Annotated in this window: 60 protein-coding genes and 1 pseudogene (2 of these 61 only partly in view); 21 read left to right on the top strand and 40 right to left on the bottom strand. The window is 41.9% G+C overall.

From position 1 onward, the window contains the following. From lpxD to rpsB, 11 genes are all read right to left on the bottom strand, one after another. Nucleotides 1–896: the 5' portion of a UDP-3-O-(3-hydroxymyristoyl)glucosamine N-acyltransferase gene (gene lpxD, locus HUS61_RS10195; RefSeq protein WP_054562041.1), read on the bottom strand. Its footprint begins 145 nt before the window's first position; only the first 896 of its 1,041 coding nucleotides appear in the window; it begins with the start codon at nt 894–896; its stop codon lies off the left edge, out of view. A 9-nt stretch (nt 897–905) separates the two neighbouring features. After that, nucleotides 906–1,424: an OmpH family outer membrane protein gene (locus HUS61_RS10190; protein WP_054553115.1), complete on the bottom strand. Its 519-nt coding sequence runs from the start codon at nt 1,422–1,424 to the stop codon at nt 906–908. Between the two features lie 12 nt (nt 1,425–1,436). Beyond that, nucleotides 1,437–3,908, bottom strand: a complete 2,472-nt coding sequence (gene bamA / locus HUS61_RS10185) for an outer membrane protein assembly factor BamA (protein WP_175078528.1) — start codon at nt 3,906–3,908, stop codon at nt 1,437–1,439. Nucleotides 3,909–4,014: 106 nt separating this feature from the next. Beyond that, nucleotides 4,015–5,367, bottom strand: a complete 1,353-nt coding sequence (gene rseP, locus HUS61_RS10180) for a sigma E protease regulator RseP (protein WP_175078529.1) — start codon at nt 5,365–5,367, stop codon at nt 4,015–4,017. Between the two features lies 1 nt (nt 5,368). Further along, nucleotides 5,369–6,568, bottom strand: coding sequence for a 1-deoxy-D-xylulose-5-phosphate reductoisomerase (gene ispC / locus HUS61_RS10175; RefSeq protein WP_175082820.1), 1,200 nt, complete (start codon nt 6,566–6,568; stop codon nt 5,369–5,371). Then, nucleotides 6,565–7,431 carry a phosphatidate cytidylyltransferase gene (locus HUS61_RS10170; protein ID WP_054553119.1) on the bottom strand — a complete coding sequence of 289 codons (867 nt, stop codon included), beginning with the start codon at nt 7,429–7,431 and terminating at the stop codon, nt 6,565–6,567. Before HUS61_RS10170 ends, ispC begins: the two co-directional genes overlap by 4 nt. Before the next feature lie 22 nt (nt 7,432–7,453). Next, nucleotides 7,454–8,233: an isoprenyl transferase gene (locus tag HUS61_RS10165; RefSeq protein WP_054553120.1), complete on the bottom strand. Its 780-nt coding sequence runs from the start codon at nt 8,231–8,233 to the stop codon at nt 7,454–7,456. Between the two features lie 104 nt (nt 8,234–8,337). Next, nucleotides 8,338–8,895, bottom strand: coding sequence for a ribosome recycling factor (frr, locus tag HUS61_RS10160; protein ID WP_054553121.1), 558 nt, complete (start codon nt 8,893–8,895; stop codon nt 8,338–8,340). A 14-nt stretch (nt 8,896–8,909) separates the two neighbouring features. Next, the gene (gene pyrH / locus HUS61_RS10155; RefSeq protein ID WP_054553317.1) at nt 8,910–9,659 is read right to left on the bottom strand and encodes a UMP kinase; all 750 of its coding nucleotides are present in this window, start codon (nt 9,657–9,659) and stop codon (nt 8,910–8,912) included. A 151-nt stretch (nt 9,660–9,810) separates the two neighbouring features. Next, entirely contained in the window at nt 9,811–10,662 is an 852-nt protein-coding gene (tsf, locus tag HUS61_RS10150; protein WP_062566883.1) for a translation elongation factor Ts, read from the bottom strand. A gap of 103 nt (nt 10,663–10,765) precedes the next feature. After that, nucleotides 10,766–11,494: a 30S ribosomal protein S2 gene (gene rpsB, locus HUS61_RS10145; RefSeq protein ID WP_054562046.1), complete on the bottom strand. Its 729-nt coding sequence runs from the start codon at nt 11,492–11,494 to the stop codon at nt 10,766–10,768. 247 nt (nt 11,495–11,741) lie between these two features. On the opposite strand from rpsB, the gene map reads away from it, so the two are divergent. From map to HUS61_RS10115, 6 genes are all read left to right on the top strand, one after another. Next, the gene (gene map / locus HUS61_RS10140; protein ID WP_258536020.1) at nt 11,742–12,551 is read left to right on the top strand and encodes a type I methionyl aminopeptidase; all 810 of its coding nucleotides are present in this window, start codon (nt 11,742–11,744) and stop codon (nt 12,549–12,551) included. A 12-nt stretch (nt 12,552–12,563) separates the two neighbouring features. After that, nucleotides 12,564–15,182, top strand: a complete 2,619-nt coding sequence (gene glnD / locus HUS61_RS10135) for a [protein-PII] uridylyltransferase (protein ID WP_062566881.1) — start codon at nt 12,564–12,566, stop codon at nt 15,180–15,182. 9 nt (nt 15,183–15,191) lie between these two features. Further along, the gene (gene dapD, locus HUS61_RS10130; RefSeq protein WP_054553126.1) at nt 15,192–16,019 is read left to right on the top strand and encodes a 2,3,4,5-tetrahydropyridine-2,6-dicarboxylate N-succinyltransferase; all 828 of its coding nucleotides are present in this window, start codon (nt 15,192–15,194) and stop codon (nt 16,017–16,019) included. 165 nt (nt 16,020–16,184) lie between these two features. Then, nucleotides 16,185–16,583: a hypothetical protein gene (locus HUS61_RS10125; RefSeq protein WP_175082822.1), complete on the top strand. Its 399-nt coding sequence runs from the start codon at nt 16,185–16,187 to the stop codon at nt 16,581–16,583. A gap of 192 nt (nt 16,584–16,775) precedes the next feature. Continuing rightward, nucleotides 16,776–19,886, top strand: coding sequence for an efflux RND transporter permease subunit (locus tag HUS61_RS10120; protein WP_175082823.1), 3,111 nt, complete (start codon nt 16,776–16,778; stop codon nt 19,884–19,886). Next, nucleotides 19,883–20,974 carry an efflux RND transporter periplasmic adaptor subunit gene (locus HUS61_RS10115; protein ID WP_371319665.1) on the top strand — a complete coding sequence of 364 codons (1,092 nt, stop codon included), beginning with the start codon at nt 19,883–19,885 and terminating at the stop codon, nt 20,972–20,974. The genes HUS61_RS10120 and HUS61_RS10115 overlap by 4 nt, the downstream gene beginning before the upstream one ends. Nucleotides 20,975–21,092: 118 nt before the next feature. Here HUS61_RS10115 and HUS61_RS10110 read toward each other — a convergent pair whose 3' ends face one another. The 11 genes from HUS61_RS10110 to HUS61_RS10060 all read right to left on the bottom strand — a co-directional run bounded on the left by HUS61_RS10110 (nt 21,093) and on the right by HUS61_RS10060 (nt 26,777). Then, nucleotides 21,093–21,470 carry a hypothetical protein gene (locus tag HUS61_RS10110; protein ID WP_175082824.1) on the bottom strand — a complete coding sequence of 126 codons (378 nt, stop codon included), beginning with the start codon at nt 21,468–21,470 and terminating at the stop codon, nt 21,093–21,095. Nucleotides 21,471–21,599: 129 nt separating this feature from the next. Beyond that, nucleotides 21,600–21,827, bottom strand: coding sequence for an RHS repeat-associated core domain-containing protein (locus HUS61_RS21885; protein ID WP_371319673.1), 228 nt, complete (start codon nt 21,825–21,827; stop codon nt 21,600–21,602). A 391-nt stretch (nt 21,828–22,218) separates the two neighbouring features. Further along, on the bottom strand, nt 22,219–22,443 hold the full coding sequence (locus HUS61_RS10100) for an AAA family ATPase (RefSeq protein WP_175082825.1): 225 nt from the start codon (nt 22,441–22,443) through the stop codon (nt 22,219–22,221). A gap of 102 nt (nt 22,444–22,545) precedes the next feature. Beyond that, nucleotides 22,546–23,007 carry an ankyrin repeat domain-containing protein gene (locus HUS61_RS10095; protein WP_175082826.1) on the bottom strand — a complete coding sequence of 154 codons (462 nt, stop codon included), beginning with the start codon at nt 23,005–23,007 and terminating at the stop codon, nt 22,546–22,548. Between the two features lie 207 nt (nt 23,008–23,214). Next, entirely contained in the window at nt 23,215–23,601 is a 387-nt protein-coding gene (locus HUS61_RS10090; protein ID WP_175082827.1) for a hypothetical protein, read from the bottom strand. Nucleotides 23,602–23,741: 140 nt separating this feature from the next. Further along, nucleotides 23,742–24,134 (bottom strand): hypothetical protein, encoded by a 393-nt coding sequence (locus HUS61_RS10085; RefSeq protein ID WP_175082828.1) that lies wholly within the window; start codon nt 24,132–24,134, stop codon nt 23,742–23,744. A gap of 77 nt (nt 24,135–24,211) precedes the next feature. Next, nucleotides 24,212–24,529, bottom strand: coding sequence for a hypothetical protein (locus tag HUS61_RS10080; protein WP_175082829.1), 318 nt, complete (start codon nt 24,527–24,529; stop codon nt 24,212–24,214). Between the two features lie 409 nt (nt 24,530–24,938). After that, nucleotides 24,939–25,097 carry a hypothetical protein gene (locus tag HUS61_RS10075; protein WP_161805759.1) on the bottom strand — a complete coding sequence of 53 codons (159 nt, stop codon included), beginning with the start codon at nt 25,095–25,097 and terminating at the stop codon, nt 24,939–24,941. A gap of 185 nt (nt 25,098–25,282) precedes the next feature. Continuing rightward, nucleotides 25,283–25,948 carry a hypothetical protein gene (locus HUS61_RS10070; protein ID WP_175082830.1) on the bottom strand — a complete coding sequence of 222 codons (666 nt, stop codon included), beginning with the start codon at nt 25,946–25,948 and terminating at the stop codon, nt 25,283–25,285. A gap of 83 nt (nt 25,949–26,031) precedes the next feature. After that, nucleotides 26,032–26,316, bottom strand: a complete 285-nt coding sequence (locus HUS61_RS10065) for a hypothetical protein (RefSeq protein WP_175082831.1) — start codon at nt 26,314–26,316, stop codon at nt 26,032–26,034. Nucleotides 26,317–26,429: 113 nt separating this feature from the next. Continuing rightward, nucleotides 26,430–26,777, bottom strand: a complete 348-nt coding sequence (locus HUS61_RS10060; RefSeq protein WP_175082832.1) for a hypothetical protein — start codon at nt 26,775–26,777, stop codon at nt 26,430–26,432. 147 nt (nt 26,778–26,924) lie between these two features. On the opposite strand from HUS61_RS10060, the pseudogene HUS61_RS10055 reads away from it, so the two are divergent. Together HUS61_RS10055 and HUS61_RS10050 are read left to right on the top strand one after the other, a co-directional pair. Further along, nucleotides 26,925–27,166, top strand: a pseudogene (locus tag HUS61_RS10055) (type II toxin-antitoxin system prevent-host-death family antitoxin). After that, nucleotides 27,138–27,389 carry a type II toxin-antitoxin system RelE/ParE family toxin gene (locus HUS61_RS10050; protein ID WP_175082833.1) on the top strand — a complete coding sequence of 84 codons (252 nt, stop codon included), beginning with the start codon at nt 27,138–27,140 and terminating at the stop codon, nt 27,387–27,389. Before HUS61_RS10055 ends, HUS61_RS10050 begins: the two are co-directional and overlap by 29 nt. On the opposite strand, the gene HUS61_RS10045 is transcribed toward HUS61_RS10050, so the two are convergent. From HUS61_RS10045 to pspA, 9 genes are all read right to left on the bottom strand, one after another. Further along, entirely contained in the window at nt 27,363–27,932 is a 570-nt protein-coding gene (locus HUS61_RS10045; protein WP_175082834.1) for a hypothetical protein, read from the bottom strand. The genes HUS61_RS10050 and HUS61_RS10045 overlap by 27 nt on opposite strands. A gap of 120 nt (nt 27,933–28,052) precedes the next feature. Next, complete coding sequence (locus HUS61_RS10040) at nt 28,053–28,397, bottom strand: 4a-hydroxytetrahydrobiopterin dehydratase (protein ID WP_036969771.1); 345 nt, start codon at nt 28,395–28,397, stop codon at nt 28,053–28,055. A 9-nt stretch (nt 28,398–28,406) separates the two neighbouring features. Further along, entirely contained in the window at nt 28,407–29,204 is a 798-nt protein-coding gene (phhA, locus tag HUS61_RS10035) for a phenylalanine 4-monooxygenase (RefSeq protein ID WP_054553132.1), read from the bottom strand. Nucleotides 29,205–29,430: 226 nt separating this feature from the next. Further along, nucleotides 29,431–30,612 carry a methionine gamma-lyase gene (gene megL, locus HUS61_RS10030; RefSeq protein ID WP_138624626.1) on the bottom strand — a complete coding sequence of 394 codons (1,182 nt, stop codon included), beginning with the start codon at nt 30,610–30,612 and terminating at the stop codon, nt 29,431–29,433. A gap of 134 nt (nt 30,613–30,746) precedes the next feature. Continuing rightward, nucleotides 30,747–31,781 carry a TIGR01620 family protein gene (locus HUS61_RS10025; RefSeq protein WP_175082835.1) on the bottom strand — a complete coding sequence of 345 codons (1,035 nt, stop codon included), beginning with the start codon at nt 31,779–31,781 and terminating at the stop codon, nt 30,747–30,749. Next, complete coding sequence (locus HUS61_RS10020; RefSeq protein WP_175082836.1) at nt 31,778–33,190, bottom strand: YcjX family protein; 1,413 nt, start codon at nt 33,188–33,190, stop codon at nt 31,778–31,780. The genes HUS61_RS10025 and HUS61_RS10020 overlap by 4 nt, the downstream gene beginning before the upstream one ends. A 62-nt stretch (nt 33,191–33,252) precedes the next feature. Beyond that, a complete protein-coding gene (pspC, locus tag HUS61_RS10015) occupies nt 33,253–33,654 on the bottom strand; it encodes an envelope stress response membrane protein PspC (RefSeq protein ID WP_063706824.1) in 402 nt (133 codons plus the stop codon). After that, nucleotides 33,651–33,884 (bottom strand): envelope stress response membrane protein PspB, encoded by a 234-nt coding sequence (gene pspB, locus HUS61_RS10010; protein WP_036969793.1) that lies wholly within the window; start codon nt 33,882–33,884, stop codon nt 33,651–33,653. Before pspB ends, pspC begins: the two co-directional genes overlap by 4 nt. A 57-nt stretch (nt 33,885–33,941) precedes the next feature. Then, the gene (gene pspA, locus HUS61_RS10005; protein WP_175082837.1) at nt 33,942–34,604 is read right to left on the bottom strand and encodes a phage shock protein PspA; all 663 of its coding nucleotides are present in this window, start codon (nt 34,602–34,604) and stop codon (nt 33,942–33,944) included. Nucleotides 34,605–34,792: 188 nt separating this feature from the next. Between pspA and pspF the strand changes: the two genes are divergently transcribed. From pspF to HUS61_RS09975, 6 genes are read left to right on the top strand one after another with little or no spacing between them, the layout of a single operon-like run. Beyond that, nucleotides 34,793–35,866 carry a phage shock protein operon transcriptional activator gene (pspF, locus tag HUS61_RS10000; RefSeq protein ID WP_054562065.1) on the top strand — a complete coding sequence of 358 codons (1,074 nt, stop codon included), beginning with the start codon at nt 34,793–34,795 and terminating at the stop codon, nt 35,864–35,866. 15 nt (nt 35,867–35,881) lie between these two features. Then, complete coding sequence (locus HUS61_RS09995) at nt 35,882–37,489, top strand: ABC transporter substrate-binding protein (RefSeq protein ID WP_175082838.1); 1,608 nt, start codon at nt 35,882–35,884, stop codon at nt 37,487–37,489. After that, nucleotides 37,489–38,523, top strand: coding sequence for an ABC transporter permease subunit (locus tag HUS61_RS09990; protein WP_058586296.1), 1,035 nt, complete (start codon nt 37,489–37,491; stop codon nt 38,521–38,523). Before HUS61_RS09995 ends, HUS61_RS09990 begins: the two co-directional genes overlap by 1 nt. Beyond that, nucleotides 38,510–39,403 (top strand): ABC transporter permease subunit, encoded by an 894-nt coding sequence (locus HUS61_RS09985; RefSeq protein ID WP_175082839.1) that lies wholly within the window; start codon nt 38,510–38,512, stop codon nt 39,401–39,403. Before HUS61_RS09990 ends, HUS61_RS09985 begins: the two co-directional genes overlap by 14 nt. A 2-nt stretch (nt 39,404–39,405) precedes the next feature. Next, complete coding sequence (locus tag HUS61_RS09980) at nt 39,406–40,398, top strand: oligopeptide/dipeptide ABC transporter ATP-binding protein (protein WP_054562069.1); 993 nt, start codon at nt 39,406–39,408, stop codon at nt 40,396–40,398. Continuing rightward, nucleotides 40,398–41,159, top strand: coding sequence for an ATP-binding cassette domain-containing protein (locus HUS61_RS09975; protein ID WP_175082840.1), 762 nt, complete (start codon nt 40,398–40,400; stop codon nt 41,157–41,159). Before HUS61_RS09980 ends, HUS61_RS09975 begins: the two co-directional genes overlap by 1 nt. A gap of 71 nt (nt 41,160–41,230) precedes the next feature. On the opposite strand, the gene HUS61_RS09970 is transcribed toward HUS61_RS09975, so the two are convergent. The 3 genes from HUS61_RS09970 to HUS61_RS09960 form a co-directional block, all read right to left on the bottom strand. Next, a protein-coding gene (locus tag HUS61_RS09970) for an IS3 family transposase (protein WP_175086993.1) occupies nt 41,231–42,402 on the bottom strand; the annotation gives its coding sequence in 2 pieces (ribosomal slippage) (nt 41,231–42,129 and nt 42,129–42,402; 1,173 coding nt in all). 341 nt (nt 42,403–42,743) lie between these two features. Continuing rightward, entirely contained in the window at nt 42,744–43,163 is a 420-nt protein-coding gene (locus HUS61_RS09965) for a TIGR02444 family protein (RefSeq protein WP_175083632.1), read from the bottom strand. Further along, the gene (locus HUS61_RS09960) at nt 43,150–45,069 is read right to left on the bottom strand and encodes an ATP-binding cassette domain-containing protein (protein ID WP_175083631.1); all 1,920 of its coding nucleotides are present in this window, start codon (nt 45,067–45,069) and stop codon (nt 43,150–43,152) included. The genes HUS61_RS09965 and HUS61_RS09960 overlap by 14 nt, the downstream gene beginning before the upstream one ends. A gap of 129 nt (nt 45,070–45,198) precedes the next feature. Between HUS61_RS09960 and HUS61_RS09955 the strand changes: the two genes are divergently transcribed. Continuing rightward, a complete protein-coding gene (locus HUS61_RS09955) occupies nt 45,199–45,402 on the top strand; it encodes a YheV family putative zinc ribbon protein (protein WP_054562906.1) in 204 nt (67 codons plus the stop codon). Nucleotides 45,403–45,425: 23 nt separating this feature from the next. Here the strand turns inward: HUS61_RS09955 and HUS61_RS09950 are convergent, their stop codons facing one another. Beyond that, entirely contained in the window at nt 45,426–45,638 is a 213-nt protein-coding gene (locus HUS61_RS09950; protein ID WP_054554490.1) for a SlyX family protein, read from the bottom strand. Then, nucleotides 45,625–46,623 carry a WD40 repeat domain-containing protein gene (locus tag HUS61_RS09945; protein ID WP_063529198.1) on the bottom strand — a complete coding sequence of 333 codons (999 nt, stop codon included), beginning with the start codon at nt 46,621–46,623 and terminating at the stop codon, nt 45,625–45,627. Before HUS61_RS09945 ends, HUS61_RS09950 begins: the two co-directional genes overlap by 14 nt. Nucleotides 46,624–46,823: 200 nt before the next feature. On the opposite strand from HUS61_RS09945, the gene fkpA reads away from it, so the two are divergent. Next, nucleotides 46,824–47,579, top strand: coding sequence for an FKBP-type peptidyl-prolyl cis-trans isomerase (gene fkpA / locus HUS61_RS09940; protein ID WP_054562904.1), 756 nt, complete (start codon nt 46,824–46,826; stop codon nt 47,577–47,579). Between the two features lie 54 nt (nt 47,580–47,633). On the opposite strand, the gene HUS61_RS09935 is transcribed toward fkpA, so the two are convergent. Next, on the bottom strand, nt 47,634–48,680 hold the full coding sequence (locus tag HUS61_RS09935; protein WP_175083630.1) for an LD-carboxypeptidase: 1,047 nt from the start codon (nt 48,678–48,680) through the stop codon (nt 47,634–47,636). Between the two features lie 145 nt (nt 48,681–48,825). Beyond that, entirely contained in the window at nt 48,826–49,296 is a 471-nt protein-coding gene (locus HUS61_RS09930) for an Rsd/AlgQ family anti-sigma factor (RefSeq protein ID WP_054562902.1), read from the bottom strand. Nucleotides 49,297–49,908: 612 nt separating this feature from the next. Between HUS61_RS09930 and hemE the strand changes: the two genes are divergently transcribed. Further along, entirely contained in the window at nt 49,909–50,973 is a 1,065-nt protein-coding gene (gene hemE, locus HUS61_RS09925; protein WP_054562901.1) for a uroporphyrinogen decarboxylase, read from the top strand. A 321-nt stretch (nt 50,974–51,294) separates the two neighbouring features. Here hemE and sthA read toward each other — a convergent pair whose 3' ends face one another. Together sthA and HUS61_RS09915 are read right to left on the bottom strand one after the other, a co-directional pair. Then, entirely contained in the window at nt 51,295–52,725 is a 1,431-nt protein-coding gene (gene sthA, locus HUS61_RS09920; RefSeq protein WP_062564769.1) for a Si-specific NAD(P)(+) transhydrogenase, read from the bottom strand. A 13-nt stretch (nt 52,726–52,738) separates the two neighbouring features. After that, on the bottom strand, nt 52,739–53,872 hold the full coding sequence (locus HUS61_RS09915) for a fatty acid desaturase (RefSeq protein WP_119852674.1): 1,134 nt from the start codon (nt 53,870–53,872) through the stop codon (nt 52,739–52,741). Nucleotides 53,873–53,988: 116 nt separating this feature from the next. Between HUS61_RS09915 and fabR the strand changes: the two genes are divergently transcribed. The 4 genes from fabR to HUS61_RS09895 all read left to right on the top strand — a co-directional run. Continuing rightward, on the top strand, nt 53,989–54,621 hold the full coding sequence (fabR, locus tag HUS61_RS09910; protein ID WP_175083021.1) for an HTH-type transcriptional repressor FabR: 633 nt from the start codon (nt 53,989–53,991) through the stop codon (nt 54,619–54,621). A 109-nt stretch (nt 54,622–54,730) separates the two neighbouring features. Further along, complete coding sequence (locus HUS61_RS09905) at nt 54,731–55,879, top strand: hypothetical protein (protein WP_175083020.1); 1,149 nt, start codon at nt 54,731–54,733, stop codon at nt 55,877–55,879. A gap of 19 nt (nt 55,880–55,898) precedes the next feature. Beyond that, on the top strand, nt 55,899–56,555 hold the full coding sequence (locus HUS61_RS09900) for a peptidoglycan-binding protein (RefSeq protein ID WP_175083019.1): 657 nt from the start codon (nt 55,899–55,901) through the stop codon (nt 56,553–56,555). A gap of 3 nt (nt 56,556–56,558) precedes the next feature. Further along, a protein-coding gene (locus tag HUS61_RS09895) for a DUF2235 domain-containing protein (protein ID WP_175083018.1) crosses the window boundary here: on the top strand, nt 56,559–56,974 show its beginning. Its footprint extends 1,291 nt past the window's final position; 416 of the gene's 1,707 nt are visible here — the first part of the coding sequence; it begins with the start codon at nt 56,559–56,561; the stop codon falls past the right edge of the window.

Genomic DNA, 56,974 nt, shown 5'->3' with positions numbered 1-56,974 from the left:
GGTTCTGTGATTGCCTTAGTCACCATACTCATGCCGGTGATTATAGCACCATCGCATACGCTAATGTGACCATTAATTGCAACCATACCGCCAATCTGACAATTCCTACCGATCACTGTGCTGCCAGCAAATACCGTACAACCAGCAACCGCTGTACCCGAACCGATCTCAACATTATGCGCTATTTGACATTGATTATCGATAATTACATTACTATGGATGATAGTATCGTCTAGCGCACCACGGTCAATCGTAGTAGACGCGCCTACCTCAACCTTATCACCGATGATTACTCGGCCAAGTTGCGGTATTTTCACCCATTCGCCACGCTCGTTAGCGTAACCAAAACCATCACTGCCCACTACCGTATTCGCTTGGAATAAACAGTCGCTGCCAATCTCTACTTCATGGTAAACGCTTACATTTGCCCAAAGCTTAGTGCCTTGGCCAATTTTTGCGTGCTCACCAATAAAACAGCCTGGGCCAATCTGCACATCGTTTGCAATTACAGCGCCCGCTTCGATCACCACATTGGCGGCGATCGCGACATTATCGCCAATAGAGGCTGAATCGTGAATGACTGCGCTTGGGTGAATACCGGTCACTGCTGAGCGCGGTGTGGTATCCATTAGCTGAGCAAGTTTGGCGTAACAAACATAAGGATTAGCAACAATGAGCTTATTACCCGAAAAGTACTCAGCATCTGCTGGTGATAAAATCACCGCACTTGCTTGAGTATCTTCTAATTGCGAGCGATATTTCTTGTTCGCTAAAAATGCAATATGCCCATGTTGGGCATTTGCAAGTGTAGATATTTTTTTAATCTCTGTGGCGCCGTCACCTTGAAGGTCAGCGCCCAGAAGATCCGCTATCTGCGAAAGCGTGTAGTTTTGCATATATGATTTCTATTGCTTACTTACTTTTTCAACAACTTTGCTTGATAAGTCATCGACAGTTTTAGGGTTAACATAAATTGTTGTTTCTTTAACTTTAACTTCATCGAATTTGCCAGCTTTCGCTACTTCTTCGATTGCATCTAAGATTAGCTTTTGAACTTTAGCTAGTTCTTGGTTTTGACGCATTTTGATTTCTTGCTCTAAAGGACGACCTTTTTCAGCAAGTTGCTGCTGCATACCTTGAATCTTAGTACGTAATTCTTCTTTTTGCTTGTCGCTCATCGTTGTTGCTTCACGCTTGAACTTTTCAGCTTCAAAACGGATATCACCTTGAAGTTTTTCTAGTTCTTGACGACGCTCTGAGAATTCAGCTTCTAAAGTTTGCTCTACTTTCGCCATTTGTGGGATTTGCTTGTAGATTTCTTGCATATCAACGATACCTACTTTGTGCGCGAATGCGTTAGTAGATAGACCCATAGATAAAGTAGCAAGTAGTGCAAAAGCTGTTGATTTAATTGATTTATTCACGAAAAAACTCCTTTAGAATGTATTACTAATGTTAAAGCTGATGGTCTTCGTATCGTCATCTTCTTCTTTTTGCAATGGATACGCAAAACTGATCAGCATTGGACCCATCGGAGAGATCCATTGTAGAGAAAGACCAGTTGAAACCCTAAAGCGCATCGGATCTGCATAGTCATCCAATTTTGCACGCTCGTCTGTTGAAAGGTTTTGATAACGGTCAATATTAAACTCTGTATCCCATACGTTTGCAGCATCTACGAAGAAGCTAGTACGTACAGAGCTGGTGTTTTCTTCATCTAAGAAAGGTGTTGGAACAATAAGCTCCATCCCTGCTACCGCTTTGGCGTTACCACCAATTCGGCCTGCTGTGTAAAGTTGGTCAAACTCTGATGCACCACCAATGCTACCTGTTGTTGTACCATCAGGTAATGGTGTACCAGGAATGCTTTGCGGAACACGTGATACAGCACGTGGTAAGATCGTATTACGGTCAAAGCCACGTAGTTCCATTTCAGTAATTCTGAAAAACTCTTGGAACGGCAGTGTTTGGTCATAACCATTGGTTGTACCGTAACCATTACCGTAACCAAGTGCCGCACGCGTTGAGAACACCCAGCGGTGGTCATTACTGATTGGCCAGTAGAAACGCGAGTCATAATTTAGTTTAAAGTACTGTAAATCAGAGTTTGGCGTTGTCGCAGTTAAGTTAAGAGATTGGCGCGAACCTGCTGTTGGGAATAAACCACGGTTAACAGTAACACGTGACCAACCTGCACTTAACTCGTACTTAGTAAAGTCAAAGCCTGCGTCTGGATTTTCAGGGTCTAAGAATGTTTCACGAATAACACGTGTTTGCTCATATTCTGCAATATCAGACAGCTCTTCTTGCACCCAACGAACACCAAAGTTAATACGGTTTACCGCATCGATTGGGAAACCAATGTTTGTACCAATACCGTAACTCTTCGATTTATAGTCGATGAGGCTGAATTTACTTGCATCATAGTTACTGTAGAAGATGCTACTACCTTGCGATACACCATCCGGCGTAAAGTAAGGGTCAGTATAAGACACACTAATACGCTCAGAACCACGTGAAGTATTGATGTTAAAACCAATTTGGTTACCGGTACCTAAGAAGTTTGATTCACTCACACCAATGTTAAATTGCAGACCTAAGTAAGAACCATAAGCAAGGCCTGCGTTAAAGCTACCTGCAGATTGTTCTTTAACAGTAAAATCTACATCAACTTGGTCATCTACGCCTGGTACTGGTACAACATTAAAATCAACGCTTTCCATGTAAGGTAAACGCTGGATTTGCAGTTTAGAGCGCTCAAGGCTTTGGTTTGATAACCATGCACCTTCAAGCTGTGTCATTTCACGACGAACCACTTCATCAGAAGTATTTTGGTTACCGCCCACAATGATACGACGAACATAAACACGTTTGCCCGGATTAACAGAAAGCGTTAATTGAACTTCTTTATTTTCGTCATCAATTTCTGGGATGGTACGTACTTCAGCATTGGCATAACCAAAACGTGCTAAGTAGCTTTTGATAAACTCTTCTGATGATGTCACCACAGAGCCGTTATAAAGCTCGCCAGTTTTTAGCGGGATAACGCTCTTAATAAGCTCTTCACGGCCTAACAGGTCACCAATAAAGTCAAAGCCTTTCACTTTGTATTTAACACCTTCGGTGATATTTGCTGTTACATAAACAGAATCACGCTCAGGGCTAACTGATACTTGTGTCGAATCGATATTAAAACGTAGGTAACCACGGTCTAAGTAGTAACTACGAATTTTCTCTAAATCGCCTTCGATAGTTTGCTTTTGGTAGCGGTCACTCGACATGAATTTCCACCACGGTAAATCTTGCTGAGACTCGGCTAATTTAAGTAGCTCTTCATCTGAGAAAAGCTCGTTACCAACCAAGTTGATTTGACGAATTGACGCTGCGTCACCTTCATCAAATGTGAATAAAAGTTTTACACGGTTACGCGGTAACTTAGTAATGCTTACATCCACTTTTGCATTGTATTTACCAATACTGTGGAAGAATTCAACTAAGCCTTTTTCAATGTTATCAAGAACCGTTTTATCAAGCGGCTCACCAGTACGGATATCTTGCTGGTCTAGCGACTCATTAAGTTGCTCATCTTTGATGTCTTTATTGCCATCAAATTCGATCATGCTGATCGTTGGGCGTTCAGTCACTCGGAAGATAACACTGTTGCCATCACGTAATGCTTTAATATTGTCAAAGTGACCTGAACGATAGAGAGCCTTTATGGTTCTAGAAATTGTGTACTCATCAATATTATCGCCCACGTTGATAGGGATATGCGTTAACGCTGCACCCAGTGCAACACGCTGTAAACCTTCAACTTTTAAATCATCTACAATAAAGGAGTTTTGGCCTAGGGCTGCAAAGCTAGCACCTAATAAACTTGAAACTGCCAAATGTTTTTTTATAGCCATTTTGTTATCTTTATCCTTTACAACTGTATTACCGCTCAACACCTTATAAATTTAACTTTTGCGGTGTTTTACAATCGTGTTCAAATTGGAATTTTTCGCTTACTTGTTATAAACGCGATACATCATTGAACAAAGCGAAACATGTTAAAAACAGAAGCAGCAAGGCCCCCACTTTAAAACCAAATTCTTGCGTCTTTTCAGAGACCGGCTTTTTGCGAAAAAGTTCAATTATGTAATACATTAAGTGCCCACCATCTAGCACTGGCAGCGGTAATAAGTTAAATACGCCAAGGTTTACACTAATCAATGCTAAAAAGCTTAAAAATGCAACCAAGCCATAGCTTACGCTAGTTCCCGCGCCAACTGCAATGCCCACCGGGCCACTTAAATTTTTAACCGACACCTGACCGGTAATTAAATTACCAATCATGTCAAAACTAAGGGTAATTAAACGCCATGTTTCTTGTATGCCCAGCACAATACTATCGACAGGGCCATAATGTCTAGTTTCAATATAGTTTTCTGGCCATGGCTCAACCACCGGAGACACACCTAAAAAGCCCTGAGCAACGCCCGCATCATTGGTTCTGCTTTGTGGCGTCACTGACAGCTCTTTTATACTATCTTGCCTTTGTACACTAAATTGTAAGGATTTGTTAGGTGATTGCTGAATTAGTGAAACTAACCGGGTCCAACTGCTGATATTTTCACCATTTACAGCAAGAATTTTGTCGTTAACCTGTAACCCTGCAGCTTCTGCCGCCGAGCCTTTGCTGATCATCGCTACTTCTAAAAGTGCTTTAGGACGAAATGGTACAATGCCTATCGAGGTTAATGGTGGTACGTCTTGTTGATCTAATTTCCAACCATCTAAGTTAAGAGTACGCACATGCTTTTGATAATTCTGATCGCGAAGCGTTACCACAACACTTTGCTCACCTAAGCGGCTCATGAGCGAGAATGTGGCATCTTGCCAAGTATTGATATCGTCTTCACCAATTTTAATAATTTGCTGATTTGGCTCAATATTAGCAGCTGCGGCACGACTGCCTTGAGACACCTCACCCACCACAGGTTTTAATGACTGAACGCCGACCATATACATTACAGCAAGGGCAAAAATAGCGAATAAAAAGTTTGCCATCGGGCCAGCAGCCACAATCGCAATACGTGCTTTTACTGATTTAGCATTAAATGATAAATGTCGCTGCTCTGGCGGGACTTCGTCAACACGCTCATCAAGCATTTTGACATAGCCACCTAGTGGGATTGCTGCAATCACATATTCAGTTTGCTGTTTGTCGTACCACTTGACTAATGGCTTACCAAAGCCAATTGAAAAACGCAGCACTTTCACGCCGGCTTTCCGCGCAACCCAGAAATGACCATATTCATGCACAGTCACTAAAATACCCAGAGCAAGAATAAATGAGCCAAGATTCCAGAAAAAATCAAACATGCTAGTTGATGCCTCTTTTTACAAACTCAGTCGCTTTTACACGTGCAGCTTGGTCGCAAGCTAAAATCTCATCGAGGGTCTGCACGTTGATATTTTGTGTTGCATTGAGCGTTTCAGCGTTAATTCGATAAATATCTGTAAAGCCGATTTGACCATTTAGAAATGCTGCAACCGCTATTTCATTCGCCGCATTTACTGTGGTGGTTGCACCTTGCCCCATTTCACACGCATCAATGGCAAGTTTTAAATTAGGGTAACGAGCATAATCTGGTTTAGTGAAAGTAAAATCTGCCATTTGTGAAAAATCGAGCGGTTTTACACCCGCATCGACACGCTCAGGAAAAGCTAAAGCATGAGCAATTGGTGTGCGCATATCTGGATTGCCCATTTGCGCAAGCACTGAGCCATCTTGATATTGCACCATAGAGTGAATAATACTTTGTGGGTGGATCACCACTTCAATATCACTGGCACAGCAGTTAAACAGCCACTTGGCTTCTATAAACTCTAGGCCTTTATTCATCATAGTCGCTGAATCAACAGAAATCTTTTGTCCCATTGACCAATTTGGATGTGCCACTGCCTCAGCAACAGTCACTGATGGTAATGTCGCTAAATCACGCTTTAAGAAAGGACCGCCAGAACCTGTAAGCAAGATTTTGCTTACACCATTATCAGCAAGTAGGCCTGATGCATTCTGTAATGATGCTGGCATACATTGGAAAATCGCATTATGTTCGCTGTCGATAGGCAGTAAAGTGGCGCCATGTTGTTTTACTTTATCAATAAACAACTGGCCCGACATAACCAAGGATTCTTTATTTGCTAGCAACACTTTTTTGCCAGCTTCAACTGCACTTAAAGTCGGTAACAGACCTGCTGCCCCTACTATCGCCGACATCACTGCATCAACATCTGTGTGTGCAGCAAGCTCACACATCGCATCAACACCTGCTAGCACCTGTGTGTTACACGAGCTATTTGCAAGTAAATTCGATAGCGCATTAGCGGCTTGTTGATCAGCCATTACAGCAAACTTAGGCTGATGTGCGATACACAGTTCAGCCATTTGCTCGGCATTTTTACCCGCCGCTAAAGCAAAAACCGCAAAACGCTCCGGGTTTCTAGAAACAACATCTAAGGTGCTTAAACCGATTGAACCAGTTGCGCCCAGTACGACAAGCTGCTCTACTTTGCTCATAAACTCAGTGTCCATGCGTAGCAAAGTACAAAGATTGGCGCAGCTGCGGTTAAGCTATCGATACGGTCTAAAATACCGCCGTGACCAGGTAAACATGAACCGCTGTCTTTCAAGCCAACTTCACGTTTGAACATACTTTCGAGTAGATCGCCTACCGCTGAGAATAACGCGATAAATGCAGTCATCACGGCATAGATTGGCCAAACACTCATATCAACATTAGTGAAGTGGCAAAATGCTAAAACAAAAACAACCGAAGCCACTACACCACCTAATAAACCTTCAATCGTTTTATTAGGACTTACCTTTGGCATTAGTTTACGTTTACCTAAGTTTTTACCAGTAAAGTAAGCACCAATATCTGCGCTCCACACAATACCAAGTACAACTAAAATTAACATTGAACCAAAGTGAGTAGATTCGCCATAACCTGCGCTACGTAGTGTATTTAGTGCAAGCCAAAGTGGCACTAACGTTAAAAAGCCAGCAATGGCACGCATTACAATGCCTTCATTCCAAGCCTTTGCCATAGCTGGGTAGCGCCAAACTAAATAAGTTGCCACAATCCACCATGCAAATGACAAGGTAAATAGGTAGTTTGCATCACCCACTAATTGGCCATTTTGCCAAAGTGATTCAATGGGCCAATGCCAGTTGAGTAATGCTAAAAATGCAGCCGTTGCTGCAACAAATCCAAAACGTTTAACTTTATCGCATAGGCCCATAAATGCAGACCACTCCCATGCACCGAGTAAAACAATACCGGCGGCGATATAACTAAATAGTGTTAATGGGGTATAAAAAACCAAAATAAGTGCAAGTGGTGCCAACACGAGCGAGGTTAAAATTCGTTGTTTTAGCAATGTGTGTACCTTCAACTAGTAATTAGGTCTCGGCGAGTAATTGTTTTATTTGTTCGCCTGTACAACCAAATCGTCGCTCTCTGGCAACGTAACATGCGATAGCGTCAGCAAATGCAGCTTCATTGAAGTCTGGCCAAAGCGTATCGGTAAAGTAAAGCTCAGCATAAGCCGCTTGCCATAAAAGGAAGTTACTGATGCGTAAATCTCCACCGGTGCGGATCATTAAATCAAGCTCACCTTGGTCGGCCATACTCATTTGTTCAGCCATTAGCTCTTCAGTAATATCTTCTGCGGCCATTTCACCGGCTGCGACTTTTTTCGCAAGCGTTGTTGCGGCGTTAGTAATATCCCAACGTCCACCATAATTAGCTGCCACGTTTAACTGTAGACCCGTATTATTACGAGTTAATTCATGGGCTGCATCAACTTTATTGCGCAAACCTTCTGAAAAGCGTGATAAATCACCAATTATGTTTAGCTTTACATTATTTTTATGAAGTTTTTTAACTTCTTTGCCCAGTACGAATAAAAATAGCTCCATGAGCGTATTTACTTCGTCCTCTGGACGTCGCCAATTTTCGCTACTAAATGCGAATAGTGTTAACGACTGTATACCTAAGCGAGTACAAAATTGCACTGATTGACGAACCGCATCAACGCCCTTTTTGTGCCCATAAACACGTGGGCGATTTTTCGCTTGTGCCCAACGTCCGTTGCCATCCATGATTATAGCGACATGCTTAGGCAAACTTTGCTGGGAAATTTTATCAGCGTTAAGAACCATAAATATCGAGTATTCCATAAAAAAACGCCGTCTAGTATACCCTAGACGGCGTTTCAAAACTAATAAATTTAGTTACGCCTGTTTACTTACAGAATCAGTGTCTGAAAGATAAACAGCAGCGATTAGATTTCCATTAACTCAGCTTCTTTTGCAGCTAGTTGTGCGTCCATCTCTTTGATGAACTTATCAGTAAGCTTTTGGATCTCGTCTTCTGCTTGACGTGCTTCATCTTCAGAAATATCTTTTTCTTTCAATAAGCTCTTAATGTCGCCATTTGCGTCACGACGGATGTTACGTACAGCAACACGACCGCTTTCGACTTCGCCACGTACGATTTTGATAAGGTCTTTACGACGCTCCTCTGTAAGTGGAGGAAGTGGAACACGAATAACAGTACCTGCAGACATTGGGTTTAAACCTAAATCTGAAGCCATGATCGCTTTTTCTACTGCTTGCGCTAGAGACTTATCGAACACGCTAATTGCAAGTGTACGAGAGTCTTCAATTGTTACGTTAGCAACTTGGTTTAATGGCGTGTCAGCACCGTAGTAAGACACTTGAATACCGTCAAGTAATGCTGGGTGCGCACGGCCTGTGCGAATTTTAGATAATTGACTGCCTAGTGCCGCAACACTTTTTTGCATACGTTCTGACGCATCTTTTTTGATATCGTTAATCACGGTTCAATCCTAATCTATTTGCTAGTTTCATCTGAGGCTTGTGAAGAGATAAGCGTTCCTTCATCTTCGCCCATAATAACACGCTTAAGCGCGCCTGATTTATTCATGTTAAATACGCTTAATGGCATGTTGTGGTCACGCGCCAGCGTAAATGCAGCTAAATCCATAACCTTAAGCTCTTTATCAATGATTTCATTGTAGCTTAAGTGGCGATATAGTGTAGCGTCTGGGTTTTTCACTGGATCATCAGAGTAAACACCATCCACTTTAGTCGCTTTGATTACAGTATCTGCTTCAATTTCAATACCACGTAAACACGCTGCTGAGTCAGTCGTGAAGAATGGGTTACCTGTACCCGCAGAGAAAATTACAACGCGGCCAGATTTTAATAGGCTGATAGCTTCTGCCCAGTTGTAAGCATCACACACACCGTTCAGTGGGATAGCAGACATTAAACGACAATTTACAAATGCACGGTGCAGTGCATCACGCATTGCTAAACCATTCATTACAGTCGCAAGCATACCCATGTGGTCGCCAACTACGCGGTTCATACCCGCTTCTGCTAATGAACCACCACGCAAGAAGTTACCGCCACCGATAACTAAACCTACTTCTACGTCGAGCTCTACAAGTTCTTTAATTTCTTGAGCCATACGGTCAAGTACTTTTGGGTCGATGCCGAAGCCTTCGTCTCCCATTAATGCTTCACCGCTAAGTTTAAGAAGAACACGTCTAAAAATAGGTTTACGATTGATAGTCATAATATTTGGGCCAGCCTTAGTAATGAGATAAAAAATAACCGCGCTATGGTTACACATAAAACGCGGTTATTTTAAAGAATTTTCATCAGTGACGCAAAAGCTAATAGCAGATTAATTTCATCTTATTGCCCTACGTCACTAAGTTAGAAAATTACTCGCCTTTTGCAGCAGCGATTTGAGCAGCTACTTCAGCAGCGAAGTCTTCTTCTTTACGCTCGATACCTTCACCAACTTCTAAACGGATGAAGTTAGAAACAGTTGCGCCTTTCTCTTTAAGAATTTCGCCAACTGATTTTTTAGGTTCCATGATGAAAGCTTGACCAGTAAGAGAGATCTCACCAGTGAATTTCTTCATACGACCGATAACCATTTTCTCAGCGATTTCAGCAGGCTTGCCTTCGTTCATCGCGATATCGATTTGAACTGCTTTTTCTTTTTCAACAACGTCAGCTGGTACGTCTTCTGGGTTTACGAACTCAGGCTTAGACGCAGCTACGTGCATAGCAACTTGCTTAAGTGTTTCTTCGTCAGCTTCACCAACTACAACAACACCGATACGGTCGCCGTGGCGGTAAGAAGAAAGCTTGTCACCGTCGATGTACTCAACGCGACGAACGTTGATGTTTTCACCGATTTTAGCAACTAGAGCAACACGAGTTTCTTCGAATTGTGCTTTAAGTGCTTCGATGTCTGCTTTAGATTCTGCAGCAGCGTCAAGAACTTGGTTAGCGAAACCAAGGAAGTTAGCGTCTTTAGCAACGAAGTCAGTTTGACAGTTAACTTCAAGAAGTGCAGCGAAACCGTTACCTTCTTTGATTAAGATTGTACCTTCAGCAGCGATGTTACCTGCTTTTTTAGCAGCCTTTGCAGCACCGCTCTTACGCATGTTTTCGATCGCTAACTCGATGTCACCGTTAGTTTCAGTTAACGCTTTTTTACAATCCATCATGCCAGCGCCAGTACGCTCGCGTAATTCTTTAACTAGGGCAGCAGTTACAGCCATTAGAATATCCTCAATTGAATTCTGTTATAGGGAAGCGGTATAGGCCGCTTAACAAGAATAACAAGTCTTCACCTTAATTAGATGAAGACTTGATGACAGCTAATTATTCAGCTTCTACGAAGTCGTCTTTCTCAGCTTGAGCAACGATGTTGTTCTCACGACCTTCAGTGATCGCAGCTGATACAGCGCCTGTGTAAAGTTGGATAGCACGGATCGCATCGTCGTTACCAGGTACGATGTAATCAACACCGTCTGGGTTAGAGTTAGTATCAACGATAGCAACAACTGGAATACCTAGGTTGTTAGCTTCACGGATAGCGATGTGCTCGTGGTCTGCATCGATAACGAAAAGCGCGTCTGGAAGACCGCCCATGTCTTTGATACCACCAAGGCTCTTTTCAAGCTTTTCCATTTCACGAGTAAGCATTAACGCTTCTTTCTTAGTTAATTTCTCGAAAGTACCGTCTTGGCTTTGCGCTTCAAGGTCTTTAAGACGCTTGATTGATTGACGAACTGTTTTCCAGTTAGTCAACATACCACCTAACCAACGGTGGTTTACGTAGAACTGCTCGCTTTGGATCGCTGCTTCTTTAACTGCTTCGCTTGCTGCGCGCTTAGTACCAACGAAAAGTACTTTACCTTTGTTAGAAGCTGCGTTCGATAAGAACTTAAGTGCTTCGTTGAACATTGGTACAGTTTGCTCTAGGTTGATGATATGAACACGGTTACGAGCGCCGAAGATGAAAGGCTTCATCTTAGGGTTCCAGTAACGTGCCTGGTGACCAAAGTGAACACCAGCTTGAAGCATATCGCGCATTGAAACGTTTGCCATTTGTATAATCCTCTATAATTTAGGGTTAGGCCTCCACATATCCCATAGCACCAACACCGCAGTTAATTTATAACTTAAGTGCACCCAAGTGTATGTGACGATACGTGTGTGTGTTAAAATAAAATTGTGTTTGCCTTAAATACAAAAAATCAGTTAAGAATTTATTTGTAAAAAGACGGCGCGCTTTATACCATATTAAAATTGAAAACTCAACGTCTAGTGCAAAATTTGTGCACTAAAAACTGACCTGAAAAACAACTTTGGAGCCTCAATGAGTGCTGTGATCAAGACCCCTGAAGAAATCGAAAAAATGCGTGTTGCCGGGCGCTTAGCCGCCGAGGTACTAGAAATGATAGAACCGCATGTGGTGCCAGGTGTAACCACAGATGAACTAAATACAATTTGTCATGATTATATTGTTAATGTTCAAGATGCTATTCCAGCACCGCTTAATTACCACGGTTTCCCAAAATCAATTTGCACCTCAGTGAACCATGTAATTTGTCACGGTATTCCAAATGACAAACCACTTAAAGAAGGCGATAGCGTAAATATCGACGTGACTGTGATCAAAGATGGCTATCACGGTGATACATCTAAGATGTTCCACGTTGGTAAACCTAACATTCAAGGCAAGCGCCTTGCTGATATCACACAAGAAAGCCTATACCTTGCAATTAAAATGGTAAAACCAGGCGTACGCTTGGGTGATATTGGTGCTGCAATTCAAAAATACGCAGAAAGCTTTAGCTATTCAATCGTTCGTGAATATTGTGGTCACGGCATTGGTGCTGAGTTCCACGAAGAGCCACAAGTAATGCACTATGGTAAAGCAGGTACTGGCGAAGTATTAAAAGCAGGTATGTGCTTAACAATCGAGCCTATGGTTAATGCAGGTAAACGCCAATGTAAGCTACTTAAAGACAACTGGACTGTCGTAACTAAAGACCGTTCATTGTCTGCACAGTGGGAACATACACTGTTAGTGACTGAAAATGGTGTTGAAATTTTAACGCTCCGATCAGATGATACTATTGACAGGATCATCGAACACTAGGAGCCAGCCCCAGTGGCATTACCCAATAAAGTAAAAAAGTTGCTCAGCCAAGCTGAGCAACTTAGCGATTATCGCGACTGTTCTAGTTATTTTTATAAATGGCTACAGAACGAATTCTCAAAACAACCCGTTAGCAACTTAATTAATGCCCGCGCTGAGTTTATCGACCGCTTATTAATTAAACTGTTTCACGATTACGACCTTGCTCACGAAAGTGATCTTGCCCTGATTGCTGTGGGTGGTTATGGTCGTGGCGAACTACACCCCTATTCCGATATCGACTTTATGTTGCTAGTAAGCGAGCAGCCAAGTGAAGCCGTGTGCGAAAAAATTGGCCAGTTCGTTACCATGCTTTGGGATCTAAATTTAGAAATTGGTCACAGCGTTCGTACTATAGAACAAGCATTAGAACAAAAACGCGAAGATGTGACATTTGCCACCAGCTTACTCGAAAGCCGATTAATTTTCGGTAACCATATCGAATTCGAAAAATTAAAAAATCATTTAATTGATACGCCGATTTGGCGCTCAGACGAATTCTTTTTGGCAAAAGTACAAGAACAAAGCTTACGCCATAAAAAATGCCATGGTACAGCTTATAACCTTGAACCCAATATCAAAGAAAATCCGGGTGGCCTGCGCGACCTACAGACCATTATTTGGGTTGCTAAAAAGCACTTTAGAGCCGAAACATTACAAGAACTTATAAATCACGGCTATCTTACTCACGAAGAATACCAAGAGCTGTCTGAGTGTTTAGAAAACCTCTGGAATATTCGTTTTGCGCTGCACATCGCTGCGGGTCGCTCTGAAAACCGCTTATTGTTCGATCATCAACCTCATGCCGCAGAAATTCTCGGCTTTGGTAGTGATGGTAAAGCCTCGGTCGAACGCATGATGAAACGCTTATTTAGGATCATGAGCCGCGTACGTGAGCTTAACCAAATGCTGCTTTCATACTTTGAGCAAAGCATTTTACCTGGTGCCGGTGAATTACCTGTGATTGAGCTCGACCGTAACTTTGAGCGCATTGGCCATCAAATTCGTGTTAAGAATCCATCGGTGTTCTTCCGCCGTGATCAGCTATTTGTGTTGTTCGAGCATATTGCTGATAACCCAGAGATCACCCATATTTACCCAAGTACCATACGTACAATGCGCCAAGTTCGACGTCGTTTATTGGGTGATTTACAAGACTACGCCGCCTGTCGCGAAGCATTTTTGCGTTTAATCAAACACCCTAACGGTATGGGCCGCGCATTTACGCTGATGCACAAGCACGGCATTATTGCTGCCTACTTACCACAGTGGCGTAATATTTTTGGGCAAATGCAGTTTGATTTATTTCATGCCTACACCGTGGATGAACATACCCATAAACTCATCAACAATATTTATAAGTACTTTGATAAATCAAAAGTCAGCGAATTTCCGTTATGTAGTGAAATTGTCACTCGCATGGACAAGCCTGAGTTACTTTATTTAGCCGGTATTTTCCACGATATTGCTAAAGGCCGTGGTGGCGATCACTCTGAGCTTGGCTCAGTTGATGCAATCGCGTTTGCTAAGCTACACCGCTTCCCAGCCTCAGATGGCAAGCTTATTTCGTGGTTAGTGGCTAATCACTTACTTATGTCGGTTACAGCGCAGCGTAAAGATATTAATGACCCAGATGTGATTAAAGACTTTGCAAGTAAGGTGAAAAATGAGCGCCAGCTTGACTACTTATACTGCTTAACCTTGGCCGATATTCGCGCAACTAACGATAACCTGTGGAACGATTGGAAAAATACCCTACTACGTGAGTTGTATTTACACACCCAGCGCGCGCTTCGTTTAGGGCTTGAAAACCCAATGGACCAACGTGATCAAATACGTGATAAAAAACAGCAAGCCAAACAGCGCTTACTGAATCACGGTTGTAACGAAGATCAAATCGACTTAATTTGGAGTCGCTTTAAAGCCAATTATTTTACTGCTTTTAGCGAGCAACAGATTTCGTGGCACACAGAGCACTTACTAAGCTGTGACGATTTAAGCCAGCCTAGCGTTGCCGTGTCTAACACCGCAATGCATGGTGGTACACAAGTATTTGCTTATAGCCCTTACTCGGGCAGTTTATTCTCACGTTTAGTTAGTGTGATTGGTTCGAAAAAAGCACAGATTCAACATGCGCAGGTACTGACCACAAAAGATGGCTACGTGCTATTTAGCTTTGTTATTTTAGAAGTCAATGGTGACCCGATTGCGAGTAACCGTTCGCAAGGCATTAAACGTGCTTTAGATCTTGCAATTAGCGACCCGAAAAAGAAAATTCGCCTTAAAAAGAATCGCTCTCAGCGCTTCAAAGACTTTAATATCAAACCAAAAATTGTGCTTAGACCGCATGCCCGTAAAGACCGCAGCTTAATTGAAATTCAAGCGGTGGATATTCCGGGTCTATTAACAAAAATTGCGGAAGTATTTCAAGCGCACTTATTACATATTCATGCCGCACGGATCACCACAGTTGGTGAACGAGCAGAAGATTTCTTCGTGGTATCAAATAACGAATACCAAGCATTAACAGACGAAGAACAGGCTAAAATTCATCAAGCATTGCGTAAAAAACTCAACGCAGAAACCGAATAAGAGGATCTTATGTCAGATTTAAAAACCATGATCGAAAACGCCTGGGACAACCGCGATAGCATCAGCCCAAGCACGGTATCAAGTGAAGTTAAACAAGCTATTATCGACGCGCTTGAATTACTTGATAGTGGCGCTGCACGTGTTGCTGAAAAAATCAGTGGTGAGTGGGTTGTACATCAATGGTTAAAAAAAGCGGTGCTACTGTCTTTCCGTATTCGTGATAACCAACCAATGAGCGATGGTGTTAATCAGTTTTACGACAAAGTACCACTTAAATTTAGCGACTATACACCAGAGCAATTCCAACAAGGCGGCATGCGTGTTGTGCCTAATGCTGTGGCACGTAAAGGCAGCTTCGTAGGTAAAAACGTGGTGTTAATGCCATCTTATGTCAACATTGGCGCCTACGTTGATGAAGGTACCATGGTTGATACATGGGCAACGGTTGGCTCATGTGCACAAATTGGTAAAAATGTTCACTTGTCGGGCGGTGTAGGCATTGGTGGTGTGCTTGAGCCACTACAAGCTAACCCAACTATTATTGAAGACAACTGCTTCATTGGCGCACGTTCTGAGATTGTTGAAGGCGTTGTAGTTGAAGAAGGCGCCGTTATCTCGATGGGTGTTTACATCAGCCAAAGCACACGTATCTATGACCGTGAAACTGGCGAAATCCATTACGGCCGAGTACCAGCCGGTGCAGTTGTTGTTCCAGGTTCACTTCCGTCAAAAGATGGTTCGCACAGCCTATATGCTGCCATCATCGTGAAAAAAGTTGACCAGCAAACTCGCGAAAAAGTAGGTATTAATGCCCTACTTCGCTCGATTGATGAATAATAAAGCGGAGCTTTAAGCCGTCAGCTTAAGTTTGAGATAAGAAGCGCGATGCTAACTAGTTTCGCGCTTTTTTATTATCTGTAATGCAATGATTTTTAGCTAGTTTGTTGAGATATACTCACAAATATGTTTTAGTATAAAAAACAAACAAAAATAATAGTGAAAATGTTTAAGTCGTTTCGGAGTTTTACCCACACGGAGTTATTTTATTACACAGGGTTATTCTACCTTGTGGCAATCTTGCTGTTTGTATCACGTAGTTACCTATACGAATTTTTTGTAACTGATATGAATTCACATCGCATAGAAGTTAAAGAACTTGAAGTTGCTTTAACATCGCACGTTAATAAAGATTATGTTTTTGAAGCATTGCAAACAACCTTAGATGGCCTTGCAACCCCAGATCGAGTTGCAGTTACAATCCAGTGTTATACGGTTTTCTGTGATGTTAGTTTTACGAACCCGTTTATCACCATTAACGACCACAATCACTACAGTGCAGAGGTAAAACGTGTGTTTGAGCAAAATGTGGCTTCACTTAGCCGAAAAGATACTACTCACTAGTTTCAGGCGCTATTACTTAATGCTTAAAACTTAAAGCGCCTCAGCTAAATTGTTACATCTTATTTCAAATACACACTTTATCGCTTAATTACGGCTATTCAGCGTTACTTCTGAAACACATTTCATTTACCTCACTGGCACTTTTTTTACATCGCACTACAATGCAGACAAACTGATTTTGGAACACACACAATGAACCTGACACGTAGTTCGCTGAAAAACCCTGCGAGTGTTATTGTCATCTTGGTGTTGATTATGTTGTTTGGCATGTTGAGTATTTTTAAGCTGCCAATTCAGCTCACACCAGATATTGAGCAACCGCAGATCACTATTTTCTCTGGCTGGCGTCAAGCTGCACCTGAAGAGATTGAATCGGTGATCATTGAGCCGCTCGAGAACGCAGTAAAAAACACCCCGGGTGCGCTAGAGGTTAATACTTACATTAACCGTGGCAATGGCTCTATCACGTTGACTTTTGCTGTTGGACAAAACATGCAACAGGCCATGCTTGATGTATTAACTAGCCTAAACCAAGCGCCGCCCCTGCCGTTAGATGCATTTGATCCTGTGGTTTTTGCTGGCGGTAATAATGGTGAAGCCGCAGCAACGTTACTGGTCACCCCAAAAGATTTTAATAGCGACAGCCTTGATTTAGACATGGCGCAGTTCCAAAAACAAATCGATGAATTTGTTGAGCCCCGTTTGGCACGTATCCCTGGTGTTGCCCGCGTTGATTTAGCCAGTGAACGACCAAAAGAATTACGTATCACCTTTGACCCTCACAAAGCCGCCGCACTTGGCGTCAGCCTTGACCAAATCAGTAGCGTATTAGCCAGCTCACGCGATACCTCTGGTGGCCTTGCCAATGTTGGCCGTCGTCAATATACCGTACGTTTTACTGGGCAATATGATTTATCAAGCATGGCACAAATGCGCGTTGGTTATTCAGGCGATAGACCCATTTACCTTGGCGATATCGCAAGTGTAGAACGCACTTTTTCTGACCGTTTAGGAATGAGTGGTCGAAATGGTAAACCCGCGTATTACATTCGTATTTCGCGCGCTAACGAAGCCAATACCGTTGCCCTACTCGACGACATTAACCTTGCCATTAAAGAGCTAAACGAAGGGCCGCTGGCTGAGAATGGCTTATCGATTGAATTAAGTTTTGATGCCTCAGTGCATATTCGTAATGCTTTGTCGTTGGTAAAAAGTAACTTAGGCCTAGGTGTTCTGCTGTCGTGTTTAATCTTGTGGCTGTTCTTTAGAGGCTTAAAGGCCACGCTTGTCATTGCAGCGACGATTCCTGTCTCTTTGTTAGTCGCGTTTTTAACGTTGAATATTTTTGACCGCAGCTTAAATGTTATTTCACTGGCAGGCCTTGCCTTTGCTGTTGGCTTAGTACTTGATGCCGCCATCATAGTGCAAGAAAACATCGCAAGGCTTAGAAGCGAAGGCTTTGATAGTAAAAAAGCCGCGCTAAAAGGCGCAGCTCAAGTAACAGGCGCTTTATTTGCCTCAACCACCACCAGCGTTGCTATCTTCTTGCCAATTTTATTTATGGCAGGTATTGAGGGGCAGTTATTCTCTGACTTGGCGCTCACCTTATCTATTGCCGTTATTGCCTCTATGATTTGCGCAATTACACTTATTCCGTTGGCTAACCATTTTTGGCCAGACAAAGAGCTCAAAGCGGATCCTTATCGTGAATATTGGCACAAGCTGACTAACTTCATCATGGCGCTTACCAATACCCGCGTTAAACAAATAGTGTGGATAGTGTCGTTATTGGGTGGCTCACTCGTTGCGACCATGACCATGCTCCCGAAAACTGATTTTATGCCGCGCGCACCAACCGATGGCTTTTTCTTTAACTTGAACACCCCGCCTGGCGGCAATGTGCAGTTTATGGAAGAAGAGCTCCTGATGCGTATTAAAAAGCGCTTAATGCCTTATTACACAGGTGAAAAAGAGCCGGGGATAAAAGATTTTAACTTTTATGCTTTTGGTTCGAATGCTGGCGGCTTTATTTATTCTGCCGATCCGCAACGTGTTGAAGAATTAATGAAGGTAGCCCGAGAAGAAATCTTCATTGATTTACCCGACACCCAAGTATTCTTCTTTAGAGGGTCGATGATCCAAGTTGCTAATGGCGGTGATGGTCGTAATATCAATATCGATTTAACGGGTCCGAATATGGACGAGCTAATCGCCGGTGCTAATGTGGCGCTGCAAGCTGTCACCGACGCAATGCCGAATGCCACCGCAAGGCCACAACCACGACTCGATATGGCAGAGCCAGAGCTTAGGCTCACACCCAATGACCGTCGTATAACCCAAGCTGGGCTAACTCGTCGTGATGTATCTCAGGCAGTGCAAGCCTACACAGGTGGGTTATTTGTTAATGAATACTTTGATGGCAACGAACGCATGAACGTGATTTTGCGTGGCATACCATGGCAAACTCCAGAGGAGCTTAAAGCACTGCCCATTGTGACCCCGCAATCAGGTATTCAAACTTTAGGGGAGCTTGCCAATATTGAACGCACCGTAGGACCAACCCAGCTTAGACGTGTTAATGGCCGCCGTACCGTGAGTATTGTTGTCACGCCACCAGCAGACATGAGCTTGCAACAAGCGCAAACTATTCTCTCTGAGCAAGTTATGCCAAAAGTTCGTGCAAGCTTGCCTGACAGCTCTGGCGCGATTTTGGCGGGTAACGCACAAAAAATGAATTCGGCCATGCAAGAAATGACAATCAACTTTATCTTGGCTCTGTTTATTTTATTCTTGCTAATGACCGCATTGTTTAAGTCAGCCAAAGACAGCGCGTTAGTTTTACTGGTCATGCCATTGGCAATTGCAGGCGGTGTACTGGCCCTATTCGTACTTAACTTATTTACCTTCCAATCGCTCGACTTACTGACCATGATTGGCTTTATTATCTTGCTGGGTCTGGTGGTAAATAATGCCATTTTATTGGTTGACCAAACCCGCGTTGCGATGGCCGCAGGACTCAGTCGAGAAGACGCCGTTCGTCAAGCTGTACTGCTGCGCGCAAGACCCGTTTACTTAAGTACTTTAACCAGCTTATTTGGCATGCTGCCACTGATGCTAATGCCGGGGGTAGGATCAGAAATTTACCGTGGCCTTGCCACTGTGATTGTCGGCGGCATGGCCATTAGCGCCCTATTTACCCTGATATTAATGCCAAGTTTATTACAACTTGGCAGACAGCTGCCGCCCGTTAATAACAAACAGCAACCAGAAAAAACGCCTTTAAGCTTGGTATCGAATCAATGAGTATTAAAACAATGAACACACCTTTTCGTAAATTAACCGCTCGCTTTTGTGCGCTATTCAGTCTTATCGCATTTAACGCCTTTGCAGTCGTACCTGTTACGGTAGAAACCGTCACACAAGCTCCACTGACAAGCGAAATTGAAGTCAGCGGCACTTTGTATGGCAAAGACGATGTGACCCTAACAGCAGGCGTTAGCGGCCGTTTATTATATGTTGTTGAGCCAGGAACTCTGGTTAAAAGTGGCGACACCCTAGTTCGTATGGACACCTTGCCGCTTGAACTGGAAAAAGCACGCCAACAAGAAATGCTCAACCGCGCCAAAATAAACTTACGTTTATATCAACAAGAGCTCGCTCGTTTACAAAAACTCGCCAAAGCCAGCAGTGCTGCAGCAAGCCAAGTCGATGATATGCAAAATAAGCATGACCTTGCGTTATCTGATATCGCACTGGCTAAGGTTGAATTAAAAGTGATAGACGATCAACTTTCGCGTGCAACCGTGCGCGCCCCATTTGATGGCGTGATCAGCGAGCGTTTTAAACGCGCTGGTCGCGAAATAAATCGCGCAGATGAACTGGTCACCCTGCTTGATATTAATAACTTAGAGGTGCGTTTGTACGTGCCTGTTAAATACTTAAAGTTTTTACACAAAGGCATAGAGTTACCAATTAAAGCCGGCGACTTATCAGCCCCTGATATGACAACAGCCACCGTAACAGCGGTGATCCCATCAACCGATCCACGTTCACAAACCGTAGAAGTACGTGCCCTACTAGCAAATGATGCCGAGCAAACATGGGCAATTGGCCAACTTGTTGATGTAGCCGTGCCACTAAAAAGCAAAGGGGATGTACTACTGGTGAATCGCGATGCGCTGATCTTACGCAAAAAAGGCACCCATATCGTCAAAATCGACAACGACAACAAAGCCCTGCAAATTCCCGTAAAAGTCGGTAATGGCAAAGATAAACTGGTTGAAGTCACCCCGACTTCAAACATCGCTTTAAATGCGGGCGATAAAGTCGCAGTACGCGGCGCCGAGCAACTACAAACCGGGCAAGAAGTCGAAGTTCAGGTAAAGCAATAACTATTAGGCTTGAGATGACTGCCAGCTATCAAATATTTTAAGAGCTGGCATTTCTGATAAAGGGTGAAATGATTATTAAGAGTTACGCTTGTTTTTTGACATTTCGTTATGCATATTGTCATTCTAACTTGAATTTGGGACCTGTTTTATGTAGTTGAGTCGAGTCCAAAATGAACTCTTTCTTTTCACTGACTTTGAATTTGATGATTTTTTCTCTAGTAACTTTCTTCACTTTTGAACCGTTTAATTTCACAGATAAATAATAAAAGCCAAGTAAGTTAAAAGAGTATCCTACCATTACTTCTGCATCACTGAATGAATATGAGACTCTATATACCCATAGAAGTGCGCAAAATAAAATGGCTCCAACAATCCACTCTATCCCATAAAAATTAACAGCAGTTACAAATATTGCAATTATTACAATCAGAGGAACGGAGAGTATGAATTTCAACCAGTTGTATAGATTTCTTTTTTTGAGAACTGTATAACCCATTTCTACTTCTTAGTTTGCAAATTCGTCTTTTCCGCAGATATAAGCACATTTGTCGTCTCAGCGATAGCAGCATTTACGTTATCCGAAAATTTCATTGCCTGAACACATTTACCAAAAGAACAATTAGCACTACCCACTTAAGATTGCAGATGCAGCTCCACCTGTCGCCACGATTCCTCCTCCAGCCACAATGTGCATAAACTTGCCATTAGGATCGACCATATTTACCGGATCATTCCCCACATAGGCGTACCAATTCATGCCGTCTTCGTAGCCGATGGGGTCGGTCTGCATAAAACGGCCGAGCTTTGGATTGTAAACCCGTGCTTTGTAGTAATAAAGCTTAGTACCTGGGATTAAGATTTACCCAGTATAACGGAAACGCGATGAGCTGGTATTAATCGGCTCTCCAAATGGGCCATACTTATGCGTAGCGACAATTGAACCTGAGCCATTCGTTTTCACTAATAAGTTGCCACTTCAGACTTATCAAGGGCAAAAAGCAAGACCTGAACCTACTAGCTTGGGTGAAATTAGCTCCCTGTGACTCCAAGGAAGTCGCTTCTCTAATCCTTCCTGAGCAGCGCGATTTGAATATAAGCCCCAGTCTGGATCTAAACCTTTATCCACGACCAACCTAACTGTAATAACAGTTTCAGCGCCTACTTGAGGCTCATCATAGAATTCCTTAGTAGTAAGGTTGTAAGAACGGAGAAAACTGCCATAGCGCTCAATGCTAAGAAGTTCATCACTTAAGTGCCCTAAATGGGTTATCAATATTGGAGTTATGGAAGTCAGCATCTGTAAAACTAATAGTGCGCCTTGCTCCTAGGCATAAGTCAATCGCATCAAGTATTGAAGATTTTCCTGAGTCACCAGGGCCAATGATGCAATTTACACCTTCCGTTGGATACCAATCCAGAGACTGAATTCCTCTGAAATTACGTATAGCGATGTGACGAATAATCGACATAATACTCCTTAATTCAACTTCCTTATTAATTACAGCAACATAACGAACTTACCACAAAAAAGCAAAGCCCCGACTAGCGAGGCTTTGGATTCAACGAACACATTAATCTCGCATACTTACTAGAAAGTTAATCATATTTTGACTTTCCATGTCTTCACCATAACAATCGTCAGGTAGCTCATTATCTTCATTCAAAATGTTAATATCCGCCCCATTTGATACTAAAAGCTTCACTTTTTCCAAAGTTTCCGATAAATGCAAAGGAGTATCACCATACATATTTAACGCATTAACGTTTGCACCATTGTCGATCAACAGTTGAACAATTTTAGAATCATTTTGTATATGAAGAGGAGTCTGTCCATCATCCCTTGAAGCATTGACATCAGCTCCTCTATCAATAAGAAGTTTCAAGACTTTATAATTTTCATTAAAGTGCAGCGGTGTAATACCCCCTTGCGCTTTAATGTCTGCACTTACTCCTTCATTTAAGAAGTTAGTTGCCTCAACAACAGATGCCGTTTTATGCAGTATTGATAATGTATTCACAAACTTTTCATTCATTTAAGTTTCTCTTTTTAACTTTCCATTTCCCTTTTTTGTTCACCACAACATTTGGTAGTTTTGAAGCCGCATTTCTTGTTTTCTGATCATTTCCAACATAGGCATACAGGTTCATCTGATTTTGAACTAAAGATCAAAAAACACAGCTGCCTGCTTGTCCGGAGTTTTCTGATGGGTGACCGCTTTTGAGCGGCAAACGAACCAAGATTATTTATAGTCACTTTCGAGTTCAAGGTCAGATACTATTAGCTTTCTTAAGCTCTCTAAAACCAGCAAATACATGGCGTACTCATGGTACTTTAGATGATATTTTGAAAACCAAGATTTAAAATCAGTATTTTCAAATAGTGTTAACTTTTGTAGTTTAAGTAACTTTTCAGAGCGTCCGGAAATAGTCAGTTTAGAGTATTTATAGGCTACACCTTCGATAACTTCAGAATAGAATAGGACTTCGTCATATATTGAAAATTGATCTTCTTCTAATGCAAAACACTCAATCCCGATAGCTTTAATATCTTTCTTTGCCTTTTCAAATTGCTTAGAACCTAAGTTCAACAAATTTTGAACTTGTTGTTCTGAATCGCTTAAATTCATAACTCTAATTTTTTCCGTATGTTAAAGTTTTCCCGTTCAACTCTATTTTGAATTCTCCATCTTTTCTAGTAAATGTCGTTGAACCATCAATATGGTGCTTTTTCCTAGCTCTTTTTTTATTGAAATTACTGTTATGAGGGTCAAGTCTTGTTTTTTGCCTTATAAAAGCAAAAAGCAAGACCTGACAACTTATACAAATTAGTTTTCTTATGAAGAAAGAACAAAGCGAGTAAGCCCAGTGCAGCTTGATAAACTATAACGAAACCTACTTGCATAATAGCTGTTGTAATTTCATCTGAAGATTCAAGTAGTAAGTATGCATTTTTAGAGACTATTGAAGTAACCAGTAATGCTCCTAACGTTTTCGATAACAAATATTGCTTCATAATAAAAAGCACTGAAAAAATTACAGAAACGATGATGTTTATAATCTCCCATTGAGAAAGATGTAGAAACTTCGTAAACGCATGTAACAAAATACCGATTGCGGGAAGAAACAAAAAGAAAAAAATAACTATTAGTTTCTGAATCATCTTTATTCCACCTTCTTATTAAGTTCTTCTTTTTTAGGACCTTCAACAGAGGAGTTTGCTTTTTCCTATAGCTCCTACTACCTCTCTTTAAAAATCGCCATTAGTGCAATTAACACAGAAACAAGCACGGATCCCACACCAATAATTAAGATGCCCGTGAGTATGGAAAATAACGTCACATTTTCCGCATCGTCATATAAGAATAACAAAGCAACTCGTAAGGCAGTAAACCCGAAAAGTACAAAAAAGATATATTTAAATACACCTTTCCAATATCGACTAAAATTAGCTTTTTCTTGTTTACTGAACATTATTGTTTTTCCTTTTTTGTGCATACGCTTCAGCGGCTTTGCCAATAGCATTACCAACTTGCTTTCCAGGTCCAGTTTATACATCAGCCCAATTACCAAAGTATCTCTAATAGATGGTGTATTGCTATTTGATGATTCATTGACTGCATACCCTATTGCTCCAGCTGCACCGCTACCTGATGGCAGAATGGCACAAATCAGATCCTATTTGCTTTGAGAAGTATTTCAAAGAAATCCTATTAATTCCTTGGTTTATCTGCATCTGGGTTAAAGTACAGGTAAACAATTAGTAAGATGTGAACGCAAGCATAAACAAAAGGCCAAGCAAAAATATACCTTATGGCTATTTCAAAATTTGTACCGACCCTTTCCCCTATAGCGAGTCTGATAGTTACAAATATCATAATAAGTACCGTGGCCCATAATGCATGTTTAACTGGGCGTCAAAAAAAATTTTTTTCTTTAAGCATTAATCAATTTCCTATACGACAACTTAGAGTTGCTTCTTTTTATTTAACTTAGAGTCAACTATCTTCGACGCAGAATTACCGACTAAATCCGACGTTACATCAACAGGCCACTTTATTCCAACCCCTTCGATTACAAATTTTATGTCATCAATCGAGCTTAATGCAGAGCTTAGTATATCCATAGCTCATCTATGCATTCATAGTCTTGTGCAATTTGAAAAACTTTGCCTACACTAGGAATTTGAGAAAATTCCTCAACTCTAATCTAAAACATATCTATTCCACTGATAGGATCAGGTCATGTTTTTTTTACTTATTAAAGTAATAAGATAGAGCAGCCCACTTCAAATACGCTTAGTTAAACAAACTAAATAAATTTAGCTGATGTAAGATCAAATTGTGACAATGTACTTTTTCCTTTTTTATATTCAAGAATATTGCCCTTTGATATAGAAAGCTTGCCTAGATAACTATTAAACAAGAGTTCTCTTGGTAGAGTCTTAACAATAATTAGTTGATCTGCTAATTTGCAATCCAAATAAACAAATTGAGTTAATTTAAATTCATGCATTGAGAGTGTAGCAATGACTTTAGATTCTATTGATTTCTTGGCCGATACTTTTTCAGATTGAACCCATTCATTCTCATAATTGTTAGCTTCGAACCGTTGCAATATATCCAAGCTTTGTTCAAGAGGAATTGGCATTGCAGATATAGCAGCCGACAAAGCTTTTTCTAATATCCTTATGTAATGCTGTTGAAACTGAGAATCCTTTAAATGGCTTATTTTCTCTAACGGGTAATGAACTACAACTTCGAGGAAAGGCACAACTTTCATTGGCTGCACCCTTATCTCTGTACTGCCATCTGTCACATAAACATTTATTCGTGAGTATTTAGAGGTAAACTTGAGTTTACTGATTTCCCTTTCCCAAAAATTACACAAGCAACGAGACTTAAAAAGAAACACCTTTTTATCTTCTTTCGAATAATTACCGTCAAGGTAAAGTTCTATTTGACTTAACTTTGGCATAAATCTATTGCCTCTTAGTTTTAGACTTTTTAGAAGCCGAAAGGTAGCTCCACCCTCCATTTGCTCTAACCAGTAGAGTAATTTTATTTTTCGAGAGTGGCGATTATATTAATGATTGCTAACTCACCACTTATGAATTCAGAAAGACACCAAACAGATGTATTACCCTCTATTGCAATTGGCTGTAAATCGTCCTGTAAACTACTCTTAAACAAAGAAAGACTTCTTTCAGATGTTTTTATTTCTTCAATACTTAATTGATTTAACCAACCCTTAGTTGCTTCTTGAATATTGTCACCCCTAGACTGAGATATGAAAGTACCGCCATTCCAATCCATTAAAAATGTATACAACTTTGTACCTGACATTTATCTATAACCTTTAATTTTTTCAATCTATTGGGTTAGATTTTGCTACTGCCTTATGAAAGAAAAACGCAGAACTAAGTTTACAGCTACGATTCGCGTTTAAAATACTCGCCTTATAATGCTTTAAAATAGTGAATCATTCTAATAACCTCTTTTATTTCATAGCAATAAAGAGGTTCCCAGCGAAAGCTTAGTGGCAAACACCACCAAAGCATTGAACCTGTGTAAAATTTTGTCTCTTGCTTACTAAATTTAAACTTACATCCTTTGAGGGCTGAACCAAATTTTAAGCTTTTTGGCCTTCCACCTGTTGTAAGTGCTTCATTTGCTTGAGAGATAGATAGCATATTTACTTCTAAGTCAATATAACCATGGCTACAGCCAACCTTTCCTACTTTTATTGAAATAGGATCAGAGTTTTCAATATGCTCGATTACTATGTCATCTAATATAAATTTCATAATTCTTTTATATATGTTACGTGCCTTATATAATCAGTGCCTTGTAAGTAAAACTACAGAACCCAAACTAATCGTGCGATTTAATTATTTTGACCATTTAATGCTTTTTAATAGAATTCCCCTATCACTTTATTTTAGAGGTCAGCCATGAATACACTAACAGCAAATGATGCAAAACGTAATTTTGGTGAACTACTTTTAAACGCCCAGCGTGAACCTATTAAAATTAGTAAAACAACGAGGACGCCGTAGAGTTTATGTCTATAAAGGATTATGAAGAATTAAAAAATAAGAAAGTCGACTATATTAAGCATTGCTTTGAAAACGCAACAAGAGACTTAGCTCAAGGTAATGTAGTTGATGGTAAAGACTTCTTGGATACTTTATAAAAAACTTTCAAAAAATCCAGAAATTAGGCGTAGCTGTAATGACATTTATCCAAATGGTTTTTACTTTTCTGTTGGTAAACATACCGCTTATTTTATTAAAGAAGATGGTTTTATAATGATTGTTGCCGTACTAAGCCAATCTCAGCTTCCTGAAAACCACTTTAATTGCAGTCACCTTTCACAAAGCCAACACCTCTCACTGCAAACAGCCATACCCTTTTAATGAAATTTCTTGAGTATTCGCGCCACTTTGGTTTTTATGTTGAATGATCAAACGCGAATCTTGGCTAGTAAACGTAAAAGTTCCGAGCCAAGGTAGCTGGGCTATAGGTTGCATGTGGTAAAAACCGTTGGCATCAAAGCATATAAATGAGAACTCATGATGTACCGGAGCAAAAACGCCATAATCAGCGGTAAATACAGCAATGTTGTCTTGCAGCATAAAATGTTTCGCTTGCGTGCCCGCTACTAAATACCAAAAGCATATTGCTGTTATTATCACCACTTGTAAGCCGCCGAGTAAAAATACTGAAAATTTAAGAATACGGATCGATTTACTGGCTTCCATATAAAGGCGCTTTGCTTTGAGTAATAACCAAAGCCCAATGGCAACCATAGTGAGCTTTACAATCATCAGTGCTACGCCTATTTGATACATCAGCTTAGGGCTGTGCCATTGAATGCCAAATGTTTGCGGGATAAACAAGCTATCAATTAAGGGCAGTAAAATGAGTAGGAATGGCAGAATCAGCGCTTTGTTTTTCATTCTTTACTTTTCTAGTGTTCTTCCATAGATAAGAGCCTAATGTTAATTCTTGGGCTCTAAAAAAGCAAAAAGGCGCAACCGGAGGTTACGCCTTTTATCGTTCTGGGCAGAACTTAAAATTTACAGTGCAGCGAATACATCGTCTGTTTTAGCAGCACAGATAAAATCATTTTTGTGTAACCCTTTGATAGAGTGGCTCCACCAAGTAACAGTTACTTTGCCCCACTCGGTTAACAGACCAGGGTGGTGGCCTTCTTCTTCAGCCATATCGCCCACTTTATTAGTGAACTCAAGTGCTTGCTTGAAGTTTTTAAACTTGTAAACACGCTCTAATTGCATAATGCCGTCGCGCACTTCAGGAACCCAATCTGGGATCATTTTGATCAATTCTGCTAATTCAGCATCAGATACTTTAGGCGCATCCGCACGACACGCTTCACACTTTTGTGTGCTTAATGAAGACATTATAAATCCTTAACTTGCTAATTTTTCTTTAGGAGGAAACTTTGGCTCATGTAGCCCTAATTCTTTTGCTTTACTCACCAGCGACATGATATCCATTTGTGAAATATCAAATAAGTCATTGATTGAATTAATGGTGTAGTACACAGGCTGCATAATATCAATACGATAAGGTGTACGTAATACATCAAGCACGTTCATCGCATTGATTTCTGGCTTATCTGAGTACACGTATTGTGTTTCGCCTGGGCTTGATAAAATACCACCACCATAAATTCGCAGACCTTGTTCGGTTTGCATTAAACCAAACTCAACAGTAAACCAGTAAAGGCGTGCTAAATAAACACGATCTTTCTTTTCAGCGGCATAACCTAACTGACCATATTTGTGTGTAAATTCAGCAAATGCTGGGTTGGTAAGCATCGCACAATGACCAAAAATCTCGTGGAAGATATCTGGCTCTTGTAAGTAGTCAAACTCTTCACGGCTGCGAATAAAAGTCGCTACTGGGAACTGCTTGTTTGCTAATAATCGAAAGAACTCATCAAAATCGATCAGTGCCGGAACAGGCGCAACTTGCCAGCCCGTTGTTTCGAGTAACACTTCGTTGAGTTCACTAAGTTGTGGAATACGATCTGTTGGTAAATTAATTTTCTTAAGACCTGCTAAATATTCATCACAGGCTTTACCTTCTATGCAAGCGAGTTGGCGAGCAACTAGCTCAGACCATATTTTATTTTCTTCTTCGCTCCAATGGATGACCCCATTTTCATCAGGTTGCTTGGAGGTGTAATTACTTGCTTTAGCCATAATAACCTTCTTCGTTAAATCTTGATCAGCATTGATCAGAATCTCATTAACTTGTTAAGCCGATACTATGTAAAAGTAAGCGAAATTTTAATAGTTAAGGCTGTTTCTAAGGTTTGCAGAAACAGCCTTAACGTAAAGTTAAAATTACACCAAAAGATCTAAAAGTTTACACACCACATTTTTAAAGGGCTAAAAGCAAATACAACCGTAAACTTAAAATTACAACCTAACCAATGAATGTAAATGCAGTTTTAAGATCGTTAATAATATCGTTAACATCCTCAAGACCAACTGATAATCGAATTAAGCCATCACTGATCCCAGCAGCTGCTCTTTCTTCAGGTGTATAAGGCGAATGTGTCATCGATGCAGGATGCTGAATGAGGGTTTCAGCATCCCCTAAACTGACCGCAAGTGTACAAAGTTGGGTGTTATTTATAAATGTTTCGCCATCTTCAAGGCTGCCTTTTATTTCAAAGGCAATAACACCACCAGCGGCTTTCATCTGTGAGCCAATAAATTGATGACCCGGATGTGATTTAAGCCCAGGGTAATAAACTTGGCTAACTAACGGGTGTTGCTCTAAATATTCAGCAACTACTTGGGCACTTGCACAGTGGCGCTCCATGCGCACAGCAAGAGTTTTTAAACCGCGATTAATTAACCATGCATCATGAGGACTAATCGTTGCACCAATATCTTTTAGCACCGTCATTTTGATTAGGTTGATATGCTCTTCTGTGCCACACACAAGTCCTGCTACCACATCACCATGGCCATTTAGGTATTTAGTTGCGCTATGTACCACAATATCAATGCCAAACGAGGTAGGTTGCTGGAGCAGAGGCGTTAAGAAGGTATTGTCGATAACGCTTATCAGTTGATGCTGCTTGGCAACATCGGCGATTAAACTTAGATCAAGCACCGCCATGGTCGGATTAATTGGTGTTTCAGCAAAAATCATTTTTGAATTGGCTTTAACCGCGCCGCGAAGTTCAGCCTCGTTGGTCATATCAACAAAAGTAACTTCGATACCAAAGCGCGGCAACATGTGAGCAAAAAATGCAAAAGTACAACCGTATAACGCGCTTGATGCGACTAGGTGGTCACCTTGTTGTAAAAAGCTAAGCACAGACGCAGACACGGCTCCCATACCGGTCGCTGTGGCAGCCGCTGCTTCACAGTTTTCTAACTGAGCCACTTTTTGTTCTAGCTCTTGGGTTGTCGGATTACCTAAACGGGTATAAATAAAGCCCTGCTCTTCACCAGCAAATCGGGCTGCACCTTGGGCTGCATTAGCAAATGCGAAGGTAGAGGTTTGGTAAAGCGGCGCACTCAGTGCGCCATGTGGGTCATTTGGTTTTTCTGGACCATGAATACATTGTGTATGTAAGTGATGCTTAGTCATTGTGTGTTCTCGTTTTTATTATCAGTACTTCATACTCATAAATAAAACGTAGATACCCACGATGCACAAGCATGCCGGATGCTCAGATGGCTAAATATCACTCAGCTGTTTTTATTAACTGTACACAAAAGTTGTCATTTTGTATTTTCGCTCTCTTTGTCGCTCGTACGTGAGGCAATTTTACGAGCAATACTATTAGCGGTTTCTTTCAGCAAGCTACGCTTATGCTCTAAGCGAGGTAACGGGCGGCTAAGCTCCATCGCTTTATACCCTATACGTGCGGTAAAAATACCGGCACTTAGCCCTTGCGCTGCACGGCCCGACAATTTTCCCAGTAATTCAGCGCTTAGTGCCGTTGCTGCTAAATCTGAGACTAACTCTGCACTACCAACAAACAGTACTTGTTTCACTAATAAGCGATACAATTTAATACGGCTTGCATAACCAAAACCAATACCGTAAATACGGCCAATTTGCTCAATGAGCTTAGTGCCACGCCATAGCACCGCCATCATATCGACTAAAGCCAGTGGGCTTAGCGCCACCAATAAGCCAGACTCAGTGGCAAAACGGTTAATCAGTTTTTTCGCTTGCTGATCTTGGCTGACCAATAAACTATCGGCGTATAAGGTCATGATTTCTTTATCTGTATGGTGACTTGCAATTTGTTGCTTAAACTCTTCAAACCCAGTAAGCGTTTGATGCTTATTAAGCTTTTCAAGCCACGGTAATGCTTCACCTACTTGCTCGCTATTGAGTAAGCGGTCGGCCTCGGTACGATGCAATTGATTGCGCTTCAAACTTCTTAGCATGCGGTACTCGCGCCAAATAACACGGGCAATCAGTAGCACACCACTGAGAACAGCCGTTAAATACACCGAACCTAAAATAATTGATTGCTGAAACGTCACAAACAATGACATCGCAAACTCAAGTAACACTAAAATTAAAAAGCTAACAACAAACACCCCTTTTAGGGTTTGCCATTTCGACTTTTTATACACAGGCTCAAGCTCAATGCTATCTTGCTGATCTTCTTCAGTGTCGATAAATTCGGCGTTTTCTATCACTTTAGCAACAGTTAACTCCTCTGTAGGAGCTTCGTTGCTTGCAGAGCTTGAAATACGGCGACCTGCCTGAAAGTTCATCTCCTTTGGTTGCTCACTCATGTTAGTTTATCTCCTATCAGATACTGCATGACATGATCTAAACGAATATGCTTTAACCGTTTATCAGGGCATGGCAGTGGCGAAAACGATAAGAACTCAAAGCCCTGTTTTGGCCACTCTTGTTTGTTGAGCAGGCGTGACGGTGGCTGCGGCGGTAAATACGTCAGCCATTCTTGTTCGCCTAAAGGCTTGCCATAAATACAGGCTAACTGCTGGCCTTTTTCAGCCACTTGGCGCGGCTCTGTAGCGCAGATAGATGACATTGCCATGGTTTCGATTTGCACACCTTCGAACTTTAAATGATTCGATTGGTCATGCACGATTGAGTCAAGCAATAGCGCTAAATCTTTATGATATTGCGCACTAATATGATCTGACTTATTGGCCGCAAACAGTAGCTTGTCGATATTTGGTTTAAACAAACGCTTAAAGAAGCTTGCTTCACCATAATTAAAGTGCGCCAGCAATTGGTTAATAACACGACTTTGCTCATGCAGCGTTTCGCTGCCTTCATTCAAGGCACTGAGCACATCCACCAGCACAATTTGTCGATCAAAATGACGAAAATGCTGCTCGTAAAAAGGTTTTACAACCTCTTTTACATAGGCTTTATAGCGCTTTTTAAGATGCGCTAAATTAGACCCTTCGGTTATGTCGTCTGGCACATTAGCAACCGGAAAAAACTGCAGTAACGGCGCCCCTTTAAGCTCCCCTGGCATCAGCATGCGACCAGGTTGCAGCATGGCAAGTTTGGTGTCTTTTTTAAGGCCGACTAATAACTGTTGATAAAGCGCAGCGACATCAGCAAGTTTGCTTTCATCAACACTTGCAGATAAATCAAGTTCAGCAAGGGCGGTTAAAAATGGCTTAGCCTTTTCGTTGCGTGCTGTTTGCTGCAAGAGTGAGTATTGTGACTCACACCAATCAGCAAATGATTGCTCTAGCATTGGTAAATCAAGTAGCCATTCACCAGGGTAATCAATAATGTCTAAATAGAGTGTTGATTGCGGTGCGAAGTGACCACGCAGCCCCGAGTTACTTTGGTATTTAATTGCTAAACGTAGCGTATTTATACGCTCAGTGGATGCAGGCCATGTTGGCTCACCCTCAACAGGTAACAACGCCGATAATGCATTGGTATATTCAAATGTCGGTATTGTCAGTGCTTGCTGCGGCACTATTTTTGTGGCGATATGACGCTTTTCGCGCATCACATCAAAAAAAGGTAAGTTTTTATCGTCAGCTTGGCTGGTTAAGTGTTTAACCAAGGCGGTAATAAAAGCGGTTTTGCCGCTGCCACTTAAGCCTGTGACGGCTAACTTCACGTGTTGATCTAAACTACGATGAAGGGCTTTTTCCGCTTTATTTTTTAACGAATTAAAGGTGTTCTTTGCAAATGATTGGCTCATAAAGTGTCTAGCACCTTATTTGCGCTGGGTATCACGATGCAAACAAGGTGCGTATATGTCCTTTAAAGTTTGTTGATTTCACGGCTAACCGTAAATTCTGTTGATGTGACATAGCGTTCCATCTCTTGTAAACGACCATCAACTCGAGCAAGACGATCTTTTAAATCTTGCAATGCACGGCGAGGTGGTTCCCCTTTTTGCCATACTTTAAATTTTACTTCAAGCGGGTCTTGGTGAATGCTGTCTGCGCTTTTATCTGCTTTTTCAGTCGGTTTTTTGTCTAAAATAAACCAAGCAGCAATGTAAGCAACAACAATAAACGGGCCGCCTGATAAAAGTACTGCTGTCACCACTAAAATGCGTACCAGCCAAAGCTCCATGTTAAAGTAATCGCTGATACCTGCGCACACGCCAGCTATTTTACCGCGCTCTGCGTCTCTAAATAATTCGCGTTTGGTACTCATACTTTACGTCTCCACTGCGGAGCCTCTTGATCAAGTAAGGCTTCTAATGTTTCAACACGCTCTGCCATTTTATCCGCTTTTTGTGCAAGCTCTAATAATTGGCGGTGCTCGTGTTCACTTAAACCTTGGCTCACTTGTTTTTTACTACGGTAATGTAAAATTAGCCAAAGTGGGGCAACAACCACCATAAAAACAATAATCGGTGCCATCAAAACTTCTGCGTCGAACATGGTACTCTCCTGTCAATCCGTTATGTGTTTAAGCATTGGGGGACTCGCCCCCATTTATTATTTTTTATCTGCTAGTTTTTTCTTAAGCTCAGCTAGCTCATCATCAATCTTTTCGTCTTGCTGAAGACCAGCAATTTCGTCAGCTAATGATTTTTTACCAAGATCATAAGACTCTATTTGTGATTCTAGACCATCGATCTTACTTTCGTAACGTTCGAAGCGGTTTAAAGCGTCTTCAACTTTAGAGCTGTCGAGTGCTTTTTTAACTTCAAGACGCGACTCTGCAGAGCGTTGGCGTAAGATGATTGCTTTTTGACGCGCTTTTGCATCAGCAAGCTTCTCTTGTAAGGTGCTCACTTCTTGCTGTAGTTTCTCGATGTGAGACTCTACATGCTCAAGCTCAGTTTCAACCGCTGCGACTGCATCTGCTGACTTTTGCTTTTCAATCAGTGCTGCACGTGCTAAATCATCACGGTCTTTACTTAGTGCTAATTCAGCTTTTTCTTGCCAGTCTGCAACTTGAACTTTTAAAGTTTCAACGCGACGTACTAGCTCTTTTTTCTCAGCAAGTGTTTTTGCTGATGTAGAGCGAACTTCTACTAATGTATCTTCCATCTCTTGGATGATCAGGCGAACCATTTTTTCTGGGTCTTCTGCTTTATCTAAGATGGCATTGATATTAGAATTAACGATGTCTGCAAAACGTGAAAAAATTCCCATAACATTTACCTCTTTGGTGTTTTAACTTAATCAGTTGGTATATCTAGTATCAATATGCTTGCCAACTTTTATAAACTTAGAATAACTTAATATATTCAAACAGTTAAACTAAATTTATAAATTTCTTTAGTTCTCATAGATAATGAAATACACTAGATCTTAGTAAAAATGACTAAGAGTTAGGGAATATGAGCCAATTTCGCCAACAGGATAATTTACTCGGCCAATCTGACAGTTTTTTAAGTGTGCTTGATCAAGTTTCGCAACTTGCCAGTTTAGAAAAGCCAGTCCTTATTATTGGTGAGCGCGGTACGGGTAAAGAACTTATTGCTGCGCGTTTGCACTTCTTATCTAAGCGTTGGGACCAAAACTATATAAAGCTCAACTGTGCAGCGCTTAACGAAAACCTGCTCGAAAGTGAATTATTTGGTCATGAAAGTGGCGCATTCACCGGTGCTAGTAAACGCCACGAAGGCCGCTTTGAACGTGCTAATGGCGGTACGCTATTCCTTGATGAATTAGCCAATACCTCGGCGATGGTACAAGAAAAACTACTACGCGTTATTGAATACGGCGAATTTGAACGCGTTGGTGGTAAGCAAACCGTTAAAGTCGATACCCGATTAGTCTGTGCGACCAATGAAGACTTACCAACCCTTGCTGAGCAAGGCGAATTTAGAAGCGACTTACTCGACCGCCTCGCCTTTGATGTTATTACCCTGCCCCCGCTGCGTGAACGTCAAGAAGATATCATGTTATTGGCAGAACAATTTGCAATTAACATGGCCCGCGACCTTGAGTGGGAGCTATTTAGTGGCTTTACGCGTAGCGCCATCGAAACGCTACAATCTTATGAGTGGCCGGGTAATATTCGTGAGTTAAAGAATGTGGTTGAACGTAGCTTATATCGCCATGGTAATGAACATATTCCCGTTCACCAGATTATTTTAGACCCATTTGCGAGTAAATTTAGACCTAAACAGCGCGTTAAAGCTGCAGTTAGCAGTGCCCCTGTTGCAAACGTCGAAGCTGCGCCTATCGCCACGACACAAAATCAAGACGTTGTGACACTCAATAAGCCCGACATTCAATTTCCTTGTAATTTAAAGCAGCTGTCTAACGACTTTGAAATTGATGTCATTAAAAAAGCGCTTGAACATAGCCAATTTAACCAAAAGAAAACTGCAGAACACTTAGAATTAACGTATCATCAATTACGTGGCTATTTGAAAAAATACAATTTATTAGATCAGCAGCAATAGTTAGAGGCTAATCAGGTGTTTAAACCGTTACTTGCTTTGTCTTTGGTGTGCTTAGTAGGCTGCCTAGATAACGAAGAAAAAACCACAGAACAAAAGAACCAGGGCTTAGTCTATTGCGCTGAAGCAAACCCTGTGTCGTTTAATCCGCAAGTGACAACGACAGGTTCGACTATCGATATTATCGCCAATCAGCTTTATGATCGCCTGTTAAGTATTGATCCGGTGTCTGCCGAGTTTAAAGCAGAGCTGGCAACTGATTGGAAAATTAGCCCAGACGGCAAAGCAATTACCTTTACCCTGCGTAAAGGGGTTAAATTTCATACCACAAAATACTTTAACCCAAGCCGTGATTTTAACGCTGATGATGTAATTTTTACTTTCAGCCGCTTATTCGACGTTTATAACCCTTATCACTTTGTTGGTGATGCCAGCTACCCTTATTTTCAAAGTGTGGGTATTGATCAGCTTATTCGTCGCATTGTGCGTGTTTCTGATTACCAAGTACGGTTTGAACTTTATAATGCTGAAAGCAGCTTTTTAGCAAACCTTGCAACTGACTTTGCCGTGGTGTTATCCGAAGAATACGCCATGCAGCTTAAAGCGCGAAATCAAGAAAACTTATTTGACCAATACCCTGTGGGTACTGGCCCTTATGTATATAAAGAATATCGTCGCGACCGTTTAATTCGCTATTACCGTAACCCTGACTACTGGAAACACCCGGTTGTGCTTGAGCAATTGGTATATGACATTACCCCAAACGGCACCACACGCGTTGCGAAAATGCTCACTAAAGAGTGTGATGTGACTGCGCACCCAAGCAGCGCGCAGCTAAGTATTTTATCGCAACGTGAAGATATTAGAGTTCAAAAAGAGCAAAACTTAAATATTGGTTATTGGGCGTTTAACACAGAGCGCCCGCCTTTTGATGATGTACGTGTACGCCAAGCACTCGCAAGCGCCATTGATGTCGATAAAATCATGCAAGCGGTATATTACGGAAACGGCATTAAAGCGCAGTCTTTACTGCCTCCGGCTTCTTGGGCATTTGAAGCGCAAAAAGCCATGCCAGAATTTAACCCTGCACTTGCCAAAACATTACTCGCAGAAGCTGGCTACAAAAATGGCTTTGATATGAATATTTGGGCTATGCCAGTAAGCCGTATTTATAACCCCAATGCCCGTAAAATGGCTGAGCTGATGCAAAGTGATTTACGCAAGATTGGTGTGAACGTTAATATCGTCGAGTACGAGTGGAATACCTTTTTACAACGAATTGGTGAACATAGACACGATAGCGTGTTACTTGGTTGGGCTGCAGATACACCAGACCCTGATAACTTTATGAGCCCATTATTAAGTTGTACTGCGACTTTCAGTGGTAAAAACCCAGCAAATTGGTGTCACCCTGAGTTTGATTTATTACTTACACAAGCCTTAGACACAACAGATCTTGAAAAGCGTAAACAATACTACAATCAAGCACAGCGGATCATAGTGCAAGAGCTGCCTATTTTACCGATAGCCCATGGTATGCGCTTTCAAGCAGCAAGTAGTGATGTTAAAGGCATCAGCTTAAGCCCTTTTGGTGGCATTTCACTAGCTAATGCGAGGAAAGAATAATGATCTTAGATTATATTCTGCGCCGCTTAGCACTATTGATGTTTATGATGCTGACACTGAGTATCTTTACCTTTTCATTGAGCTTTTTGTTCCCGGGTGATGCGCTAACTAACTTAAGCGGTATTACCAATAGCACCTTCTCACAAACCAGTGCGCTTGAAGATAAGTTCCATTTTACTGAAAACTACGTAGTGCAATACTTTGCTTTTTTAGAGCGTATTATTCAGGGTGATTGGGGTATTTCATTTGCATCTGGCGAAAGCGTATTTCAGCATATTCAAGACTTATTTCCTGCAACGTTAGAGCTTAGCCTGTATGCATTGTTTGTCTCTGTTGCTGTAGGCGTACCGGGCGGTATTTTAGCTTCTGCTTACTACAAACGTTGGCCAGACAAATTTATAAACTCAGGCACGCTTATTGGCTACTCGATGCCTGTTTTTTGGTTAGCGCTATTGTTGATCATGGTGTTTTCACTGCAACTCGGTTGGTTTCCGATGTCGGGCCGTATGGGTCTACTTTACGAAATTGAACCTATTACCGGCTTTATTTTAATCGATATCATATTAGGTGACTTTCCGTATGATGGCATGGCATTTTTAGATGCAATACACCATCTAACCTTGCCGACCATTGTACTTGCCATGTATCCGACCACGGTACTGGTTCGCTTTACTCGTGATTCAATGCTGAAAGTACTCGATCAAAGTTACATTAAAACAGCGCGCGCTAAAGGCTTAAACCGTGCACAGCTGATCCTTCACCACGCTCTGCGTAATGCGCTGCTACCAGTTATTAAACAAATAGGTTTACAGTTTAGTACCTTGATCACCCTTGCGATGATCACCGAAGTTATTTTCTCATGGCCGGGCATTGGTCGTTGGCTTATCGATAGTATTTATCAGCGCGACTACCCTGCGATTCAAGGTGGCTTACTCGCTGTTTCTATGTTCGTTATTTTAGCTACCATTATTGCTGAGCTCACTTATACCTTATTCGACCCATTATCGCGGAACCAAGCTCATGGCAAAGTTTAATTTATTCTCTGAAGAGTCGAATAAATCGCCGTTAGCGCGATTTTGGAAGAAATTTAAAACCAATCACCCTGCCCTTGTGGGTTTATGGTTGTTTATTGCGTTAGTGTTACTGGCTGTATCTGCACCACTCCTTGCACCTTATGGCGTGAACCAACAACACAGCGATGCGCTGCTGTTACCGCCATCGTGGCATGATGCAGGTGACGTACGCTTTTTATTAGGCACCGACGATTTAGGGCGAGATGTGTTATCGCGCTTAATGAATGGTGCAACCTACACCTTTGGTTTGTCGGTTGTCGCAGCTTTGATCACCACAGTAATTGGGGTATTAGTGGGTACTTTTGCGGGGATCAGTCGGGGTATTCGCTCAAGCTTTTTGAATCACTTGCTTGATATTACGTTATCTATTCCATCGCTGTTACTAGCCATCATTATTATTGCGATTCTTGGCCCGGGCTTAATGAATACAGTATGGGCGATTATTTTAGCTTTATTGCCTCAATTTATTCACTCGGTACGTAACTTAATTGTTGAAGAGCTTAGCAAAGATTACATTACAGCGTTTAAACTGGATGGTGCGTCAAACTGGCATATTCTCGCCCGTGGTATCTTCCCGAATATTTACGAGCATATTGTGGTTATTTTTACCATGGCGCTTTCTACGGCTATTTTGGATATCTCGGCACTTGGCTTTTTAAAATTGGGCGCACAGCCCCCAACCACAGAATGGGGCGCCATTTTGGCTGAGAACCTGGGTTTAATTTACCTTGCCCCTTGGACTGTTGGCTTACCGGGCGTATTATTATTTTTAGCAGTACTGTCTACCAATTTAGTAGGTGACGGTTTACGCCAAGTGCTTAAAGAACGTAAGGCCGACTAATTATGCAATTACTCGATATTCGCAATCTCACGATAGAGTTACGCACCTCAGATACCGTTATTCGTGCGGTTGATAGAGTCAGCATGACCTTAAAAGAAGGTGAAGTGCATGCTTTAGTTGGCGAGTCTGGCTCAGGTAAAAGCTTAATTGCAAAAGCCATTGTTGGGGTTTTAAATAAACGCTGGCATATCACCGCAGATCGCATGCATTGGCGTGGTGTTGATTTAATGCGCTTATCTAACGAGCAACGCCGTAAACTAGTAGGTCAAGACATTGCTATGATCTACCAAGATCCGAGTCGCTGCCTAGATCCAACTGCCAAGATATTTGACCAAATTGCCGAAACCCTGCCTGCGCAAGCAACCAGTGGCTTTTTCTTAAAGCGAAATAAACAGCGTAAAGACAGAGTAAAAGCGTTAATCCACAAGGTCGGTATTAAAGATCATAAAAAGGTACTCGACAGCTACCCTCATGAGCTCTCTGAAGGGATTTGTCAAAAAGTAATGATTGCCATGGCCATTGCGCGTACCCCAAAACTATTGATTGCCGATGAGCCAACTACCGCCCTTGAAAGCACCACGCGTGCGCAGGTGTTTAGACTGTTAAAAAGCTTGAACCAGCTAAAGAATATGTCGATTTTGATGATTTCTCACGAACTTGAAGAAATTGTTGAGTGGTCTCATGGCATGCATGTTCTTTACTGCGGACAAATGGTTGAAGCTGGCCCAACTAATCGTATTTTTAGTCAGCCATATCATCCGTATACTCAAGCACTGTTAAAAAGCTTACCAGACTACGAGCAAGGGCTTGCCCACAAAGAGCCGTTTTATGCTTTAAAAGGCACCATTCCGACCTTGCAGCATTTGCCAATAGGCTGCCGCTTGGGTCCACGTTGCCCACAAGCACAAAAAGAATGTGTGGTTACCCCGAAATTGACCAAGCATCATAGTCATAGTTATGCCTGCCATTTCCCATTAATTAAGGCGATGAAATAATGCAACCACTGCTCAAAGTTCAAGCGTTATCAAAGAGTTTTAACCTGCGTGCAGGCTTGTTCTCACGCAAACGATTCTCTGTTTTAAAAGATATTTCGTTTTGCTTAGGGCAAGGTGAAACCATTGCAATTATCGGCGAAACCGGCTCAGGCAAAAGTACCTTAGCTAAATTACTCTCAGGAGCCGATAATGCTGATAAAGGGCAAATTTTGCTCGATGGTAATATCATCGAAAATGATGGCTTGCGTGATAACGACTGTCGCCATATTCGTATGATCTTCCAAGACTCTGAAGCGTCGTTGAACCCAGGTTTAACCATTGGCGACATGCTTAATGACTGTTTACAGTACAACACTGACTTAAACAAAGAAGAGCGTGAAGATAAAATTAAACAAACCCTCGCAAAAGTGGGTTTGCTGTTAGATCATCAGCACTACTACCCGCATATGTTTAGTAGTGGTCAATTACAACGTATAGCGCTTGCACGGGCTTTAATTTTAGACCCTAAGGTTGTAGTGCTCGATGAGGCGTTATCGTCTCTAGACCCGTCTGTACGCGCACAAACGGTAAACTTATTACTGCGTCTACAAAAAGATACTGGCCTTAGCTATGTGCTTATTACTCATCACCTAAGTTTAGTGCGTCATATTAGCGACCAACTTGTGGTACTTGATCACGGTGAGATTGTTGAATACGGCCAAACTGAAGCGATTTTCCAAAACCCACAATCAAGCGTAACGCAGAAGTTGTTGAACTGCTGATAGTGAGCTGTCAGCTATCAGCCGTAAGCTGTCAGTTTGATGATCTGACCCCGATAAAGTAGACACGGGGTTTAATTAATTTGTTCGTACTGCATGGGACTTTTATACCCTAGGGTGCCATGCCTTCTTATTGAGTTGTAGTATTTTTCAATATAAAAATACGTTTGTGTTGTCATTTCACTACGACTCAGTTCATTTAAATTCTTTATCCACTCCTTTTTATACTGCGCGAAGAAGCTTTCTGAGCATGCGTTATCCCAGCAGTTGCCTTTTCTAGACATACTCACTGTGACACCTCTATTAGTTAACCACTTCACTGTTTCCTTTGCGACATACTGAGCTCCTTGGTCTGAATGAAAGAGCAAGTTCGCACCATCAGGTTTGCGTGCTGACCATGCTTTTCTCAGTGTTTTAATAACTAACTCGGCGTTGTTTATCCGGCTTGTTACCCAGCCAACAACCTTTCGAGAGTACAAGTCAAGGATGACGCATAAATACTGCCAACCATCTTTACAGCGTACTTGTGTGATATCTGAAACCCACACGGTATTTGCTGTATCAACTTTAAACTGGCGTCGTAGTAAGTTACTCGCTTTGATTGTACCTTCTTTCTTCGCGCGGCTTGTATAGCGCCTCTTACCTGACTTTGAACGATACCCAACGCTTTGTAACAGCCTCTGCACACGCCCTTTACTGCAATCAAAACCATGCGCTACCGCTGCTTCCCAAAGCTTTCTATAACCAGGGATACAGTGCTCCTGGTCGCTAATATGCTTTAGAAATTTAAGTAACGAACTGTTCTCTTTCTGGCGCGTGCTAGGTAATTGCTTTAACCATTTATAATACCCAGCCGGCGACACAGATAACCAACTGCACAACTTCTTCACTGTGCGTTTGGCATCTGTGACCTTGTGGATATATTCGAACCTTATTCTTTTAGGCTGTCGAAGTAGGCCTTCGCCTTTTTTAAAACGTCATTCTCCAACTGAGCATCTTCGAGTTGCTTCTCAAGCTTGCGAATTTGGCGTTCTAAATCTGTGTATGATTTGTCAGGGCCTTGGTTCTTTAATGGCTTTGCTGTTTTCTTCTTCGAGGTCATGTGACTTCTCCAACTTGATAGCATGTCAGGATGAATTCCGTATTTATTCGCGACCATCTTAACTGTATCTGTGGTGCCTAACGACTCTTGAACGACTTTTATTTTAAATTCGAGGGAATATCTACGCTGTGACTTTACTTTCATGATTACTGACTCCAAAAAGGTGTCTACTTTTATGGAGTCAGATCATTGTTTTGTGCGGTGTCTCACTCAGCATTCGCCCTGTTCACTCTTCGGGTAGGTTGGTTTGAGCGAAGCGAAACCCAACGTAAGCGGAGCTATCAGCTTTCAGCCGTCAGACATCAGTTGAGCGGTGGAGTTGTTAAGTGCAGTGTCTTACTCAGAAATAAAATACCGTAGGAGGCACTTTAGTGCCGAATTAGAACCATTCTCACAATTTGGCTTGATCTAGACTCTTTAAACTTTACTCTCGCTAACTCGCTAACTCGCTAACTCGCTAACTCGCTAACTCGCTAACTCGCTAACTAACTACCGACATAAAGCCTTATATTTTCAGCATTTGTGTACGGAGTGAATACCATCGTATTCGCTGTGTTTATCAGTAATTGTTGCTGTTGTTTTTCTAGTTTTAGTTCTGCGCTAAGTAGCTCTTTGCGGATGGTGGGGTAGTCTGAAATCTCGTTTTGAATAGTTTTCAGGTAGGCGCGTGTGGCTCGTAGGGGCTGTAAAGCGTGCTGGTCAAATTCGGCAATGCACGACTCAAGCTCACTCAGTTGAAAGGGTGTTACAGCCAGCTCTAAAGAATCAAGATAATAAAGCAGCAGGCAAAGGTTAACATTTTTGCCTAGCTGGTCTTGATAGCCTAGTAGCTTTGCTTGCATGCCGTCTTTGCTGTAAAGCTTGCATGCAAACTGCCAAAACTGTTCGCTGTTAAGCGGTTTCATCGGCAAAGGCCTGCTCTTTTTCTTCAAGCTCTTCAAGTGCCATGAGCAGCTCTTCTTCAACATCATTAAGCTTGGGTGTTAAGCTTGCTTGCTTAGCGAGTAGCTCTGTCAGTTTGGCTTTATTTTCATCATTGTATAAGTCATTGTCGGCAAGTGCGTTTTCGATTTCACCAAGCTCTGTAGAGTACTTATCAAGTTGCTTTTCAAGCTTTTCGATTTGCTTTTTCAACGGCTGCACTGACTTTCTGAACTCAGCTTCTAAGCGCTTTTGCTCTTTGCGGTTAACGCTTGAATGGGCTTTAGGGGCATTGTCTTCAGGGCTTTTAGCAGCTTCTTTATTGGCATTCAGTAGCCATTGGTAATAGGCATCAAGGTCATAACCAAATTGTGTTACTTCGCCGTTATCAACGAGGTAATACTCATCAGCGGTATTCTTAAGCATATGACGGTCGTGCGATACGGTCACCATAGCGCCTTCAAAGCCTTGCAGCGCCATAACTAAAGCATGGCGCATTTCTAAATCGAGGTGGTTAGTCGGCTCATCCAGTAGCAGTAGATTTGGCTTTTGGTACACCAGCATAGCTAGCACTAAACGGGCTTTTTCACCGCCAGAAAATGGCGCAACTGGCTCAAGAGCTTTATCGCCAAAGAATGCAAAGCCACCTAAAAAGTCACGCAGTGATTGCTCTGGAGCTTGCGGATTTAAACGTTGTAAATGGGTCACTGCACTGGCTTTTAAATCAAGTGACTCAAGCTGATGCTGCGCAAAGTAACCAATATTTAAGCCCTGATGCTGAAATACTTCACCTGCTTGAGGCTGTAAATCGCCAGCTAATAATTTAATCAGTGTTGATTTACCCGCACCATTTCGGCCAAGCAGCGCAATACGGCTACCCGGCACTAGGTTTAGCTTGATGCTATGCAAAATGGTGGTGTCGCCATAGCCTGCTTTGGCTTGGTCGAGAGTCATTAATGGGTTTGGCAGCGCTGTTGGTTCGGCAAACTCAAAATCAAAGGGTGAGTCAACATGGGCTGGGGCCAGCTTTTCCATACGCTCTAAGGCTTTTACGCGGCTTTGTGCTTGCTTAGCCTTACTGGCTTTTGCTTTGAAGCGTGTAATGAATTTTTCTAGATGAGCAATTTGCTCTTGTTGCTTTTCGAACATCGCTTGTTGTTGTAATAAGCGCTCTGCTTTTTGGCGTTCGAATTGCGAGTAATTGCCTTTATAAACATTTATTTTTTGTGCGTCTATGTGCCAAATTTGGTCTACAACGGCATCTAAGAACTCTCGGTCATGGGAAATAAGCACTAGAGTGCCTGTGTAGGCACGTAAAAAGCGCTCTAACCAGTAAACCGCATCGAGATCTAAGTGGTTGGTTGGCTCATCCAGCAGTAATAAATCGGCATCACGAATAAGTGCTTGTGCTAAGTTTAAGCGCATACGCCAGCCACCAGAAAAGGCGCTCACTGGGTTGTCTATTTGCTCATTACTAAAACCTAAACCGTGTAACAGTTCACCTGCTTTTGCCTCAATGCTATAGCCTTGAATATGTTCTAGGCCAATATGTGCTTTTGCCTGCGCATCGCCGTCGTTATTTTGCTCAGCTTCGCGTAGCGCAATTCTTAGCGCGTAATATTCAGGGTGACCTTGTAATACATAATCGAGGGCACTGATTTCGAGCGCGGGTGTTTCTTGCTTCACAGAAGCAATTGACCAGTCTTTAGGAATTTGGCATTCACCAGCATCGAGTTGCAATTCAGACTTTAATAGCGCGAACAGCGTTGATTTACCACAGCCATTAGCGCCAACAAGGCCGACTTTATGCTCTGGGAATAAGGTTGCAGAGGCCCCTTTTAGTAAGGCGTTACCACCACGGAGAAGTTCGATGTCTGAAATTTGGATCATGAATGTTTACTTGCACAGCACTGATTTAATTGTCGCTATCATAACACGGATCACATTAGCCTTCGCAATCGTATCAAACAGAGAATTATTAGGCTAAAATAGCCGCCTACATGCCACGGGAGATCATCTATGAGACAAAAGAAACGCTTTATTGCTGGCGCATCATGCCCTGAGTGTAAGGCCATGGATACCATGATGCTTTATAAAGAACATGATGTGGAAAAAGTGGAGTGCGTACAGTGTGGCCACAAAATGACGCAACCAGAGCAGGCAGTGCAAGCCTCAACACGCCAATTTGAGCAGGTGATTGGTGTATTTAAGCCGGGCGATTAATTCCCGGCTCTATCACTACCTAATTAATAGTGCGGCGGTGGCGGCTCTTGCATTTGTGACATTAAAGATGGCTGCTGCGCTTCTTTGATCTTTTCTGCAAGTAACTCTGTCTGGCGTTTCATTTTAGCCAGCTGCTGTTGGTGCGCTTTAAGCTCATCGTTTAATATTTCAATTGTTTCATCTTGAAAAGCGACTTTCGCTTCAAGTTCCATTAGACGATCTTCAATTGTATTCATTTGATTCTCTTAGATTAAAACTTTCAGCGAATCCGCTGGAGCTTTCGGTTAATAACGCTTGGTTGTTATCAGTAAACGCAACATCTAACACCACGGCTGATTTCGGGCGGCTTCCTTCACGAGGAATCACTTGCCACGTTTGTAATTTTTTACCTGACTCTAGCTGCCATAAATCAACCAATCGATTGGGTGAACCGGTAGCAATTAAAGTGCCTTCATCATTAAAACGGACGGCGGTAAAAATTTTCTGACGCGCAATATACGCCAGTTTGCTAACAAGATCACCTGTAGTCAGTTGCCATACATTTGCTTGCTTCATACTGTCTGCGGTAAATGCGTAACGACCTTGTGGATCAAGGGCGACTTGAGTAACGCGACTTGGGTGATTAAAGCGGTGAATCACTTGCCCTGTGCGAGTATCCCAAAAGTAAGCAACATAATCATTTGAGCCGCTAATGGCGTAGTGACCGTTAGGCGATAGATCAACAACATTGACTTTTTCTTGGTGGCCAAGGAACTCTATGCGCCTGCCACTCTCTAAGTCGAGGTAAACGACTACACCGTCGGCGCGGCCATATAACACACTGCGCCCTTGGTTACTTATCGCGATATCTCGAATTGTTGAGGCGTGTATTTTGTAATAACCCGTGTTGTTGCCCGTGGCAATGTCCCACACTGCAAAGGTGGACTTCTCAGCGGTAACTGCATGGCTATTGTCGTAAGAGATAGCAACAGTATGAACCAAGCTATCTTGATTTTGTTGTTGAAACCATTGGTATTTTAGCACCTGTTGTTGATTATCCCACAGTGCGACCCCATGGTGTATTGATGAGATTAAGCTGTATTTGCCATCGTGTGACAGCGCACTGGCGAAGGCACCTTTAGCCGCATGCTCATAGCGTGCAGTTGATTGCTCATGTTGCTCAGAGCAGGCTACAACTAAGCAAAGGCTGAGCAGATACAAAAAAGTACGAAATATCGACATATTACGAGTATTTCCCCTTAACTCTTAGTGATTGAGAGGTTAGACTAGGTCTCGTTGAAGGCCTAGGTTGTTAGTCTAATCGCTGATCATGCATAAGCATGACGTTAGTTATTAGACAAGCAGCCTACCATGTAGGTCGTTAATCTTTAACTAGTAATAATACAATAATTGACAACTGCAAAGTGTGTCGGAGATATAAAATGAGAAAGACGATTAAATTGTCATTGATTGCAGCGTCAGTTTTAGCGCTTACAGCTTGTAATCAGGAAGCAAAAAAAGAACAGCAAGCTGAAGTGAAACTAGAGACTGAAGCTCAACAACAAGCATACGGTATTGGTGCATCTGTTGGTAATTTCTTAAACCAAGACCTTGCTGATAAAAAAGCGCTAGGTGTTGAACTAGACGAAGCACTTCTTAAGCGTGGTTTTGAAGACGCACTAGCGGGTAACGCTAAACTTGATGACGAAAAAATTCGTGAAGTGTTAACGGCGCTTGATCAAAGCATTCGCACTAAACAACAAGAAAAAGCGAAAGTAGAATCTGAAAAGAGCAAAGCTGAAGGCGAAAAATACCTAGCTGAAAATGCGAAAAAAGAAGGCGTTACAGTAACTGAGTCTGGCCTACAGTACGAAGTTATCACTGAAGGTGAAGGCGAAAAGCCAGTAGCAACTGACGTTGTTAAAGTACACTACAAAGGCACTTTATTAGACGGTACTGAGTTCGATAGCTCTTACTCACGTAACGAACCAACTACTTTCCCACTTAACCGTGTGATCCCAGGTTGGACTGAAGGTTTACAATTAATGCCAGTTGGCTCTAAGTACAAGTTCACTATTCCATCTGAACTTGCATACGGTGAGCGTGATCTTGGTAAGATCCCAGCAAACTCAACGCTTGTTTTTGAAGTAGAATTACTTGAAATCCAAAGCGATGACAAAGCTGTACCAGCTGAGTAATATTTAACTCAATAAAAAAGGGCTTTTTAGCCCTTTTTTTATGCGCTAAGTTTATTAACTAAATGCCGCTTCTTTCATTTTTAATGTGCCACTATCTGCATTAAGCTCAACCACAGTGCCAACAGGCAGGATAAATTGGCGCTTAATATGGCCAATCATAGCCCCACGATAGGCAGGGATCCCCAGCGGTTTTATATAATCTGCAAAAATATCGTCAAGGGTTAAAGAGCCATAACCTCGGCCAGGCTTACAGTCATTACAATCGCCAAATACAAAGCCTGCAATCTTATCCAGTGCGCCCATAAGTTTTAGTGTGCTTATCATTCTGTCAATTCGATACGGCGCTTCGTCGATATCTTCTAAAAATAAAATTGCGCCATTAAAGTCAGGTAAATAATTCGAGCCTGCTAGGGCTGTCAGTACTGTTAAGTTACCGCCGATTAATCGTCCAGAGGCTTTACCTGATGTGATCGTTTGGGTCAGGTACTGTGTGTTAACAAGCTCATCATCGGCTTTTGGTAAGTTTTGGAAATGCATCAACTTACGCGCTTCGAACATGTTCTTAAATTGCGCGACATGAAACGGGTTCCAGTCACTCGATGCATTTGGGCCATGAAAGCTGATTAACCCTGCTTGAGACAGTAATGCATTGTGAAGAGCGGTAATATCTGAATAGCCCATTAGAGGTTTTGGGTTGTTACGGATCATTGCGTAGTCGAGCAAAGGTAAAATACGGGCAGCGCCTGAACCGCCACGTAAACACAAAATGGCATCAACCTCTTTGTCGCTGAATAAACTATTTAAGTCGCCGGCTCGCATTGCATCAGTGCCAGCTAAATGCCCACGTCTTGCTAAAATGTTTGGTGCAAGCTTAGCCTTGTAACCCAGTGCTTCTATAACGCCTTGTGCTAATAAAATATCAGCCTGCTCAGCAGTGGCAGCTGACGGGCTACATATCCCAATTGTGCCGCCTTTTGCCAGCGCTTTTGGCTTAATTAATGTTTGGGTACTGCTATTCTGAGCAGCCATTAAAGGAGCTGATGTTAAACTTGCGCCAGCGGCAAGAATTGAAAGTGACTTTAAAAATGACCGTTTATTCATAGCGAGCCTCATGTTTTTATAGTATGAGTATCGCATTGAAGAAAATATTTCAAATATTTGTTACGAATGGAATAGATGATTCTTTTTAGGCAGGCAAAAAGGTGTTTTTCAGCAGAGAGTGTTTCTCTGCTGTGTAACTAAGCTGTTAGCTGGTGTGATTAGAATATAAGTTATCGATTAACTCATCTTCTAGCTCAAAGCGCAGTTCAAGTGCTTCGCCTAAGATTGATAGGTCTTTATCAAACTCATCAAGCAAGTCATCTTTGTCAACTTCTGCGTATTTGTCGTTAAAGTCGAGTGCTACATCTGTGGTTTCAGAAATGCGCGGGTATAAGGCATTCGCCAGCTTTTGGCTCTCAGGACCTTTTTCTTCACACGCTTTGGCAATGTCGTCGTAAATTTCGAAATGGCCAGCAGAAAGGTAATCCATCAGAATTTGGCAAAAGTTTTGAATTTGCAGCTGATCAGGAAGGGCATGATCTTTCTTTTCGTACGGTGAAAAGCCTGCAATACGGCAGAACAACACAAGCAGCTCTTGACGTTCTGTGAGCCATTTGTCGATTACAGAGTGACTACCACCCCACTTTTGTTGAGCTTTTTCCAAACGCGTCAGCATATTTCATCTCCTCGCTGAGTAGGTTTTCCTTTGTATATATAAAAAGGAAATATGACACAAAGATCAACTAAATTCTTAGTGTCTAATTGCAACAGATTGTAAAAGTCATTCTAAAGACATACTTTTCAGCGCTGAACAGGCCAAAAAACAACCTTATTTTAAGAGTGGACTTTTTTTGCTCTCATTGCAGTGTATGGGAATTGATTCAAAACTACTAGTATTAATTTTGCAATTTTTATCTAAGCGGATGAGTTGTAATTTGCTGATTTAGAAAAGAAAAAACCACCAAAATTGGTGGTTTAATTCTTTTTCTAAGACTTGTTAAAACAAGCGTTCTTATTATTATGGGAAGATTGTTGTTCTTATTGTTATAAGATTTTTATTATTGTTTTTGTTAACGCGGGATAAGTTATACCAAGCTTTTTTGTATGTTGCAAATTTATTAATGAAAAGTTTTAAATTTATTTTGTTTTCGCTCAAAAAACACACTATAGGCTTAGGTTGGCTTAAAAAACATGATCTATATCTAGCCTTGATTATCTATCCATAGTGAGACGCGCAATATGGTGATACAATCTGCTCAATTTCATTCAGTTCTAGGATTCTATACGCATGAGCGAATTAAAAAACGATCGTTATTTACGTGCACTACAAAAGCAACCTGTTGATGTCACACCGGTATGGATGATGCGCCAAGCTGGCCGCTATTTACCTGAATACCGTGCTACACGTGCCCAAGCAGGCGACTTTATGAGTTTATGTAAAAACGCTGAACTTGCTTGTGAAGTAACGTTACAGCCATTACGTCGTTATCCGCTTGATGCTGCAATTCTATTCAGTGATATTTTAACTATTCCTGATGCTATGGGCTTAGGTCTTTACTTTGAAACAGGTGAAGGTCCAAAATTTGAACGTCCGATTTCTTCATTAGCAGATGTTAAAAAAATCCCAAATATCGATCCAACTGATGAGCTTGGTTATGTGATGAATGCGGTAAGTACGATTCGTCGCGAATTAAAAGGTGAAGTACCGCTAATTGGTTTCTCTGGTTCACCTTGGACACTTGCCACTTACATGGTTGAAGGTGGTAGCAGCAAAACATTCGGTAAAATCAAGAAAATGGCCTTTGCAGAACCACAAACACTGCACCTATTACTTGATAAATTAGCGGACTCAGTAATCGACTATTTAAACGCGCAAGTTAAAGCGGGCGCGCAATCGTTAATGGTATTTGACTCATGGGGCGGTGTATTAAGCCCACGTGACTACAATGAGTTTTCATTACAATACATGCACAAGATTGTTGATGGCTTAATTCGCGAACATGATGGCCGTAAAGTACCAGTGACGTTATTTACTAAAAATGGTGGTCAGTGGATTGAAGCAATTGCAGCAACAGGCTGTGATGCAGTAGGTCTAGACTGGACTATTAACATCGGTGATGCAAAACGTCGTGTTGGCGATAAAGTCGCGCTGCAAGGCAACATGGACCCAGCAATGCTGCATGGCACGCCTGAGCGTATTCGCCAAGAAGTTGCCACTATCCTAGAAGACTTTGGTACAGGTTCTGGCCATGTATTCAACCTAGGTCACGGTATTACACCAGATGTAGACCCAGAAAACGCAGGTGTGTTTATCAACGCGGTTCATGAATTCAGTGGTAAATACCACAAATAAGCAAAAGCTAATCGTAAAAAAGCCCGCATTAAGCGGGCTTTTTTTATACCCAAGCCTCCTCAATATGCAGAATTCAGCGTTTCACAGGTGCTTAATATCAAGGCGTTACTTTGCAAGAATGGCAGTCCCTTTTAAGAAGTAACAACGATGAGAGTAAGTGCCTGTGAAACGCCCAAAGGGTTGGTTTAAAAGCGATTTATACTGCGTTATTGATTTTAACAATAGAACCACTATTACTTGCAATCAATGCCTTGCCTAAATCGCTTTTAATTCCAACTGAAACTCGCATCTTGAGGTGGTTTGGGTATTATATTCACTTCGTTACTTAAACAAACGGTTTAAACCATTTAATGCAGCTACGCGATAGGCTTCAGCCATAGTCGGGTAGTTGAACGTGGTATTTACAAAGTAATCAATGTTATTACCGCCGTTCTTTTGTTCCATAATCGCTTGGCCGATGTGCACGATTTCAGAGGCACGCTCACCGAAGCAGTGCACACCCAGTACTTCTTTGGTATCAACGTGGAATAGAATCTTTAAGCTACCCACCTCAGTGCCAGCAATTTGCGCACGCGCTAAATGCTTAAATTGAGCACGGCCTACCTCGTAAGGGACTTTTGCAGCAGTTAACTCTTGCTCGGTTTTACCCACTGAGCTCATTTCAGGGATTGTATAAATACCTGCTGGAATATCAATGATCAGCTTTTCATCACAGTTACCACATGCAATCGCATCGGCTGCAATACGGCCTTGGTCAAATGCCGCACTGGCAAGGCTTGGGTAACCTATTACATCGCCCACAGCATAAATGTTATCGACTTCTGTTTGGTATGTTTCGTTCACTCTAAGCTGGCCACGACCATCTGCTTTTAGGCCTACAGCTTCAAGGTTTAATGTGTCTGTGTTACCAGTACGACCATTGGCAAATAAAATGCAGTCAGCCTTTACGCGCTTGCCTGATTTTAAGTGCATTACCACACAGTCATCGCGAGTTTCTACGCGATCAAACTCTTCATTATGACGAATAACGATACCGCTATTCCAAAAGTGATAGCTTAGAGCATCTGATATTTCCGCATCCATAAAGGCAAGTAGGCGGTCACGGGTATTCACTAGGTCAACCTTGGCGCCTAAGCCTTTAAAAATAGAGGCATACTCACAACCAATTACACCGGCACCATAAATCAGCACACGATGAGGGTCATCTTCAAGGCCTAAAATGGTATCGCTGTCGTATATACGTGGATGTTTAAAGTCTACACCCGGTGGACGGTAAGGGCGCGAGCCAGTAGCAATAACGATTGTTTGTGCAGTAAGCGTTTCAAACGAACCGTCTAGGTGCGTCACTTTGATAGTGTGTTTATCAATAAATTCAGCATCACCTTGATACATATGAATGCGGTTACGCTCATAAAAGCTGCTGCGTAAATTAGATTGCTTTGAAATGACGTTACTTGCGTGACGCAAAATATCTGGGAAAGTTAAGCGGTTAGGGCGCTCACTAATATTAAATAGCGGATTTGCTTTATATTCAATATAACGGCTTACAGAATGACGTAATGCTTTTGACGGAATAGTACCCCAGTGCACACAACCGCCACCTACCGCTTCTTGGCGCTCAATAACAGCGACTTTCTTGTTACTTTTAGATAGGTTCATGGCGGTACCTTCACCGCCAGGACCTGTACCTATGATGATCGCATCATATTGATAAGATGGAGTATCTTTTTGCTTTACTTGTTGTTTGGCCACAGCCGCTCCTATGTTAACTAAAAGAGGCTTTTAACAACCTCGCATTTAGTGCAAGCCAAGCCTGCTTTTGGTTTTCCCAAGCGGCTTCAAGCTCGTGATATTGTGTCATTAATGCTGATTTTTCACACTGTTTCATCATTTTGTTGCGTTTGATTTCTAACACGCGTTTTTGCAAGGCACAGAAGTGTTGCAGTTTTTTCAGCAGTAAATCGTACTCAGATTGTAATAATGTAAGCTTATCTTGCGCTAAAGGCAATTTTGCAAGGCGACCTTGGGTCTTACTCATCAAGGTTTCTGCTTTGGCTTTTTCGATTCGCTCAATCGGTGTGCGCTTTAATTTTGAAGCAAGACCGATTGCCGCTAAAGAGCGGATCATCCATTTAGTTGGATCATAGTGATACCACTTAATGCCATTGCGATAGTCGCTAGCAAAAATGTGATGGAAGTTATGATAGCCTTCACCGTATGTGAATAGCGCTAAAAAGCCATTATCACGGGCGGTGTTTTTTTCTGTGTATGGACGTGAGCCCCAGATATGTGCCAGCGAGTTGATAAAAAAGGTAAAGTGTTGGCTCAATACTAAGCGCAGTAAACCAACCAATAATAACATGCCCCATACATCGCCAAGCATTAAACCAAGTAGTAAAGGAATACCAAAATTAGTCGCGACGACTAACTTCATATAGTGACGGTGTTGCCACATAACGACTTTGTTTTTTTGTAAGTCACGGCAGTTACTGTAGTTACCGTATTGCTCGCCTTGATAATCGCGCAGCATCCAACCGATGTGGCTATACCAAAAGCCATTAGTAGCGGCGTAAGGGTCTTTGATTGGATCATCAACTTGACCATGGTGAATACGGTGATCGCTACTCCAGTGCAAGGCGCTATTTTGTAATGCAAAAGCACCACCTAAGGCAAAAATCACTTCAATAACAGGATGCACATCATAGGCTTTGTGTGCCCACAAGCGGTGATACCCTGCAGTAATAGAAAGTCCGGCGTAGAACATACAGCCAACAAAGGCTATCCACTGTGTACTGGTGTATCCGTAGCTAAAGCCATACCAAGGAACAAGGGTGATCGCGGCCAAAAATGTAAGGCTAAAAAATAGCACATTGGTCCAAATAATCGGTGGTTTTTTCATCTGAATAAATCTCGGCGTACAGTTGTACGCTAAAATAGTGTTTCATTCTCTCCGCGTCAAGTATTAGACTGTCTCATTAACCGAAAAATCATTAAAAGTTCACGCTGGGAGTTTCCATGTCGGGTGTTAGAGCGCAACAGAAACAAAAAACACGACAAGCACTAATCGAGGCTGCATTCAATCAATTGAGTGCCGATCATAGTTTTTCTAATTTAAGTTTGCGTGAAGTTGCCCGTGAAGCAGGGATTGCCCCCACCTCTTTTTACCGCCACTTTAAAGACATGAATGAGCTTGGTTTGACCATGGTTGATGAAGCGGGTTTAACACTTCGCCAACTTATGCGCCAAGCGCGTCGCCGTATTGAGAGCGGCGGTAGTGTGATCACGACATCAATCGTGACCTTTATGGAGTTCATCGATAACTCGAGCAACCAATTTAGATTGTTATTGCGTGAGCGCTCAGGAACTTCAAAAGCATTTCGTGCTGCGGTTGCTCGTGAAATTAAACATTTCATTTTAGAGCTTGCGCATTACCTTGAAAGCGAAACACCGTGTGACCCAACTCATGCATACATTCAAGCCGAAGCCATGGTGACTTTAGTCTTTAATGCCGGTGCCGAAGCCCTCGATATTGAAGGGGCACAACGCGAAGAGCTGGTTGAGCGTTTGATCTGGCAATTACGTTATATTGCTCGCGGTGCCACTTTGTATGGTCGTGATAGTAAAGGTAGTGTAGAAAAAACAGCCTAAAGCATGGTGGATTTTTGTTCCCATTTTGTGTATCGTTTTTTGTTTAAATCAGTAACTGAATTCTAAATAGTCAGTTACGGCACAAAATGAATAAATAGCGAGGACGCACATGCTCACCAAGGATCCGGTGAATAATACTCATGCCCATTTTTTAGAACAGAGTGAAGAAACAACGGTAAAAAACAGCCCAAGCTTTCGAGAGCTGAGCCGCAGTTTGTTATACTCGCTACCGAAACATGTGCAAAAGAAAATTCAAGATAACTTGTTTGGCGTATTAGACGCTCATCAGGTCTCACAATTTCGAGATGACAAACGCTGCCAGTTTTGGATTAACCAAAATGGTTGGAAGCGAGTTCCCTACAGTCAGTTTCGCCATGTCTATAGCCGAATTGCGCTATACCCAAAAAGCGCCACTATTTCAAAGATCCATAGCTCAGAGGCTGCTAGCAATGCAACATCAGCTGATTTGAGAGATCAACAAGCTAGGCTATTACATAGCAATGGCTTTGAGGGACAACCCAACAGGATAGATCAACACATAACTTATACTCGTCGCGTTATCCGCCCAACTGCAACTCAGCAATTTCAACCTACGTTAGCTCTTTATAAGCCTGTTGCAAATAGTAAGGTAGAGTTAAAAGCATCTCACCAAGTTCGGCAAAATTTCACAACTCATGTGCTCCAAGCATCTGAAACGGTAGAAATGTTAGCTCAACAATATACAGGCTATAAAAATGCGAACCTTATTTATGATTACAATTTGGGGTTTAGTCGTGCTAAGCCCGCACCGGTAGGTACTGGATTGATAGTTCCCAATGGTTGGAAATTAAATATAGAAGGCTCCTGCAGTAATTGCCGCAGTATAGATATAGTTTGGCAAGGGCCTACAAATGGTCAAATTACATTGCAATTAGAAAAAAAGCGCCCAGATGAAATATCGTTTTGGCAGCATTATTTTGTTGTGAAGCCAGGTGTTTATGCTGTCACTGTGACTGCGTCAGGTCTTGTGGAAACCACCTCTTTTACAGTGCTTCAACCAACACAAGAATATGAAATTGAGTTGCTTGATCAAGCAGGTAACCCACAGGCAAACATGGGCTATAAAATTCGCTTGCGTAATGGGCATGTAGTCAGTGGAGTATTAGATAGTAAGGGTTATGCCCACGTATCAGGCCCTGACTTTGAAAACGCTAAAATAAGCTTTCATGAGTTAGATGACAAAGACTGGCAGGTGGCCAGCCCTTCCCGTAATGAATAAATTTATAAGGATATAATTTATGACCTTACAACATACTGTGTCGCAAGGCGAAACCTTGCTACGCATTGCTCGTCAATATGGGTTTAGAACCTCTAATGGTCTTTACTTGCATCCGCTTAATGCTGAGTTTCGTTCTTTAAGGCCTGATCCTAACCAAATTTACCCCGGCGACGTAATTGCTATTCCAGCAAAAGTAGAAAAATTCATGCCACTGAAAACAGGTAGTAAAAACTCTTTTATGGTGCGTGATGAAAAAGAATTCTTTCGTTTAAAACTAGCTTACGAAAATGGCGAGCAAATTACGGGAAAGCGCATTGTACTGAATATCGCAGGGCAAACAATTGATACAGTCATAGCAGAAGATGGTTTAATTGAAGTAGAGCTCACCGAAAATGAAACGCTTACAGGGCAAGTAGATTTATATCTCAATGACGAAGACACCACACCAACAAAGAGTTTTGCTATTCAAGTTGGGCACTTAGACCCTATTGAAACCTTGTCAGGAGTGCAAGGGCGTTGCAATTTACTTGGATTTGATTGTGGGAAGGTTGATGGAATTAATGGATCAAAAACACAAACAGGTGTTAAAGCTTTTCAGCTTGCACAGCAGTTGCAAGTTGATGGCATAGCAGGGCCAATTACTAAACGTCGTCTTGTTGACGTATACGGAGCATAAGTAATGAGCCAAGCAATGCCAATGGCAGTAAATCTTGTTAATACACTTGTTATTAATACCGGTGCGGGTGCAACAACAAAGCATATTATTGTAAAAGTACTGGGCGATGTTGATGTAGAAATACAGCTATTTTCACAAGGCAACAAGGTCGTAGTTGAAAAACAAGCAGCGCAGCACTACCGTTTTAATAACCTGTCGCAAGATACACCCTACACTCTCAAAGCAATTGTTGCTGGTAAGGCCGAGTTTACTCTTGTTAATGAGCAGCAATTTGCAGACTATTTTAATTCAAACACGGTAAAGTCATTCAATATTGGTAGTAAGGGCGGCCCGCAACTACTTCAGCATAAAATTTTACCGAAAGGCCATGTAGAACTCACCTTACTTGCCGAACCGCCTTGCTTTGGGGTGTTTTTTGA

The sequence above is a fragment of the Pseudoalteromonas sp. 0802 genome (assembly GCF_013350085.1).
Taxonomy (GTDB): Bacteria; Pseudomonadota; Gammaproteobacteria; order Enterobacterales; family Alteromonadaceae; genus Pseudoalteromonas.
This window is presented reverse-complemented; position numbering and strand designations above follow the sequence as displayed.

What these genes read in the sequence shown, in the direction of transcription:
- pspC (WP_063706824.1), bottom strand. Translation starts at nt 33,654, where the DNA reads ATGAGTACCAAACGCGAATTATTTAGAGACGCAGAGCGCGGTAAAATA.
- HUS61_RS10165 (WP_054553120.1), bottom strand. Translation starts at nt 8,233, where the DNA reads ATGGAATACTCGATATTTATGGTTCTTAACGCTGATAAAATTTCCCAG.
- HUS61_RS10070 (WP_175082830.1), bottom strand. Translation starts at nt 25,948, where the DNA reads ATGCCAAAGTTAAGTCAAATAGAACTTTACCTTGACGGTAATTATTCG.
- rseP (WP_175078529.1), bottom strand. Translation starts at nt 5,367, where the DNA reads ATGTTTGATTTTTTCTGGAATCTTGGCTCATTTATTCTTGCTCTGGGT.
- HUS61_RS09990 (WP_058586296.1), top strand. Translation starts at nt 37,489, where the DNA reads ATGATCTTAGATTATATTCTGCGCCGCTTAGCACTATTGATGTTTATG.
- HUS61_RS09900 (WP_175083019.1), top strand. Translation starts at nt 55,899, where the DNA reads ATGACCTTACAACATACTGTGTCGCAAGGCGAAACCTTGCTACGCATT.
- HUS61_RS10050 (WP_175082833.1), top strand. Translation starts at nt 27,138, where the DNA reads ATGGTAAAGACTTCTTGGATACTTTATAAAAAACTTTCAAAAAATCCA.
- hemE (WP_054562901.1), top strand. Translation starts at nt 49,909, where the DNA reads ATGAGCGAATTAAAAAACGATCGTTATTTACGTGCACTACAAAAGCAA.
- HUS61_RS10075 (WP_161805759.1), bottom strand. Translation starts at nt 25,097, where the DNA reads ATGGATATACTAAGCTCTGCATTAAGCTCGATTGATGACATAAAATTT.
- HUS61_RS09975 (WP_175082840.1), top strand. Translation starts at nt 40,398, where the DNA reads ATGCAACCACTGCTCAAAGTTCAAGCGTTATCAAAGAGTTTTAACCTG.
- phhA (WP_054553132.1), bottom strand. Translation starts at nt 29,204, where the DNA reads ATGGCTAAAGCAAGTAATTACACCTCCAAGCAACCTGATGAAAATGGG.
- HUS61_RS09955 (WP_054562906.1), top strand. Translation starts at nt 45,199, where the DNA reads ATGAGACAAAAGAAACGCTTTATTGCTGGCGCATCATGCCCTGAGTGT.
- rpsB (WP_054562046.1), bottom strand. Translation starts at nt 11,494, where the DNA reads ATGGCAAACGTTTCAATGCGCGATATGCTTCAAGCTGGTGTTCACTTT.
- fkpA (WP_054562904.1), top strand. Translation starts at nt 46,824, where the DNA reads ATGAGAAAGACGATTAAATTGTCATTGATTGCAGCGTCAGTTTTAGCG.
- HUS61_RS09985 (WP_175082839.1), top strand. Translation starts at nt 38,510, where the DNA reads ATGGCAAAGTTTAATTTATTCTCTGAAGAGTCGAATAAATCGCCGTTA.
- pspA (WP_175082837.1), bottom strand. Translation starts at nt 34,604, where the DNA reads ATGGGAATTTTTTCACGTTTTGCAGACATCGTTAATTCTAATATCAAT.
- HUS61_RS10120 (WP_175082823.1), top strand. Translation starts at nt 16,776, where the DNA reads ATGAACCTGACACGTAGTTCGCTGAAAAACCCTGCGAGTGTTATTGTC.
- HUS61_RS10085 (WP_175082828.1), bottom strand. Translation starts at nt 24,134, where the DNA reads ATGATTCAGAAACTAATAGTTATTTTTTTCTTTTTGTTTCTTCCCGCA.
- HUS61_RS10065 (WP_175082831.1), bottom strand. Translation starts at nt 26,316, where the DNA reads ATGTCAGGTACAAAGTTGTATACATTTTTAATGGATTGGAATGGCGGT.
- HUS61_RS09980 (WP_054562069.1), top strand. Translation starts at nt 39,406, where the DNA reads ATGCAATTACTCGATATTCGCAATCTCACGATAGAGTTACGCACCTCA.
- HUS61_RS10025 (WP_175082835.1), bottom strand. Translation starts at nt 31,781, where the DNA reads ATGAGTGAGCAACCAAAGGAGATGAACTTTCAGGCAGGTCGCCGTATT.
- HUS61_RS09945 (WP_063529198.1), bottom strand. Translation starts at nt 46,623, where the DNA reads ATGTCGATATTTCGTACTTTTTTGTATCTGCTCAGCCTTTGCTTAGTT.
- HUS61_RS10040 (WP_036969771.1), bottom strand. Translation starts at nt 28,397, where the DNA reads ATGTCTTCATTAAGCACACAAAAGTGTGAAGCGTGTCGTGCGGATGCG.
- HUS61_RS10060 (WP_175082832.1), bottom strand. Translation starts at nt 26,777, where the DNA reads ATGAAATTTATATTAGATGACATAGTAATCGAGCATATTGAAAACTCT.
- HUS61_RS09905 (WP_175083020.1), top strand. Translation starts at nt 54,731, where the DNA reads ATGCTCACCAAGGATCCGGTGAATAATACTCATGCCCATTTTTTAGAA.
- megL (WP_138624626.1), bottom strand. Translation starts at nt 30,612, where the DNA reads ATGACTAAGCATCACTTACATACACAATGTATTCATGGTCCAGAAAAA.
- HUS61_RS09915 (WP_119852674.1), bottom strand. Translation starts at nt 53,872, where the DNA reads ATGAAAAAACCACCGATTATTTGGACCAATGTGCTATTTTTTAGCCTT.
- HUS61_RS10100 (WP_175082825.1), bottom strand. Translation starts at nt 22,443, where the DNA reads ATGTCGATTATTCGTCACATCGCTATACGTAATTTCAGAGGAATTCAG.
- HUS61_RS09950 (WP_054554490.1), bottom strand. Translation starts at nt 45,638, where the DNA reads ATGAATACAATTGAAGATCGTCTAATGGAACTTGAAGCGAAAGTCGCT.
- dapD (WP_054553126.1), top strand. Translation starts at nt 15,192, where the DNA reads ATGTCAGATTTAAAAACCATGATCGAAAACGCCTGGGACAACCGCGAT.
- pyrH (WP_054553317.1), bottom strand. Translation starts at nt 9,659, where the DNA reads ATGACTATCAATCGTAAACCTATTTTTAGACGTGTTCTTCTTAAACTT.
- ispC (WP_175082820.1), bottom strand. Translation starts at nt 6,568, where the DNA reads ATGAGCAAAGTAGAGCAGCTTGTCGTACTGGGCGCAACTGGTTCAATC.
- HUS61_RS10125 (WP_175082822.1), top strand. Translation starts at nt 16,185, where the DNA reads ATGTTTAAGTCGTTTCGGAGTTTTACCCACACGGAGTTATTTTATTAC.
- HUS61_RS10090 (WP_175082827.1), bottom strand. Translation starts at nt 23,601, where the DNA reads ATGAATTTAAGCGATTCAGAACAACAAGTTCAAAATTTGTTGAACTTA.
- HUS61_RS10045 (WP_175082834.1), bottom strand. Translation starts at nt 27,932, where the DNA reads ATGAAAAACAAAGCGCTGATTCTGCCATTCCTACTCATTTTACTGCCC.
- pspF (WP_054562065.1), top strand. Translation starts at nt 34,793, where the DNA reads ATGAGCCAATTTCGCCAACAGGATAATTTACTCGGCCAATCTGACAGT.
- HUS61_RS09960 (WP_175083631.1), bottom strand. Translation starts at nt 45,069, where the DNA reads ATGATCCAAATTTCAGACATCGAACTTCTCCGTGGTGGTAACGCCTTA.
- tsf (WP_062566883.1), bottom strand. Translation starts at nt 10,662, where the DNA reads ATGGCTGTAACTGCTGCCCTAGTTAAAGAATTACGCGAGCGTACTGGC.
- HUS61_RS10115 (WP_371319665.1), top strand. Translation starts at nt 19,883, where the DNA reads ATGAGTATTAAAACAATGAACACACCTTTTCGTAAATTAACCGCTCGC.
- HUS61_RS10110 (WP_175082824.1), bottom strand. Translation starts at nt 21,470, where the DNA reads ATGGGTTATACAGTTCTCAAAAAAAGAAATCTATACAACTGGTTGAAA.
- HUS61_RS10095 (WP_175082826.1), bottom strand. Translation starts at nt 23,007, where the DNA reads ATGAATGAAAAGTTTGTGAATACATTATCAATACTGCATAAAACGGCA.
- bamA (WP_175078528.1), bottom strand. Translation starts at nt 3,908, where the DNA reads ATGGCTATAAAAAAACATTTGGCAGTTTCAAGTTTATTAGGTGCTAGC.
- HUS61_RS09965 (WP_175083632.1), bottom strand. Translation starts at nt 43,163, where the DNA reads ATGAAACCGCTTAACAGCGAACAGTTTTGGCAGTTTGCATGCAAGCTT.
- fabR (WP_175083021.1), top strand. Translation starts at nt 53,989, where the DNA reads ATGTCGGGTGTTAGAGCGCAACAGAAACAAAAAACACGACAAGCACTA.
- HUS61_RS10020 (WP_175082836.1), bottom strand. Translation starts at nt 33,190, where the DNA reads ATGAGCCAATCATTTGCAAAGAACACCTTTAATTCGTTAAAAAATAAA.
- HUS61_RS09935 (WP_175083630.1), bottom strand. Translation starts at nt 48,680, where the DNA reads ATGAATAAACGGTCATTTTTAAAGTCACTTTCAATTCTTGCCGCTGGC.
- pspB (WP_036969793.1), bottom strand. Translation starts at nt 33,884, where the DNA reads ATGTTCGACGCAGAAGTTTTGATGGCACCGATTATTGTTTTTATGGTG.
- HUS61_RS09930 (WP_054562902.1), bottom strand. Translation starts at nt 49,296, where the DNA reads ATGCTGACGCGTTTGGAAAAAGCTCAACAAAAGTGGGGTGGTAGTCAC.
- HUS61_RS10080 (WP_175082829.1), bottom strand. Translation starts at nt 24,529, where the DNA reads ATGTATAAACTGGACCTGGAAAGCAAGTTGGTAATGCTATTGGCAAAG.